Source organism: Rhodococcus gordoniae, from assembly GCF_001646655.1.
Lineage (GTDB): Bacteria > Actinomycetota > Actinomycetes > Mycobacteriales > Mycobacteriaceae > Rhodococcus > Rhodococcus gordoniae.
Genome location: NZ_LPZN01000035.1, coordinates 1 through 57671 on the forward strand (window position 1 = coordinate 1; position 57671 = coordinate 57671).

Annotated in this window: 48 protein-coding genes and 2 pseudogenes (1 of these 50 running past the window's edge); 24 read left to right on the top strand and 26 right to left on the bottom strand. The window is 69.1% G+C overall.

Annotation, left to right across the window (positions count from 1 at the left end):
* On the top strand, positions 1-615 hold a 615-nt coding region (locus A8G18_RS14170; protein WP_167352098.1), incomplete at its 5' end, for a glycerate kinase.
* A gap of 58 nt (positions 616-673) precedes the next feature.
* Here the strand turns inward: A8G18_RS14170 and A8G18_RS14175 are convergent.
* The 6 genes from A8G18_RS14175 to A8G18_RS14200 form a co-directional block, all read right to left on the bottom strand.
* Positions 674-1681 (bottom strand): hypothetical protein, encoded by a 1008-nt coding sequence (locus A8G18_RS14175; RefSeq protein ID WP_064064377.1) that lies wholly within the window; start codon positions 1679-1681, stop codon positions 674-676.
* An 83-nt stretch (positions 1682-1764) separates the two neighbouring features.
* Positions 1765-2259 (bottom strand): LppA family lipoprotein, encoded by a 495-nt coding sequence (locus A8G18_RS14180; RefSeq protein ID WP_242496798.1) that lies wholly within the window; start codon positions 2257-2259, stop codon positions 1765-1767.
* Positions 2256-3827 (bottom strand): alpha/beta hydrolase, encoded by a 1572-nt coding sequence (locus A8G18_RS14185; protein ID WP_084421821.1) that lies wholly within the window; start codon positions 3825-3827, stop codon positions 2256-2258. The genes A8G18_RS14180 and A8G18_RS14185 overlap by 4 nt, the downstream gene beginning before the upstream one ends.
* 138 nt (positions 3828-3965) lie before the next feature.
* Positions 3966-6485, bottom strand: a complete 2520-nt coding sequence (locus A8G18_RS14190; RefSeq protein ID WP_064064379.1) for an ABC transporter permease — start codon at positions 6483-6485, stop codon at positions 3966-3968.
* 11 nt (positions 6486-6496) lie between these two features.
* Positions 6497-7258 (bottom strand): ABC transporter ATP-binding protein, encoded by a 762-nt coding sequence (locus A8G18_RS14195; protein ID WP_064064380.1) that lies wholly within the window; start codon positions 7256-7258, stop codon positions 6497-6499.
* Between the two features lie 90 nt (positions 7259-7348).
* Positions 7349-8110, bottom strand: a complete 762-nt coding sequence (locus A8G18_RS14200) for an SDR family NAD(P)-dependent oxidoreductase (RefSeq protein ID WP_064064381.1) — start codon at positions 8108-8110, stop codon at positions 7349-7351.
* 115 nt (positions 8111-8225) lie between these two features.
* Between A8G18_RS14200 and A8G18_RS14205 the strand changes: the two genes are divergently transcribed.
* Positions 8226-8993: a deoxyribonuclease IV gene (locus A8G18_RS14205; protein ID WP_064064382.1), complete on the top strand. Its 768-nt coding sequence runs from the start codon at positions 8226-8228 to the stop codon at positions 8991-8993.
* Positions 8994-9095: 102 nt separating this feature from the next.
* Here A8G18_RS14205 and A8G18_RS14210 read toward each other — a convergent pair whose 3' ends face one another.
* Genes A8G18_RS14210 through A8G18_RS14220 form a run of 3 tightly spaced genes read right to left on the bottom strand, consistent with a single transcriptional unit; the run spans position 9096 to position 11193 of the window.
* On the bottom strand, positions 9096-9707 hold the full coding sequence (locus A8G18_RS14210; protein WP_064064383.1) for a TetR/AcrR family transcriptional regulator: 612 nt from the start codon (positions 9705-9707) through the stop codon (positions 9096-9098).
* Positions 9704-10459, bottom strand: a complete 756-nt coding sequence (locus A8G18_RS14215; protein ID WP_064064384.1) for an ABC transporter permease — start codon at positions 10457-10459, stop codon at positions 9704-9706. Before A8G18_RS14215 ends, A8G18_RS14210 begins: the two co-directional genes overlap by 4 nt.
* Positions 10456-11193 carry an ABC transporter ATP-binding protein gene (locus A8G18_RS14220; protein ID WP_064064385.1) on the bottom strand — a complete coding sequence of 246 codons (738 nt, stop codon included), beginning with the start codon at positions 11191-11193 and terminating at the stop codon, positions 10456-10458. The genes A8G18_RS14215 and A8G18_RS14220 overlap by 4 nt, the downstream gene beginning before the upstream one ends.
* A gap of 124 nt (positions 11194-11317) precedes the next feature.
* Here A8G18_RS14220 and A8G18_RS14225 point away from each other — a divergent pair, with 124 nt between their 5' ends.
* The gene (locus A8G18_RS14225; protein WP_064064386.1) at positions 11318-11908 is read left to right on the top strand and encodes an AMIN-like domain-containing (lipo)protein; all 591 of its coding nucleotides are present in this window, start codon (positions 11318-11320) and stop codon (positions 11906-11908) included.
* Between the two features lie 60 nt (positions 11909-11968).
* Here the strand turns inward: A8G18_RS14225 and A8G18_RS14230 are convergent, their stop codons facing one another.
* A complete protein-coding gene (locus tag A8G18_RS14230; protein ID WP_064064438.1) occupies positions 11969-12712 on the bottom strand; it encodes an IclR family transcriptional regulator in 744 nt (247 codons plus the stop codon).
* Between the two features lie 148 nt (positions 12713-12860).
* On the opposite strand from A8G18_RS14230, the pseudogene A8G18_RS14235 reads away from it, so the two are divergent.
* A pseudogene (locus A8G18_RS14235) lies at positions 12861-13316 on the top strand (SDR family oxidoreductase); the annotation flags it as partial.
* 30 nt (positions 13317-13346) lie between these two features.
* Entirely contained in the window at positions 13347-14261 is a 915-nt protein-coding gene (locus tag A8G18_RS14240; protein ID WP_064064387.1) for an NAD-dependent epimerase/dehydratase family protein, read from the top strand.
* A gap of 61 nt (positions 14262-14322) precedes the next feature.
* Here the strand turns inward: A8G18_RS14240 and A8G18_RS14245 are convergent, their stop codons facing one another.
* Positions 14323-14757, bottom strand: coding sequence for a nuclear transport factor 2 family protein (locus tag A8G18_RS14245; RefSeq protein ID WP_064064439.1), 435 nt, complete (start codon positions 14755-14757; stop codon positions 14323-14325).
* A 162-nt stretch (positions 14758-14919) separates the two neighbouring features.
* Between A8G18_RS14245 and A8G18_RS14250 the strand changes: the two genes are divergently transcribed.
* Entirely contained in the window at positions 14920-16821 is a 1902-nt protein-coding gene (locus tag A8G18_RS14250; protein ID WP_064064388.1) for an ABC transporter ATP-binding protein, read from the top strand.
* Positions 16822-16881: 60 nt separating this feature from the next.
* On the opposite strand, the gene A8G18_RS14255 is transcribed toward A8G18_RS14250, so the two are convergent.
* Positions 16882-18780: a DEAD/DEAH box helicase gene (locus A8G18_RS14255; protein ID WP_064064389.1), complete on the bottom strand. Its 1899-nt coding sequence runs from the start codon at positions 18778-18780 to the stop codon at positions 16882-16884.
* Between the two features lie 159 nt (positions 18781-18939).
* On the opposite strand from A8G18_RS14255, the gene A8G18_RS14260 reads away from it, so the two are divergent.
* The 3 genes from A8G18_RS14260 to A8G18_RS14270 all read left to right on the top strand — a co-directional run bounded on the left by A8G18_RS14260 (position 18940) and on the right by A8G18_RS14270 (position 22987).
* Positions 18940-20283 carry a TrpB-like pyridoxal phosphate-dependent enzyme gene (locus A8G18_RS14260; RefSeq protein ID WP_064064390.1) on the top strand — a complete coding sequence of 448 codons (1344 nt, stop codon included), beginning with the start codon at positions 18940-18942 and terminating at the stop codon, positions 20281-20283.
* 39 nt (positions 20284-20322) lie between these two features.
* Positions 20323-21033, top strand: a complete 711-nt coding sequence (locus tag A8G18_RS14265; protein ID WP_064064391.1) for a phosphoribosyltransferase — start codon at positions 20323-20325, stop codon at positions 21031-21033.
* Between the two features lie 151 nt (positions 21034-21184).
* Positions 21185-22987, top strand: a complete 1803-nt coding sequence (locus tag A8G18_RS14270; protein ID WP_064064392.1) for an AMP-dependent synthetase/ligase — start codon at positions 21185-21187, stop codon at positions 22985-22987.
* Between the two features lie 28 nt (positions 22988-23015).
* On the opposite strand, the gene A8G18_RS14275 is transcribed toward A8G18_RS14270, so the two are convergent.
* The 3 genes from A8G18_RS14275 to A8G18_RS14285 are packed head-to-tail and all read right to left on the bottom strand — an operon-like array spanning position 23016 to position 25594.
* Entirely contained in the window at positions 23016-23690 is a 675-nt protein-coding gene (locus A8G18_RS14275) for an alpha/beta hydrolase (protein WP_064064393.1), read from the bottom strand.
* 27 nt (positions 23691-23717) lie between these two features.
* Complete coding sequence (locus A8G18_RS14280; protein ID WP_064064394.1) at positions 23718-24911, bottom strand: alanine racemase; 1194 nt, start codon at positions 24909-24911, stop codon at positions 23718-23720.
* A gap of 38 nt (positions 24912-24949) precedes the next feature.
* The gene (locus tag A8G18_RS14285; RefSeq protein WP_016932700.1) at positions 24950-25594 is read right to left on the bottom strand and encodes a TetR/AcrR family transcriptional regulator; all 645 of its coding nucleotides are present in this window, start codon (positions 25592-25594) and stop codon (positions 24950-24952) included.
* Positions 25595-25670: 76 nt separating this feature from the next.
* Here A8G18_RS14285 and A8G18_RS14290 point away from each other — a divergent pair, with 76 nt between their 5' ends.
* Complete coding sequence (locus A8G18_RS14290; RefSeq protein WP_064064395.1) at positions 25671-26978, top strand: D-arabinono-1,4-lactone oxidase; 1308 nt, start codon at positions 25671-25673, stop codon at positions 26976-26978.
* A 12-nt stretch (positions 26979-26990) separates the two neighbouring features.
* Here the strand turns inward: A8G18_RS14290 and A8G18_RS14295 are convergent, their stop codons facing one another.
* From A8G18_RS14295 to A8G18_RS14310, 4 genes are all read right to left on the bottom strand, one after another.
* Positions 26991-27923: an adenosine deaminase gene (locus A8G18_RS14295; RefSeq protein WP_064064396.1), complete on the bottom strand. Its 933-nt coding sequence runs from the start codon at positions 27921-27923 to the stop codon at positions 26991-26993.
* Positions 27924-27970: 47 nt separating this feature from the next.
* Positions 27971-28732, bottom strand: coding sequence for a crotonase/enoyl-CoA hydratase family protein (locus A8G18_RS14300; protein ID WP_064064440.1), 762 nt, complete (start codon positions 28730-28732; stop codon positions 27971-27973).
* Positions 28733-28810: 78 nt separating this feature from the next.
* Positions 28811-29854: a class I adenylate-forming enzyme family protein gene (locus tag A8G18_RS14305; RefSeq protein WP_084421807.1), complete on the bottom strand. Its 1044-nt coding sequence runs from the start codon at positions 29852-29854 to the stop codon at positions 28811-28813.
* 120 nt (positions 29855-29974) lie between these two features.
* On the bottom strand, positions 29975-31444 hold the full coding sequence (locus A8G18_RS14310; protein WP_064064442.1) for a DHA2 family efflux MFS transporter permease subunit: 1470 nt from the start codon (positions 31442-31444) through the stop codon (positions 29975-29977).
* A gap of 94 nt (positions 31445-31538) precedes the next feature.
* Here A8G18_RS14310 and A8G18_RS14315 point away from each other — a divergent pair, with 94 nt between their 5' ends.
* Positions 31539-32234, top strand: coding sequence for a GNAT family N-acetyltransferase (locus A8G18_RS14315; protein ID WP_064064441.1), 696 nt, complete (start codon positions 31539-31541; stop codon positions 32232-32234).
* Positions 32231-33277 carry a glutathione S-transferase family protein gene (locus tag A8G18_RS14320; protein WP_064064398.1) on the top strand — a complete coding sequence of 349 codons (1047 nt, stop codon included), beginning with the start codon at positions 32231-32233 and terminating at the stop codon, positions 33275-33277. Before A8G18_RS14315 ends, A8G18_RS14320 begins: the two co-directional genes overlap by 4 nt.
* Before the next feature lie 15 nt (positions 33278-33292).
* Here A8G18_RS14320 and A8G18_RS14325 read toward each other — a convergent pair whose 3' ends face one another.
* The gene (locus A8G18_RS14325; RefSeq protein WP_064064443.1) at positions 33293-33757 is read right to left on the bottom strand and encodes a VOC family protein; all 465 of its coding nucleotides are present in this window, start codon (positions 33755-33757) and stop codon (positions 33293-33295) included.
* A 25-nt stretch (positions 33758-33782) separates the two neighbouring features.
* Positions 33783-34590: pseudogene (locus A8G18_RS23675) on the bottom strand (AraC family transcriptional regulator).
* 57 nt (positions 34591-34647) lie between these two features.
* Here A8G18_RS23675 and A8G18_RS14335 point away from each other — a divergent pair.
* The 7 genes from A8G18_RS14335 to A8G18_RS14365 all read left to right on the top strand — a co-directional run bounded on the left by A8G18_RS14335 (position 34648) and on the right by A8G18_RS14365 (position 47712).
* Positions 34648-35382 carry a hypothetical protein gene (locus tag A8G18_RS14335; RefSeq protein ID WP_064064399.1) on the top strand — a complete coding sequence of 245 codons (735 nt, stop codon included), beginning with the start codon at positions 34648-34650 and terminating at the stop codon, positions 35380-35382.
* Positions 35383-35384: 2 nt separating this feature from the next.
* The gene (locus tag A8G18_RS14340) at positions 35385-36191 is read left to right on the top strand and encodes an alpha/beta fold hydrolase (protein WP_064064400.1); all 807 of its coding nucleotides are present in this window, start codon (positions 35385-35387) and stop codon (positions 36189-36191) included.
* Between the two features lie 67 nt (positions 36192-36258).
* Positions 36259-37359: an ABC transporter ATP-binding protein gene (locus tag A8G18_RS14345; protein WP_425337701.1), complete on the top strand. Its 1101-nt coding sequence runs from the start codon at positions 36259-36261 to the stop codon at positions 37357-37359.
* Positions 37356-38135, top strand: a complete 780-nt coding sequence (locus tag A8G18_RS14350; protein WP_064064402.1) for an ABC transporter permease — start codon at positions 37356-37358, stop codon at positions 38133-38135. Before A8G18_RS14345 ends, A8G18_RS14350 begins: the two co-directional genes overlap by 4 nt.
* Before the next feature lie 76 nt (positions 38136-38211).
* The gene (locus tag A8G18_RS14355; RefSeq protein ID WP_064064403.1) at positions 38212-41802 is read left to right on the top strand and encodes an ABC transporter ATP-binding protein; all 3591 of its coding nucleotides are present in this window, start codon (positions 38212-38214) and stop codon (positions 41800-41802) included.
* A gap of 203 nt (positions 41803-42005) precedes the next feature.
* Positions 42006-45749 (top strand): multifunctional oxoglutarate decarboxylase/oxoglutarate dehydrogenase thiamine pyrophosphate-binding subunit/dihydrolipoyllysine-residue succinyltransferase subunit, encoded by a 3744-nt coding sequence (locus tag A8G18_RS14360; RefSeq protein ID WP_084421811.1) that lies wholly within the window; start codon positions 42006-42008, stop codon positions 45747-45749.
* A gap of 169 nt (positions 45750-45918) precedes the next feature.
* Positions 45919-47712, top strand: coding sequence for a thiamine pyrophosphate-requiring protein (locus A8G18_RS14365; protein WP_064064405.1), 1794 nt, complete (start codon positions 45919-45921; stop codon positions 47710-47712).
* Here the strand turns inward: A8G18_RS14365 and A8G18_RS14370 are convergent.
* The gene (locus A8G18_RS14370; RefSeq protein WP_064064406.1) at positions 47669-48346 is read right to left on the bottom strand and encodes a TetR/AcrR family transcriptional regulator; all 678 of its coding nucleotides are present in this window, start codon (positions 48344-48346) and stop codon (positions 47669-47671) included. The two genes, A8G18_RS14365 and A8G18_RS14370, sit on opposite strands and share 44 nt — an antisense overlap.
* 70 nt (positions 48347-48416) lie before the next feature.
* Here A8G18_RS14370 and A8G18_RS14375 point away from each other — a divergent pair, with 70 nt between their 5' ends.
* Genes A8G18_RS14375 through A8G18_RS14385 form a run of 3 tightly spaced genes read left to right on the top strand, consistent with a single transcriptional unit; the run spans position 48417 to position 51723 of the window.
* Positions 48417-49979: a flavin-containing monooxygenase gene (locus A8G18_RS14375; RefSeq protein WP_064064407.1), complete on the top strand. Its 1563-nt coding sequence runs from the start codon at positions 48417-48419 to the stop codon at positions 49977-49979.
* The gene (locus tag A8G18_RS14380) at positions 49976-50803 is read left to right on the top strand and encodes an SDR family NAD(P)-dependent oxidoreductase (RefSeq protein ID WP_064064408.1); all 828 of its coding nucleotides are present in this window, start codon (positions 49976-49978) and stop codon (positions 50801-50803) included. The genes A8G18_RS14375 and A8G18_RS14380 overlap by 4 nt, the downstream gene beginning before the upstream one ends.
* Positions 50804-50811: 8 nt before the next feature.
* On the top strand, positions 50812-51723 hold the full coding sequence (locus tag A8G18_RS14385; RefSeq protein ID WP_064064409.1) for an alpha/beta hydrolase fold domain-containing protein: 912 nt from the start codon (positions 50812-50814) through the stop codon (positions 51721-51723).
* 17 nt (positions 51724-51740) lie between these two features.
* Here the strand turns inward: A8G18_RS14385 and A8G18_RS14390 are convergent, their stop codons facing one another.
* The 4 genes from A8G18_RS14390 to A8G18_RS14405 form a co-directional block, all read right to left on the bottom strand.
* Complete coding sequence (locus A8G18_RS14390; RefSeq protein ID WP_064064410.1) at positions 51741-52691, bottom strand: glycine betaine ABC transporter substrate-binding protein; 951 nt, start codon at positions 52689-52691, stop codon at positions 51741-51743.
* Between the two features lie 146 nt (positions 52692-52837).
* Positions 52838-54031: an NAD(P)-dependent malic enzyme gene (locus A8G18_RS14395; protein WP_026003143.1), complete on the bottom strand. Its 1194-nt coding sequence runs from the start codon at positions 54029-54031 to the stop codon at positions 52838-52840.
* Between the two features lie 469 nt (positions 54032-54500).
* Positions 54501-54923, bottom strand: a complete 423-nt coding sequence (locus A8G18_RS14400; protein ID WP_064064411.1) for a hypothetical protein — start codon at positions 54921-54923, stop codon at positions 54501-54503.
* On the bottom strand, positions 54920-55774 hold the full coding sequence (locus tag A8G18_RS14405; protein ID WP_064064412.1) for a PHP domain-containing protein: 855 nt from the start codon (positions 55772-55774) through the stop codon (positions 54920-54922). The genes A8G18_RS14400 and A8G18_RS14405 overlap by 4 nt, the downstream gene beginning before the upstream one ends.
* 81 nt (positions 55775-55855) lie before the next feature.
* Between A8G18_RS14405 and A8G18_RS14410 the strand changes: the two genes are divergently transcribed.
* Together A8G18_RS14410 and A8G18_RS14415 are read left to right on the top strand one after the other, a co-directional pair.
* Entirely contained in the window at positions 55856-56911 is a 1056-nt protein-coding gene (locus A8G18_RS14410) for a magnesium and cobalt transport protein CorA (protein WP_064064444.1), read from the top strand.
* A protein-coding gene (locus tag A8G18_RS14415; RefSeq protein WP_064064413.1) for a hypothetical protein crosses the window boundary here: on the top strand, positions 56908-57671 show its 5' end (the start). The gene runs 1045 nt beyond the window's last position; the window shows 764 of its 1809 coding nt (coding positions 1-764); it begins with the start codon at positions 56908-56910; its stop codon lies beyond the right edge, outside the window. The genes A8G18_RS14410 and A8G18_RS14415 overlap by 4 nt, the downstream gene beginning before the upstream one ends.

Sequence of the window (57671 nt, forward strand, 5' to 3'; positions counted from 1 at the left end):
ATGGCGGACGCCGTCCGGCGTGGAGCACGGCATCTCGTCGTCGCCGCCGGTGGATCGGCGACGACCGACGGCGGTGTGGGCGCGATCGCCGCCATCGACGAGCGGGGTGGACTCGGCGACGCACGCGTGACCGTGCTCTCCGACGTCACGACCCGCTACACCGATGCGGCACGGATATTCGGGCCGCAGAAGGGCGCCGATCCGGCCGCCGTCGCGCTGCTCACACGCCGCCTCGAGGAGACGGCGTCGACTCTCCCGCGCGACCCGCGGGAAGTGGACGGCACGGGTGCGGCCGGTGGCTTCTCCGGCGGCATGTGGTCGCGGTTCGGTGCCGAACTACGCTCCGGCGCCGACTTCGTGCTCGACGCAGTGGGTTTCGACGACGCCGTGCGCACCGCCGATCTCGTGGTCGTCGGCGAGGGACGGCTCGACGGCCAGTCGCGGGCGGGCAAGATCGTCTCGGCGATCCTCGCGCGCTGCGGCGAGGTACCGGCGGTCGCGGTGGTCGGTTCCGTCGGCGACGATCTCGGCGACTACCGTGCCCGGTTCGAGAATGTCGTCGTGGCGTCCGATGCCGCGGCGCTCACACGCGCGGGTCGCGCACTGCGCCCCTGAGCGGCGCATCGGAGCACAGTGCGCCCCTGAGGGGCGTACACGAGCGACCTGCGAGGGATCACGGCGCAGTGGGCTGTGCGCTGCCGCACGGGTTTTCGGTGGGCGTCGCCTCGGACGACGGCGCCGGGTCGACGGCCGGATCGGAGGCGCGGGCCGGCCACGAGGCCGGTCGTGCCTCGAGACACGGGTCGGCGACGGGTGCCCGATCGGGCGACGGCACCGGCGACGGCGGTGGTGCGACCGCGGTCTGCAGTCCGGGGGCGGAGCGCTCCGCTTGCACACCGCTGCTCACCGCGACCGCCAGTCCCCCACCCAGCAGGGCGACGAGCGCGACGAGCGTGGCCAGCAGGACGGTGCCGCGACGACGACTCGGGGGCGTGGCGACGACCGTCGGGGCACGCCGGGCCGCTGCGACCAGCGCCGCGCCGGTTGCGCGATGCCAGGGCACCCCGTGGGGAGTCACGAAGGGGACACCGAGAACCGTGGCGAGTTCCCGGGCCGGACGGGCGTCGCCGGGACGCAGATCGAGAAAGACCACGGCGTGGGGAGAGATTCCGGCGCGGGCGACCGCTTCGTCCATGGCCTCGGGCAGGGACTGTGTGTAAGGACCGAACTCGTCGCCGTCGGGGCTGACCGTGGACAGCACCGCGCGCGAGGGGACATCGACCATCGATGCCGATTCGACGCCGTAGGTGCGGGTGTGCAGGGCCAGGACGGGCAGATCCGCCAGCTCGGGCGCACCGGCGAGGAACGCCAATCGTGCGTCGTCGAGCAGGACCGTGTCGACGTCGACGCCGAGCACGGCCCGGACGGCCTCGGTGACCGGGTCGGCGTCCTCGTCGTTCTCGGGACCCGTCACCACCGCGGCGGCGACCAGGGTCAGTGATGCTGCCGACGCGCGTTCGGCCATGGCGGAGGCCGCAGCGGCGGCGGCTTCGGCCGGTGTGTCCCCCGGTGCACCGAAACCCCGCTGGGAGTCGAACGGACCGAGACTGGGCACGTCGGCGTCGACGAGGACCGCGCATACTTCACCGTCGTCGACGGAGATGCCGAGCATCGGGCGCATCTGTTCGTCCCTCCACGGCTGCCGACACGAATCACGACGACCCGAGCGGCCGTCGCTCGGACGAGCCTAACCGACGCCGGTGCCTACTTCCGGTAACAACCGACGGTGAGTCCCACGGTCGCAGCGAGGTAACTTCCGAAGGTGATGTACGAGCCGTCGGCCGCGAACATCCGGAGGGCGAGGCCCGTATCGGGCGGAAGTACGTGCCGGCCGTGGAAGCCGGCCCGCGCCGCTGTGTCCTCGAAGATGCCGGCGGCACGATCGAGTTCGTCCACCGGCACCGGCCGCGCCGAGCCGTGGATCGGAAGGTGCACCGTCAGACCCGAGGTGCCGTCGGGCAGCGTGCATCCCGCGGTGGTGCTCGAGTACTTCTGTTCGAATCGGACCCCGGGGAACTCGGCGGACAGTGCGGTGAGGACGTCGCGCTGCACAGCGGTGTAGTACTCGACCGCACCCGCGCTGGTCGCGGCGATCGGCTCGGGCATCGCGACCGGTGACACCGTGGTGGTGCACGCCGCCACGAGCGGCGTCAGCAGCGCGATGCACAGCCCGGCGCGGATTCTCGGTGTGGCGGTCACGGTGTGCTCCGTTCTGCGGTGCCCGCGACGACACCGGCGATGTGGTGGGAACTCGACGTTCCGGGGACGAGATACGAGCTGTGGCCGGTGATGCCCGCCAGCGGGGCACCGGTGGTGGTGGTGCCGGGACCGGCAGGAAGATGCGTCAGGCCGTCGAGGAAGCTCGGGTCGCCGCCGAAGGTGCCCGCGTCGGCGACGATGTCGCGGTCGGCTTCGACGAGATAGGCGGAGCCGGCCGGGATCCGCAGGTCGGTCACGTCGGCGGTCCCGATTCCGGGAGCCCCGGCGAACACTGCGGCGTCGACCGCGCCGGTCTCCCTCAGCGCCAGTCCGGAGACCACGGCCCCATAGGAATGCCCGACCGTGGTGATGCGCGGGTCGTCGGGACGCGACGCAGTGATGCCGTCGAGGAAACCGGCCAGCCGGGGTGCGGCGATCCGGGCGGCGAGATCGGAGACGGGACTGCGTTCGGTGAAGGCGAGACCCCAGCCCCATTGAGGGGCCTGGTAGTTCAGCCAGGTGACGGCAGCGACCGCGGGTTCGTCGCCCGGGTCGTCGGTGAGGAGGAGCCGAGCGGAGTCGCGCAGGGCCGCGACCTGGGTGTCGTAACCCTCGAGATTGCCCTGCACGGTCGAACCCGCGCCGGGGACGAAGACGGCCACGTGCTCGGCGGTGTCGACGTCCCCGACTGCGACGGCCGCCATCGCCTCACGTCCGGACAGGTCGAGGGCGAGCAGTTGCCGGTCGCCGTGGGCGAGGGTCGCGTCGATCGCGTCGAGGGCTTCGATCTTCCGCAGCGTCTGCTCCAACCCCGCGTCGGCGTCGGTGAACAATCCCGTGACGCCGGGGAACATCGTGTCGAGTTCGGCCTGCAACTGCGTCGCGACCGATCCGAGCCGGCGGCGTTCGTCGTCGAGCAGAGCGCGATTGGCGAGATCGCGAGCGGTAGCCGGGATTCCGTCGAGCGCGCCGATCTTCTCGGGATGTTCGGCGGCCAGCACGGTGCGTACCGTCTCGTCGAGCCCGTGCCACCATCGCGCGACCTCGACGGGGTCGGTGGCCGGATCCGGCAGGGCCGGCAGCGGCAGCGGCAGCGGTCCGGATCGTGGGAACGCGGTATGGATACCGTCGCTCTCTCCCGGAACGGTGTCCGTCGAGGCGGATCCGTCGCGCAACCGGGCGGCGGCCTCCCGGTCGAGAGCATCGGCGCGCACGAGCAGGGCGCGCAACGGCGCCGCGAGCAGTTCGTCGTCGTCGACGACGCGACCCCGTGCCGCGGCCCGGGACTGCAGGTGGCCCAGTTCCGCGCGCAGCTCCAGCAGTCGCGGTACGACGAACCGCGCGCACTCGGCCGCCTGTCGATACGACTCGGCTTGCACCCCGAGATCCCGGCTGTGCGAGAACGATACGGACCGTGCACTGTCGTGCGCCGCACCGCGCCAGGCACCTTCGAAGGATGCCCACCGCAGGACGTCGCCGGACACTGCGTCGACCGCGTCGGCGCACAACGCGAGTTCGGCCCCCAATCGTTCGAGCGCATCCGGGTCCCACCCGGCCAGATCGTCCACCCGCACACCACCACCCCCTGCCGCGGAAGCATAGGGGGCACCGACGACGACCGGCCCGCGGAATGCTCCGCGGGCCGGTCGCTGTGGACAACTCCACTGCCTGTGGACAACTCACGTCCACACGGCACTTCTCGCTGTCTACATGTCGCTGATCGCCTCGAGTGGCGGTGTCTTCGCCGCCCGCTGCCCGGGCCACAGCGCCGCGAGCACACCGATGATGCCGGACGCGACGAGCATGCCCACGACCTGCGACCACGGTACCGAGATGATGTCGAGCCCCTGATCGGCGAGCGTACGCACGAAGGCCCAGCCGAACGCGAGACCGAGCACGACACCCACGACCGCACCGAACACCGCGATGAGCAGCGATTCGAGATAGATCGTGCGGCGCACCTGGGCGCGTTGCATACCGACCGCGCGGAGCATGCCGATCTCCCGCCGTCGCTCCACCACCGACAGTGCCAGGGTGTTGACGATGCCGAGGATCGCGATCACCACGGCGAGGGCGAGCAGACCGTAGAGGATCGCGAGGATCGTGTCGATCTGCTGTGCCTGCTGTCCCTTGAACTGTTCGCGGTCGAGGACCTGCACGATCACGTAGTCCTTGACGGCGCCCTCGATCGCCGTGCGTACCTGCTCCGACTCGTCGACGGTGTTCATGAGAACCACGAGCGCCGAGCGGTTGTTCGGAGGCGTGAACTGCTCGAACAGTTGCTGCGAGATCACCCACGGGCCGATGAGCTGGTTGTCGGTGAAAATGCCGGCGACGGTGGTGTCGACGGTGTCGCCGTCACGGCTGGTGAGCGGGACGGCGGAACCCACCTGCCAGCCACGATCGTTCGCCGCGGTCTGCGAGACCAGGATCTCGTCGGCGGACACATCGCCGGTACCCGCGGTGATCTGCAGGTCGAGGACGTCCTCGAGCGGCCCTCCTGCGGCGGCTCCGAACTCGAAGTCCTGGTCGATCTTCGCCTGGACTCCGTAGACGGGCACGACCTCCTCGACGCCGTCGACGGTGCGCACGGCATCCGCGGCGGGCGTCGGAACGCCGAACATCTGCGGCCCGGTGAGCATGAAGTCCGCCTCGACGCCGTTGTCGACGAGCGAGTCGACACTCGCCTTCGCCGACGAACCGAACACGCCGATGACGGAGACGAGCATCAGGCCCAGGGTGAGGGCGAAGGCCGTCGCGGCGGTGCGCCGGGGATTGCGGGTCGCGTTGGTGCGCGCGAGCCGGCCGATGGATCCGAAGGGTCGGGCGAAGACGGCACCGAGCGCGTTCACGACGGGTCGGGACAGCGCCGGCGCCGCGAACAGGACCGCCAGGATCAGCAGGAACGCGCCGATGCCGACGGTCGCGGCCGCGCCACCGCCGACCTGCTGGGCGCCCACCACGACCAGGGCCGCACCGACGATCGCGCAGAGCACACCGATGATCGTGCGCAGCCGCAGCGATTCGACCGTCGCAGTGGATTCCTCGCGCATCGCGGCCACGGGCGGAACGTGGGTCGCCCGCCGGGCCGGGGCGTAGGCACTGATCATCGTCACGACCACGCCGACGAGCAGCGCGACGATCACGGTGCGTGGGGACAGCTGCAGCGGGCCGGACGGCAGTCCGAGATCCGCGGCGTTCAGCGCCGCGCGCAGGCCGTAGGCGAGGGCGACACCGGCGGCGATGCCGATGACGCTGCCGATCAGGCCGACGACGAAGGCTTCGAGGGTGACGGACCGCCCGACCTGCTTGCGGCTCGCGCCGATCGCGCGGAGCAGAGCGAGTTCGCGCAGTCGCTGAGCGACGATCATCGAGAAGGTGTTGTAGATGATGAACGTGCCGACGAGCAGTGCGATCGCGCCGAACGCGAGCAGGAAGTAGTTGAGGAAGTTCAGTGCCTCGGCGACCTGCGACTTGGTCTCCTCGGTGACCTCGGCGCCGGTCTGGACCTTCAGATCGGGCAGCGCCGCCGCGATCTCGTCGCGCAACTCGTCGGGCGAGAGCGACCCGTCGCCCGCGACGTCGAGGAAGCCGACGTGCCGGCCGTCGGTGAACAGCTGGGACGCCTGCTGCTCGGCGAACAACGCGCCGATATAGCCGCCCGTATCGGTGTCGAGCTGGTAGACGCCGCTGACGGTCACCGGCACCATGCCCTGGGAGATGGTGAGCACCGTCGTGCTGTCGCCGACCGAGAGTCCGCCGCGTTCCGCGGCGCTCTCGTTGAGCGCGATCTGCCCGTTCTGCGCGGGCGGTGCACCGGCGACGAAGATCTCCGGTTCGCCGACGAGACGGTCGGGCGGGATGTAGGCGTAACCCTCGGCGGGCGCGCCTCCGGTCTGGATCGCGGCGCCCTCGGAGTCGAGGACGATGATGCCGCCACCGATCGTCGGAGAGACGCGGTCGACGCCGGGGAGGGCTGCGACCTCGTCGACGGCCGCGATCGGTACGCCGCTGGTGCCGTTCTCCTCGGTGCCGACCCGGACGTCGACGCCCTGGGCGACGTCGCCGAAGATGTTGTCGAAGGTGCGCTGCAGCGTGTCGGTGAAGACGAACGAGCCGGTGATGAAGGCCGTGCCGAGCACCACGGAGAGCACGGTCAGGGCGAGCCGCACCTTGTGGGCGGCGAGGTTGCGCAGGGCAACTCTGCGGATGGGATTCCCACTCATCGCGGTGTCTCCTATTCCGCCACGGGTGCCGCGGAGGCGGGATCGAACTGCTTCATCCGGTCGAGCACACGGTCGGCCGTGGGTTCGCGCATCTCGTCGACGATGCGTCCGTCGGCGAGGAACACCACGCGGTCGGCGTAGCCGGCGGCACGCGGGTCGTGGGTGACGATCACGACGGTCTGGTCGAACTCGTCGACGGCGGCCCGGAGGATGGAGAGCACCTCACCGGACGAGCGGGAATCGAGATTGCCGGTCGGCTCGTCGCCGAAGATGATCTCCGGTCGGCCGGCGAGGGCACGCGCACACGCGACGCGCTGCTGCTGTCCGCCGGACAGCTCGCCGGGGCGGTGTCCGAGGCGGTCGGTGAGGCCCAGACGGCCGACCACGGTGTCGAGCCATTCGCGATCGACCTTGCGGCCCGCGATGTCCACCGGCAGGGTGATGTTCTCGAGCGCGGTGAGAGTGGGGACGAGGTTGAAGGCCTGGAAGACGAACCCGATGCGGTCGCGCCGCAGCTGGGTCATCCCCTTGTCGGACAGGGTCGTCAGGTCGGTGTCGCCGATGAAGACCGCTCCGGAGGTGGCGCTGTCGAGACCTGCGAGGCAGTGCATGAGGGTCGACTTGCCCGATCCGGAGGGACCCATGATCGCGGTGAACTCACCGGCGGCGAAGTCGGCGGTCACGCCGTCGAGGGCGTGTACCGAGGTTTCCCCGCTGCCGTAGATCTTCTTCAGGTCCTGGGCGCGGGCTGCTGGGGCCGAGTGCAGTGGCATGCACCCATCTTCCCGGTGCGGGGACCCTCGCACCATCGGGAAGGACCCCGATCTTCGACTCGGGGATGCGGGCGTATGCCGGGCGGGGGCTCAGGCCCAGCGGGCCTGCCCTCCGTCCAGCGGGAGCGTCGCGCCGGTGAGGTACCGTGCGTCGTCGCTCACGATCCAGGCCACGGCGCGGCCGATGTCCTGTTCGGGGTCGCCGATGCGGCGGAGCGGGATGGACTTCACGAACGCGGCGGCCTCCTCCGGGTACGTCTCCGTCCACTTCTTCAGGCCCGGGGAGAGGGCGTGGGGGGCGACGGCATTGACGCGGATACCGTCGATTCCCCATTCGGATGCCGCGGTGCGCGTCAGCGACCGCAGTGCCTCCTTGGTCGAGGCGTAGCCGCCGTACCCGCTGGTGTCCCACCGCACGGCGGCGGAGGTCACCATGTTGACGATGGACCCACCTCCGCGGGCCTTCATGATCGGGTGGACGAGTTGCATGGCCTGCAGCGCCGCGAGCGGACCCGAGCGGTACGCCTTCTCCAGCACGGCCGGCTTCAGGTCGAGCAGCGGGCCGAGCGGATTGAAGCTGGCGTTGTTGACGAGGATGTCGACGCCACCGAACAGCTCGACCGTTCGATCCACCGCGGCCGTGATCTCGTCCGGATCTGCAATGTCGCACACCACCGGCTCCGCGGTGCCGCCGAGAGCGCGGACTTGCTCGACGGTGTCCACCAGCTTCGATTCGGTCCGGCCGGTGACCGCGATCGCCGCGCCTTCGCGGGCCAGCGCGAACGCCACGCCCTGGCCGATCCCCTGCCCCGCTCCGGTGATCAGCGCGACCTTGCCGTCGAGTGTGCCCATGCGTCGTCGTTTCCCGTCGTTCGTCGTGTCGTCGAGTGCGACGAGTCGACCAGATTCCGGGCAGGTCCGGGTGTTGTGGTCCCGGTCGCCGGGACATCCCCCTACCCTGTGGGACATGCGGATAGGTGCGCACGTCCGGCAGGACGACGATCCCATCGGTCAGGGCGAACATCTCGGCGCCGATCTCGTGCAGGTGTTCCTGTCGGACCCGCAGAAGTGGACGAAGCCCGGTGTGCATCCGCGCACCGAGCAGATCCTCGCGTCGGATGTCGACGTGGTGGTGCACTCGCCGTACGTCGTCAACGTGGCGAGCCTGAACAACAGGGTGCGGATGCCGTCGCGCAAGGCCGTCGCCGATCATGCCGAGGCGGCCGCGCGGATCGGCGCTCTCGGGTTGGTCGTCCACGGTGGGCACGTGCGCGCGGGTGAGGACGTCGCCGCGGGAGTCGAGAACTGGCGCAAATTGTTCGAACGGCAGGAGGACAAGGGCGGGTTCGGGGTGCCGATCCTCGTGGAGAACACGGCTGGTGGCGATTTCGCGATGGCTCGCTATTTCGACGCGATCGGCCGCCTGTGGGACGCCATCGGCGATCACGGCCCCGGTTTCTGCCTCGACACCTGTCATGCCTGGGCGGCCGGGGAGGATCTCGTCGGTGTCGTCGAACGCGTGCGTGCGGTCACCGGCCGGATCGATCTGGTGCACCTGAACAATTCCCGCGACGAGTTCGATTCGGCCCGCGACCGGCATGCCAATCTCACCGATGGGCAGATCGATCCGCAGTTGCTCGCGGAGATCGCGGTGCAGGCCGACGCACCGATCGTGCTCGAGACCCCGGCTGAGGGACTCGCCGACGACATCGCCTTCCTCCGCGAGCACTCCTGACGACGCACTCCGTTCCACGGGTGCACTCTGCGCGGACGGATGCATCTTGTCGACAGCGCGCCTCTGTCTCCGGACGGAGCACACGTTCCGCGGAGGCTGAGGTCATGCCCCGGGCAGCTCGCCCGTGAGATACCGCTGGATCGTGGGGGCGACGATCTCGACGAGCTGCTCGGACTGCATCGACGCGAGCGGTTCGAGTCCGAGGATGTAGCGCACCAGCATGATTCCGGTCATCTGGGTGGCCACGAGCTCGGCGCGCAATCTGCCGGTGCCCACGGGACGATCGATGCGCTCGAGCAGGGGCGCGAGCGCGACCTCCAGTAGGAACGAACGGATCAGTCCGCTGTCGCCGCCGGTGATCTGCGCACGGAACATCGCGACGGCGGCGTCGCGGTGCGGGGAATCCCACACGCCGAGAAGGGCGGTCGCGAGAGCCCGGCCGAGTTCCGCGCACGGGGCCGCGTAGACGGGGGCGAGGACGTCCCGCGGATCGACGGGCAGCGCGACGGACGCGGTGAACAACTGCAGTTTGGTGCCGAAGTAGTGGTGCACGAGCGCCGGGTCCACTTCGGCGCGGGCCGCGATCGCACGTACCGTCGCCTTGTCGTAACCCTCGACGGCGAACAGTTCCCGTGCACTCGCAAGGATCTCGTCGCGAGCGCCCGAGTGTCCGGGACGGCGTCCGGGACGCCGGGGCCCGGCCGGGTCCGTCACGGGGTGCGGCGGCGCAGTGTCGCCGCCCCGAGCGCGAGTGCCGCGGCAGCGAACGTCGCGACGACGACCAGGTCCCGCACCATGACCCCGGTGACACCGGGGTTCACGGTGATCTCCTGCAGGGCCTCCACGGCGTAGCTCAACGGCAGCGCGTTGCTGATCCAGCGCAGCCAGTCGGGCAGATCTTCCCGAGCGACGAGCAATCCGCACAGCAGGAACTGCGGGATGACGATCACCGGCATGAACTGCACGGCCTGGAACTCGGTACGGGCGAAGGCACTGCACAACAACCCCAGGGAGACACCCAGCACCGCGACGAGCACCGCGACGACCAGCACCCACAGCACCGACCCGGCACTGGTGACGTCGAGCAACCAGAACGCCACCGCGCACGCGAGGCCGGCCTGGACGGCCGCCGCGAGCGAGAAGGCGCTGCCGTAGCTGGCGAGCAGGTCGAGTTTCGTCAGCGGCGTGGTGAGCAGTCGTTCGAGAGTGCCCGAACTGCGTTCGCGTTGCATCGCGATGGAGGTGACCAGGAACATCACGACGAACGGGAGGATCCCGAGCATCGTGACGGCGATCCGGTCGAACAGCGAGACTCCTCCCGGTCCTGTGGGGGCGTTCTGGTACATGAAGTACAGCAACGTCATCAGCAGACTCGGGACGAGCACGATCATCGCGACGGTGCGACGGTCCGCCCGCAGCTGACGCAGGATGCGTGTGGTCGTGGTGGCATAGACGACGGTGCTCACGGTCGTGCTCCCGTCCGGTTCCGGATGAGTCGGAGAAAAGCGTTCTCGAGGCCCGTCTCCCCTGTCTGCTCGCGCAGTTCGGCCGGGGTGAGCCGGGCGACCAGCCGGCCCTCGCGCAGCAGTACGAGTGTGTCGCAGTGATCGGCCTCGTCCATGACGTGACTCGACACGAGCAGTGTGGTGCCGCGATCGGCGAGCGATCGGAAGTGCTCCCACAGCTCGGCCCGCAGGAGCGGGTCGAGTCCGACGGTGGGTTCGTCGAGGACGAGGAGTTCGGGATCGCCCACCAGCGCGCACGCGAGCGAGACCCGCCCGAGTTGGCCGCCGGACAGGGCCGACGTCCGGTCGTGAGCATGGTCGGTGAGCCCGACCGCCGCGACGGTGTCGGCGACCGCAGTTCCCTTCCGTCCGTAGAGCGACGCGAAATAGGACACGTTCTCGGCGACGGTCAGGTCGGGGTAGACGCTCGGCGACTGGGTGACGTAGCCGATGCGGCGGCGCAGTGCGGCGCTGCCCGCAGGCAGGCCCAGCACGGTGACCGTGCCGGATTCGACGATCTGGGTGCCGACGATCGTGCGCATCAGGGTGGTCTTCCCGCAGCCCGAGGGCCCGAGAAGGCCGGTGATCGAGCCGCGCGGGACGCGCACGCTCACCTCCTCGAGGGCTCGGTGGCTGCCGCGCCGGACGTTCAGGTCGCGGATGTCGACGGTAGTGGAGGTGTGGTCGATGTTCATGATCCACTCGATTCATCGAGTGTTGAATTCATCCTCGGACGAATTGTGCGCCTCATGTCTCGATCCGGTCAACCCCCGCGAGCGTCGCCGGGCCCGCCGGACGCTCCGACGTAGCATGAGCCCCATGAAGCACACGCGTCTCGTACTGGCCGTCACCGCAACAGCACTGGTCCTGGCGGGATGCTCCGCCGGCGGCGACGAGCCCGCACCCTCCCCCGCCGTCTCGGTCGACACCCCGACGTCCTCGGCTCCCGAGCCCACCACCTCCGCCGAGGTCCCGCGCGATGCGCGCGACAAGGTCTCCCCCGCCGGAGAGGACGCGAAGCTCACCGTCGTGGACATCCGCACCGGACGGCACGAGGGCTTCGACCGCGTGGTCTACGAACTCGGCGGCGAGGGCGCGCCGGGATGGCGGGTCGGTTATGTCGACGAGGCGATCCAGGACGGCAGCGGCAAGGAGGTCCCCGTCACCGGCGACGCCGTGCTGCAGGTGCTCATCGACGGCTCCGCCTACCCGTTCGACAGTGGGGTCGAGCAGTACGACGGCCCGGATCCCGTGCTTGCCGAACCCGGCGGATCGGTGGTCGAGGTCAGCGGGTCCGGTGTCTTCGAAGGTGTCACCCAGTCGTTCATCGGCGTCGCCGCGCACGGCACCCCGTTCTCGGTCTTCTCCCTCACCGGACCGACCCGAGTGGTGATCGACGTGGCACGGTGACCGCTGCTGCTGTCCCGGCACCTGCCCGGAGGTGACGTTCGGGGCCGACATGGGCCACCCTCACGACCGGACTGCGGCACCGTTCCCGTGCTGCCACGTCCTCGCCACCCGTCCCGTCGGTGGGGACGCCTGGATACGTCGCCAGATCTCCGCCGCCGCACTCTGCGCCGACGCCAGCAGGCGTCTGTCACCGATCCGGGCGGACGGCCCGAAGACCGAGAGTGCGGCCGCCTGTCCGGTGTCGATCCGGCCGATAGGCACCGCAGCGCAACCGAATCCTTTCCTGCACTGTTCCTGGTCGTAGGCCAGACGGGTCTGCCGGACACGTTCGGCTTCGGGAGAATCGCTGCCCATCGCAGCCAGAAGCGCCCTGCCGATGGTCGACGACGCAGCCGGGAGTCGTTTGCCTGCCCGTGAATTCGAGACAGCCGAACCCTCGTCACCGATCGCCTCGAGATACACCGCGTCGTCCCCGTCGAGCACACCCAGGTGTACGACGCACCCACTGATGCGGTGGAGCCGGTGCAGAGTGGGCAGAGCGGCTCGTCGCACCATGTTGTGTTGTGCGGCCGCAGAGCCGAGTTCGATCATGCGCAACCCCAGCTGGTAGTCCATTCCGTCCCGATGGACCCACCGCAGCTCGACGAGTTGTTCCAGTGCGCGATGGACGGAGGTACGCGACAGTCCGGTAGCAGCCACGATCCGGGACAGGGTGAGGCGTTCCGCGTTCTCCAACGCGGAAAGGATCAATGCGGTGCGCTGGATCGCTCCCTTCGGAACAGTCTGCGGGTCGTCGATGTGCATCCGGTCTCCTGTGTCGTCCTCACGGTCTTCGTAGCACCACGGCAGAGCACCGTCGGACAAACTTCCGGACACCGGGAACAGACCTGTCGAGGACGACCACGGTTCCTGTGTACTCGACCCATGGCCCACCCCGTCTGCTCGCGCCCCGGACCTCTGCTGCAGGGCCCTTCTCCCCGGGATGGCCGAGGGTGGAGGGGGATCGATCGTCAACCTCACCACGGTCGAGGCGCACCGGGCGATTCCCGGCCACGCCGTCTACTCCGCGTACAAGGCGGCCCTGACGCAGTTCACCCGGTCGCTCGCCGCCGAGGTCGGACCGGACGGCATCCGGGTCAACGCGATCGCCCCCGACCTCATCGATTCCGTACAGGTTCCGTACGACCGACTCGTACCGGAACGTGATCGGGCACTGTGGCCCACCTGGTCGCCTCTCGGTGGCCCCGGACGCCCCGAGGACGTCGCCGGGGTGGCCGTGTTCCTGGCGTCGGACCTGGCGCGCTTCGTCACCGGCGGCACGATCCACGTCGACGGTGGTACCCATTCGAGCGGAGGCTGGGTCCCGAGACACTCCGGCGGGTGGACCAACCGCCCCCGGCATCCCTGACCTGTTCCACGACAACGAAAGATGCAGCACATGAAGATTCTTCTCGTCGGTGGTACCGGCATGATCGGCGCACACGCGGCACTGCTCCTCCGCGAGCACGGTGACGACGTCACGGTCGCCGCTCGGGGAGCGTTGTCCGACGATTCTCCGGTCGCCGGGTTTCCGCTCCTGGTCGGCGATTACACCGTTCCCACCTTCACCGCGGAACAACTCCGGGGGTTCGACGGTGTCGTCTTCGCCGCCGGACAGGATCCGCGGCATCGCACGGACGGGGGCGACGACGAAGCGTTCTGGGAGACCACGCAGAGCGTCGGTGTGCCCCGCTTCGCCGCCCTCGCCAAACAGGCCGGGGTGGGTCGCTTCGTGCAGATCGGCAGTTACTACCACCATCTGCAGCCGGCCTTCGCAGACAGCAACCCCTACGTCGCGGCGCGCCGGGACGCCGACGAGGGTGCACGGGCGCTGGCCGACGACTCGTTCACCGTGTGCACTCTGAACCCGCCCTCGATCATCGGGGCGGTACCGGGTGCTTCGGCCCGGCGCTACCGGCGCATGGTGTCCTGGGCGGCCGGTAAGGAACCGGCCTTCCCGGACTTCGCTCCCACGGGAGGCACCAACTACATGTCGGCGTACTCCCTCGCCCAGGCGATCCACGGCGCGCTGCATCGGGGAGAATCCGGCAAGGCCTATCTCGTCGGCGACCAGAACCTGCTGTACAAGGAGTTCTTCCAGCTCATGGTCGATGCCGCCGGTGGCGATCGCACCATCCCCGAGCGGGACGAATCGCATCCCTTCCTGCCCGACGCTGCGATCGTGCAGGGCAGAGGCAACCGCCTGTCCTACGAGCCGGCGCCCGAAGAAGTGCAGCTCCTCGGATACGATCGCAACGATTGCGCCCGGGCCGTCGAAGAGCTCGTCGAGGTCGTTCTCGCTGCCGGTCGCTGACCGATCCCGGGCAGTCGGTTCGGACGGGACCCGACCGAACCGACTGCCGGGACGGGGCAGTTCAGGCCGTGGGCACGGTGACGGGACGATCGTCGACGATGTCGACGATCAGTTCCCGGCGGGCGATCCGCCAACGATCGTCCTCACGCCGGTAGGCATCCCGATAGCGGAGGGTGATCGCGCTGTCCCGCATCCCGTCCCCGCTCCGGTACAGATGGTGGGCGAGGCAGTACACCCATCCGGTGGCGCTGTCGCCGTCCACGTCGATCACCCGCTGATGCACCGCGTGGTGGGTGGCGTGCAGGTGCGCGGTGCCGTCCAGCACCATTGCGACGATCGCATCCCTGCCGACCGTGATCGCCGCGCCGCGACCACGGGTCACGGCGGGAGGCCGGACGAATTCGGCGTCGACGGTGAACAGGGCAGCCAGCGCGGGCCGGTCACGGGTGTCGACCGCCACCGAGTATCGGCCGGCCAGATCCGAAAGGTCGTTCATTCGCTGCAGTATCCGGTCTCGGACCGTGTGGCCGGTGCCGGAGTCCACTGAACGGAATCGCCATCCGATCGTCGGCGACCCGTCCCTGGACATCACACCTAGGCTTGACCTCGAGCGCACTCGAGGTCCTAACCTCGGCTGCGACCCGAGGAGGCCCGCCCCATGAGTATGGAAGTCACCGCGTGGAACGCGATGTACAACGCGATGCACGCCGAGAGCGATCGCAGACCGTTCTCCCGTGCGAGCCTGCGGCGGATCGCTGCCTTCGCACACCCGCACCGACGCAACATCACCTACTACCTCGTCCTGAGTGTGATCATCGCGGCGCTCGGTGTCGCCACCCCGGTGCTCGCCGGCCGCGTGATCGATGCGATCGTCGACGACGCGGCGGTGTCGGTGGTGATTCTGCTCGCGGTGATCATCGCCGCGATCGCGCTGATCGAGGCCGGTCTCGCCATTGCCAACCGCTGGCTGTCGGCGAGCATCGGTGAGGATCTCATCCTCGATCTGCGCACCACGGTCTTCGACCATGTCCAGCGCATGCCGGTCGCCTTCTTCACGAGAACCCGCACGGGTGCACTCGTCTCGCGGCTCAACAACGACGTCATCGGTGCGCAGCGCGCCTTCAGCGACACCCTGTCCGGCGTGGTCGGCAACATCGTCACCCTCGCGATCACCCTGGTGGTGATGATCGGGATCTCCTGGCAGATCACCCTTCTCGCCCTGCTGCTGCTCCCGATCTTCGTGGTTCCCGCCCGGCACATGGGCGCTCGGCTCGCACAGCTCAGCCGGGAAGCAGCCAACCACAATTCGATGATGAACACGCAGATGACCGAGCGGTTCTCGGCTCCGGGCGCCACGCTGGTCAAGTTGTTCGGCCGTCCGGTGCAGGAGTCGAGGGAGTTCGCCGTCCGGGCGAAACGGGTCCGTGACATCGGGGTGCGCACCGCGATGCTGCAGAGCGTGTTCGTCACCGCTCTGACACTCGTGTCCGCGCTCGCGCTCGCACTCGTCTACGGCCTCGGCGGTTTCTATGCCCTGCGCGATCAACTCGATCCCGGTTCGGTGGTTGCGATGGCGATGCTCCTCACGCGCCTGTACTCGCCGCTGACCGCGCTGGCCAGCGCCCGCATGGACGTCATGAGTGCGATGGTGAGTTTCGAGCGGGTCTTCGAGATCCTCGATCTGAAACCGCTGATCGAGCAGTCGCCCGACGCCCGGCCGGTTCCCGACGGTCCGGTCTCGGTGGAACTCCGGGAGGTCGGCTTCGCGTATCCGTCCGCCGACAAGGTCTCGCTCGCCTCCCTCGAGGAGGTGGCGGTCCTCGATTCGCGGGGCGGCGAAGAGGTGCTGCACGACGTGTCGTTCCGCGTGGAGCCGGGCCGGATGGTCGCCCTGGTCGGCTCGTCCGGGGCGGGGAAATCGACCATCGCCCAACTCATCCCGCGACTGTACGATGTCGATTCGGGCACCGTGCTGCTCGGCGGAGCAGACGTACGCGAACTGACCACCGATTCGATCCGCGCGACGGTCGGTCTCGTCACCCAGGACGGACACCTCTTCCACGACACGGTCCGCGCCAATCTGCTGCTCGCCCGCCCGGAGGCCGGCGAGGACGAACTGTGGCACGCCCTGCGGCGTGCCCGCCTCGACAGACTGATCGAGTCGCTGCCGAACGGACTCGACACCGTGGTCGGAGAACGCGGCTACCGTCTTTCCGGAGGCGAGCGTCAGCGGCTCACCATCGCCCGGTTGCTGCTCGCCCATCCGCGCGTGGTGATCCTGGACGAGGCCACCGCCCATCTCGATTCGACCTCGGAGGCCGCTGTGCAGGAGGCACTGACCGAGGCGCTCGCAGGCCGCACATCGGTGGTCATCGCGCACCGACTGTCGACCATCCGCGCCGCCGACGAGATCCTGGTCGTCGAGGACGGACGCATCGTCGAGCGCGGGAGCCACGACGATCTGCTGTCGGCCGGTGGCCGCTACGCGGAGCTGTATCGCACGCAGTTCGCCGATTCGCGACCGACGATGTCGGCCGCGGCACCGATACCCGATGCCTGAGCGCCGGGACGTCGACGGTGCCACCGCCGACGTCCCGGCCGAGTGGATCGGCCGGCGGTCTCAGTCGCGGTAGCCGCCGCGACCACCACGGTCGTTGCGATCGCTGCGGTGCGTGAAGTCGCCGGAGCGGCTGCGGCCCTCGCCGTATTCACGCCGGCCCTCGCCGTACTCGCGCTTGCCCCCGCGATCACGTTTACCGTGATCGCGGCGGTCTCCCCCGCGCCGGTCGTCACCGCGCCGGTCGTCGCGTCCGCGATACGAGCTCGGACGTCCGGACGGCGCACCGGAGTCGGGCTGCAGCTGGATGAGAACGCCCGAGATGCGGGTGGAGCGCAGCGCATCGAGGGTCTGCGGCGACAGATCCTTCGGCAGCTCGACGAGGCTGTGATCGGCACGGATGCTGATGTGCCCGAAATCGCCGCGGCGCAGTCCGCCCTCGTTGGCGATGGCACCGACGATCGCACCGGGCTGCACGCGGTGACGCTTGCCCACGGCGATGCGGTAGGTGGTCATCTCCTGGCCGTCGCGACCGACCTTCGGCCCGTCGTCGAAGCGACGCGGCGGACGCTCGCGCGGTTCGCGATCGCGGCGCGGCGGAGCGACCGGCTCGGGCTCGGCCTCCATGAGGAACGACTCGCCGTCGCGCGACAGGACCGCCAGGGCGGCCGCGATGTCGGCGAGCGGCACGTCGTGCTCACGCTCGTAGTCCTCGACGAACGTGCGGAACAGCTGCAGGTGATCGGAGGCGAGCGCCTCGGTGATCGAGTCGTTGAACTTCGACACGCGCTGGGCGTTGACGTCCTCGACCGTGGGCAGTTGCATCTCGGCGAGCGGCTGACGGGTGGCCCGCTCGATCGCCTTGAGCAGGTGCCGCTCGCGCGGAGCGACGAACAGCAGCGCGTCGCCGGAACGGCCGGCGCGGCCCGTGCGGCCGATACGGTGCACGTACGACTCGGTGTCGTGCGGGATGTCGTAGTTGACGACGTGGCTGATGCGCTCGACGTCGAGACCACGGGCGGCGACGTCGGTGGCGACGAGGATGTCGAGCGTGCCGTTCTTGAGCTGGTTGATCGTGCGCTCACGCTGGGCCTGCACGATGTCGCCGTTGATCGCGGCCGCGGAGAAACCGCGTGCCCTCAACCGCTCGGCCAGATCCTCGGTGGCCTGCTTCGTGCGCACGAAGATGATCATCGCCTCGAAGGTCTCGACCTCGAGGACGCGGGTCAGCGCGTCGAGCTTGCGCTGGTGGGAGACGAGCACCCACCGCTGGGAGATGTTCGCCGACGTCGTCGTCTTCGACTTGACGGTGATCTCCTGCGGATCCTTGAGGTACTGCTTCGACAGCCGGCGGATCGCGCCCGGCATGGTCGCGGAGAACAGCGCGACCTGCTTGGTGTCGGGGGTGTCGGCGAGGATGCGCTCGACGTCCTCCTGGAAGCCCATGGTGAGCATCTCGTCGGCCTCGTCGAGGACGAGGAACTCGAGCTCGGAGATGTCGAGGGTGCCCTTGGCGAGGTGATCGATCACACGTCCGGGAGTACCGACGATGACCTGGGCGCCGCGGCGGAGGCCGGACAGCTGTACACCGTATGCCTGGCCACCGTAGATGGGCAGGACGGACAGGCCCGGAATGTGGACGGAGTACTTACCGAAAGCCTCCGCGACCTGCAGCGCGAGCTCTCGGGTGGGCGCCAGCACCAGCGCCTGGGGCCGCTTCACGGAGGTGTCGATACGCGAGAGGATCGGCACCGCGAAGGCGGCGGTCTTGCCGGTGCCGGTCTGAGCGAGACCGACGACGTCCCGTCCCTCCAGCAGCGGTGGGATGGTCGCCGCCTGGATCGGCGACGGGGACTCGTAACCCACATCTGAAAGAGCTTGCAGCACACGGGCATCGATGTCGAGATCGGCAAACGTGAGAGCTGCGGTCTCCTGGTCGGGGGCGTCTTGAATTTCACTCATTTGACCAGCAGTTTATCGGATGGACCCACCACTTCGCGCCCGGACCCTGCTACGACCTGGGCGCGAGCGTGCGAATGATGACACGCCCCACGCCGCCCCGGGTCCCCGGGGCACGTCACACTGGGCATGTCATCGATCCCCGACCCGAAGGATTCCACAGTGACGGCATCCCCCTCCGCGCACGCGTCGACGACACCTCCGCCCGTCTCCGATTCCGGCATTCCGACGCACTGGTACAACATCGTCGGCGATCTCGAGGTGCCTCCGCCGCCGCATCTGCACCCCGGGACCCGCGAACCGATCACCGCCGACGATCTCGCGCCGCTGTTCGCCTCGGGCCTGATCGAGCAGGAACTGTCGACCGAGACCGACATCGGGATCCCTGAGGCCGTGCGCGAGGTCTACGCCGGCTACCGCACCACTCCCCTGTTCCGCGCCCGCTCGTTCGAGAAGGCCCTCGGCACCCCGGCCCGCATCTACGTCAAGTACGAGGGTGTGAGCCCGGTGGGCAGCCACAAGGTGAATTCGGCGGTCGCCCAGGCGTACTACAACTCGCTCGACGGCGTCACTCGCCTGACGACGGAAACCGGTGCCGGGCAATGGGGTTCGGCCCTGTCGTTCGCATGCGCGAAGTTCGGCATCGATCTCGAGGTGTGGCAGGTCCGCGCCTCCTACGATTCGAAGCCCTACCGCCGATTCCTCATCGAGACCTACGGCGGCACAGTGCATCCCAGCCCGTCCGACCTCACGGAGGCCGGTCGCGCCGTCCTCGCCGAGCACCCGGACACCCCCGGCTCGCTCGGCATCGCGGTGTCGGAGGCCGTGGAGGTCGCGGTGAAGGACGCCGACGCCCGCTACACACTCGGCAGCGTGCTCAACCACGTGGTGTTGCACCAGACCGTCATCGGCCTCGAGGCCGTGGAACAACTGCGGGCGGCGGGCGAGGACCAGGCCGATGTGGTCTTCGGTTGTGCGGGCGGCGGTTCGAACCTCGCCGGCCTGTCGTTCCCGTTCCTGCGCGAGGTCATCCACGAGCGTGCGACGACGCGTGTCGTCGCCGTCGAGCCCGCGGCGTGCCCGTCGATCACCCGCGGCGAGTACCGCTACGACCACGGCGACATCGCGGGCCTGACGCCGCTGCTGAAGATGCACACCCTCGGCCAGGACTTCATCCCGGACCCGATCCACGCCGGTGGGCTGCGGTACCACGGCATGGCGCCGCTGCTCAGCCACACCGTCGAACTGGGCTATGTGCAGGGACAGTCCGTGGCACAGACCGATGCCTTCTCGGCGGCGGTGCTCTTCGCCCGGAACGAGGGCATCGTGCCGGCGCCGGAGTCGTCGCACGCGATCGCGGCGGCCGCGGAGTACGCGCGCGGCCTCACCGAACCCGAGGTGATCGTGATCGGCCTGTCCGGCCACGGCCAGCTCGATCTGCCCGCCTACCACTCGTACCTGTCGGGCGAGCTCGACCGAGATCCCCTCGGTCCGTCCGGGCGGTGAATGCTCGCCCGCCCGGGCGGACCGTCCCATACTGGAGGTGTGGGGTACGCCACGCGTGAGGAGGCGGGCCGGCGACTCGCCCGGTCGGCCGGGCACCTGCGTGACGCCGACCCGGTGGTCCTCGCACTACCTCGCGGCGGCATTCCCGTCGCCCGTGAACTCGCCGTAGCCCTCGATGCGCCCCTGGACGTCCTCGTGGTGCGCAAACTGGGCGTGCCCTGGCATCCCGAACTCGCGATGGGCGCGATCGCCGAAGGACCGGGTCGCGGAACCGCGGGGGAATCGACCGCGCAGGACGCCGTCTTCCGCGTCCTCAACGACGACGTGATCCGGCGCGGGCGGATCGCCCCCGAATCCGTGGCCGCCGTCGAGCGGCGCGAGCTGGCCGAACTGGCTCGACGTGCCGATTTTCTGCGTGCCGGTCGCACCCGGGTGCCGCTGGAGGGCCGCACGGCGATCGTCGTCGACGACGGCATCGCCACAGGTGCGACGGCCGCGGTGGCATGTCTCGCCGCGCGCGCCTCCGGAGCGACCCGGGTCGTCCTCGCAGTGCCGGTGGCCTCCCCCGACGCACTGCGCCGGGCGGGCCGGACGGCCGACGAGGTGATCTGCCCGTGGACGCCGGTGGACACCGACAGCGTCGGCGCCGCCTACGACGACTTCCATCAGCTCGGCGACGACGAAGCGGTCCTTCTTCTCCGAAATACTGGTACTTCCGGTACCGGGAAATCCGACGAGACGATCCGATAGTGGTAATCCTCGTTACCGGCGGGTAGCATTGTTACCTGGATCACTGCTTATCGGACTGTAAAAAGGGGGCAAAGCGGTCCGAGGGTAATGCATTTCCCAACGGCGTGTGATGCAATGCACACCGACAGTACCTAACGATGGAGGGGTCACAGTGAGTGAGATTGCCGTGCCACAGTCGTTCTCGATCCCCGAGAACACGTCGATGGCCGACAGCGTCTTCCGGCACGAGAAGGAGTCGCCGGAGTTCGTGCCGTTCGAGCGACTGGTCGACGGCAAGTGGGTTCCCGTCACCGCCCGCCAGTTCGCATCCGAGGTGCGCGCCGTGGCGAAGGGCCTGATCGCGTCGGGTATCGAGCTCGGCGACCGCGTCGCGGTCCTGTCGGCGACCCGCTACGAATGGGTCCTGCTCGACTACGCCATCTGGACTGCGGGCGGTGCCACCGTGGCGATCTACGAGACGTCGTCGGCGGACCAGGCCCAGTGGATCCTCGAGGACTCCGGGACCAAGCTGCTCATCGTCGAGAACTCGGCTCACGTCGACACCGTGCGCGAGGTCGCCGAGAACGCTCCGACCGTGCGCGAGGTACTGCAGATCGAGCCCGCTCCGGGCGGCAAGGGCGCGGTCGACGAGCTCGTCGCACGCGGTGCGGCGGTCACCGACGAGCAGGTCGAGGAACGACGTAACCAGGTCACGGCCGAATCCGCTGCGACCCTCATCTACACCTCCGGTACCACGGGCCGGCCGAAGGGCGTCCAACTCAAGCACCGCCACTTCGCCTCGGAGTCCGCGGCCTGCGGCCTGGCCCTGCCCGACTCGATGCACGAGGGCCAGCGCACCCTGCTGTTCATCCCGATGGCACACGTCTTCGCGCGCCTGATCTCGTTCGCGGCATTCGACAGCAAGGTCACCGTCGGTCATACCTCCGACCTGACGACGCTGCTCGACCAGTTCGCGGTCTTCAAGCCGAACTTCATCCTCTCGGTGCCCCGCGTGTTCGAGAAGGTCTACAACTCGGCCAAGCAGAAGGCCTACGACGGCGGCAAGGGCAAGATCTTCGAGAAGGCCTCCGATGTCGCGATCGAATACAGCAAGGCCCTCGAGAACGGCGGCCCCGGGCTGGGCCTGAAGATCAAGCACTCCGTGTTCGACAAGCTCGTCTACGGCAAGCTCAAGGCAGCGCTCGGCGGCAACGTCACCAAGGCCGTGTCGGGCGGCGCCGCGCTCGGTGCACGTCTCGGCCACTTCTTCCGCGGTGTCGGCGTCACCATCTACGAGGGTTACGGCCTGACGGAGACCACCGGCGGCATCATCATGAACACCCCGGCCGCCCAGAAGATCGGCACCGTCGGCACGCCGTTCAACGGGTGCGCGGCGAAGATCGCCGAGGACGGCGAGTTGCTGCTCAAAGGCCCCCAGGTGTTCGACGGCTACTGGCAGAACGACAAGGCCACCGAGGAGGCCATCCGCGACGGCTGGTTCCACACCGGCGACATCGGCGCGATCGACCAGGACGGCTTCATCTCGATCACCGGCCGCAAGAAGGAACTCATCGTCACCGCGGGCGGCAAGAACGTCGCTCCGGCCGTCCTCGAGGATTCGTTGCGTGCCCACCCACTGATCAGCCAGGTCATCGTGGTCGGCGACTCCAAGCCGTTCATCGGCGCGCTGATCACCCTCGATCCGGAGGCGCTGCCGGGCTGGCTCGAGCGACACGGTCTGCCGGCGGAGACCACGGTCGCCGATCTGATCAAGAACCCCGACCTGATCGCCGAGATCGACGAGGCGGTTGCCGAGACCAACAAGAAGGTCTCGAAGGCCGAGGCGATCCGCAAGTACCGCATCCTCGAGACCGATTTCAGCATCGAGAGCGGCGAGCTGACCCCGACGCTCAAGCTCAAGAGGAACATCATCCACGACAAGCACGGCGCCGAGATCGCAGCGATCTACAACTGAGGTTCCACACCGTCGACCGGGCCCCTCGTCACCGCGAGGGGCCCGGTCGTTTCTCGGGGAATCGGGGAATCCGGCCGGCCAGGTCGCCCACGAACGCGGCAACATCCGAGGCCACCCTGCGATGTACGGGTTCGTGCAACAGGTCGTGCCCGGCATCGGGATATTCGCACCACTGTGCCCGGGGCACCGACGACGCCCACTCGCGTACCGGGTCGATGGGGGCCAGCCGGTCGTCGACGCCGTGGACCAGCAGGACCGGCAGGCCGCTCGCGCGGAGCGCTTCGGCCGTCTCCGGCAGGGCCGCGGTGCGCGGCGTACCGCACAGCACGACGCCCGCGAGGCGGGTACCACCGGAGGGATCGGCATCCAGCGCCGTCAGGACCGTCGCCGCCCCGAGCGAATGGCCCATCGCCACCAGCGGCAGACCGGACTCGGCGGCGAGGCCGGTGAGCACGCCGAAGTCCTCGGCGTGGAACTCGACGTTGCCCGGTGAGCCGGGTTCTCCTTCGGAGAGCCCGTGTCCGGCGAGGTCGAGTCCCCACCAGGCGATGCCGTGGGCGGCGAGGCCGGAGGCGAAACGGTGGTAGTGCCCGGTGTGCTGCCCGAAGCCGTGCGCGAACACCACACCGGCTCTCGCGTCGTCGACGGTCCGGCACCGCCAGTGGACCCGGCCGACAGACCCGGGGAAGAACGTCAACGGCATGAACTCATTGTGGCCGGAGACGGAAGGTCACCAGCAGCCGCCCTCACCGCGATAGGTGGGAACCTCGGTGCGTCCGTTCTCGTCCACGAGGTACACCCGGTCGAACCTCTCGCACAGTTCCCCCGCCTTCGCGTGGCGGAACCACACCCGTCCCCCGACGGGGATCGAGGCGGCAACGCGACCGCGCACCGGGGTCTGCACCTCGCCGGCACCTTCCGTCCCCAGCAGCTTCAGTCCCGCAGGACGGACCGGGCGCGGCACCCGCGAGGCGCCGGTCGGGCCGGACGCGATGTACCCGCCGCCGAACAACGTCGTGATCGACGGTGACGGTTTGCGCACGGCAGGTAGCGCGAAGAACATCGACGGGTTCGGGGTGAACGCCCGGTAGCCGTCGAACAGGGTGGGCACGTACAGGCCCGATCCCGCGGTGGCCTCGGTGACGACACCATCGGCGGTGGTCACCTCGAGCGAACCGGTTCCGCCACCGTTGACCAGTTCGAGGTCTCCTACGACCGCACGCACGGCCTCCACCACAGCACCGCGGCGCGAGGAGAGTTCCCGCGCCGACAGTCCCTTGACGAGCCGTACCGGCAGCGACGAGTCGGGCAGGCCCGCGATCTGGGCCTCGTAGAACATCACTCCGACGACGTCGAATCCGGCGGCGTCGGCGCGACGAGCCAGGCCGGCGACTGCCTCCGGGTCGCGCAGCGGAGAACGGCGCACACCGAGATGGAGCGGACCCACCCGCAACGACGCATCGACGTCCAGGCAGATTTTCGCCCGGAAAGTGTTCTTCCCCAAGGCCGTACGGATGATGTCGAGGTGCTCGACCGAATCGACCATGAGCGTGATCGCCTGCACCGCGTCCGGCGACACCGCGAACTTCCCGAGCGCCGCCCGGTCGACCGTGGGGTAGCCCATCAGGATGTCGCGCGCTCCGTGCTCGGCGAGCCACAGCGCCTCCCGTAGCGAGTACGCCATGATGCCGCGAAAACCGCCGCGGGTGGTCAGTTCCGGGCCGAGGACCTCGGCGAGGACGGCACGACAGCGCACCGACTTGCTCGCGACCCGCACGGGCACACCGTTCGCGCGGCGGATCAGGTCGTCGGCGTTGCGCCGCAGGGTGGGCAGGTCGACGGCGGCGAACGGCGGGTCGAGGTCGGCCGTGGCAGCCTGCACCCGGTCGAGGACGTCGTCGGGGGCGGAAGCAGCACGGAGCACGGGCGGTCCCTTCGGTGCGATCGGGTCGGGGGTCGGGGTCAGGAACGTTCTACGGCACGGCTCGCGATGATGTCGGCGATGATTCCCAGTTCGGCTGCCGTCGAGTCGCCGTCGCGATCCACGAGCCAGCGGAGCACGACTCCGTCGAGCAGCGCCAGTGACAGCCGCGCGACCGTCGCGGTGGGCAGCGACCATTCGACGCCGCACTGCTCGGCGCAACTGTCGAGGAACAGGTGGGCCTGCTCGTCCATCAGCCGGTACTGCTGCACGGCGATGTCCCCGCTGACGGGACTTCCGTCGGTGCGGTGCCGGAGGGAGTAGGTCGTGATCTCGTAGGTGAGGGTCTGCAATCCCGGCGTGGACTCGATCGCCGACCACATCGCCCGGAGACCGGTGTGGAGCATCGAACGCAGACAGTCGACACCGCCGGTCTGCTGCCCGCCCGCCGGTACGCCGAACGCGGCCTGCATGGCCCCGGCGAGTTCGCCGATGACGGCGTTCGCCATCGCCACGACGAGGGCTTCCTTGCTGTCGAAACAGTAATGGACGACGCCCAGTGACACTCCGGCCTTCTCGGCGACGGCACGGACCGTGACGGCTCCGACTCCCCCGCCCTCTGCCAGTTCCAGTGCCGCGGCCACGAGTTGGGTGCGGCGCTCGTCGGCAGGCAACCGATTCGACATGCCCCCGATCGTAGAGGGCGGGAACTGTTTCCGACCAGGTGTTGACTTGGACGGTTGTCCAGGTCGAAGATGGGGCATGTCCACCTGGCACAACTGGGCTCGCACCGCGAGTGCGACGCCCCGTCGTTTCGAGACCCCCGACACCGTCGACGACCTCGCGCGCATCGTCGGCCGCGCCTCCGACCAGGGCGAACACATCAAGGCCGTGGGTGCCGGGCACTCGTTCACCGGTGCGGCCGTCACCGACGGCACGCTGATCTCACTCGACCGGATGTCGGGCCTCGTCTCGGTGGAGCGGTCGCCGGCCGGCGCACGTGCGACGGTGCGGGCGGGGACGCGACTGCGCGATCTGAGCGACCTGCTGTGGGCACAGGACCTCGCCGTCCCCAACCTCGGCGACATCGACGTCCAGTCCGTCGCCGGCGCGATCTCCACCGGCACCCACGGCACCGGTACGGCCTTCCGAGGACTCGCGGCAGCCGTGTGCCGTGCGACGATCGTGCTGGCCGACGGCCGGATCGTCGACTGCTCCCCCGAACACGAAGCCGGCCTGTTCGAGGCCGCGCGTCTCGGACTCGGCGCACTCGGCGTCCTCGCGACCGTCACGCTCGACTGCGTTCCCGCCTTCCGCCTCCGGGCAGAGGAAGCACCCTCGTCGCTCCGGGCGACGCTCGACGCCCTGGACGAACTACGTGACGGCGTAGACCATTTCGAGTTCTACTGGTTTCCGCATACGGACGGCGTGCTCGTCAAACGCAACACCCGTCTCCCCGGTGCGGAACCGGTACAGCCGGTCGGGCGGGTGCGCACCCTCCTCGACGACGAACTGCTCTCCAACGGGGCGTTCGCGCTCTTCCAGCAGATCGGAACGCGTGCTCCCGCCACCATCCCGGCCCTGAACCGGGTGGCGTCGCGGGTGCTCTCGCCGCGCACGTTCGTCGACCGCAGCTACCGGGTGTTCGCCTCCGAACGGCGGGTGCGGTTCCGGGAGATGGAGTACGCGATACCCGTCGATCTCCTCCCGGAGGTTCTGCGCGAGATCGATGCATGGTTGCAGCGCAACGATGTTCGCATCGGCTTCCCGGTGGAGGTGCGGTTCTCGCGGGCCGACGACGTGTGGTTGTCCACCGCGCACGGCCGCGACACCGCGTACGTGGCCGTGCACCAGTACCACCGGCGCGATCACGGACCCTATTTCGACGGTGTCGAGCCGATCCTGCGCGCCGCACAGGGACGTCCGCACTGGGGCAAGCTTCATTCCCTGACCGCCGGCGATCTGCGCGCACTCTACCCCCGGTTCGACGACTTCCTCGCCGTGCGCGACCGCGTCGATCCGCACCGCACCTTCACCAACCCGTATCTGCACCGGGTCCTGGGCGAATGACCTCCGGCGGACTCAGAGGAAGGCGGCATCCCACGAATTGCGCTGCAGCACATCCCGTTCGGCATCGCTGAGACCGAGCTGGTCCTTCAGACCCGCGAGGTTGTCGTCGACGTAACCGCCGAAATAGGCGGGATCGTCCGAGTGCACGCTCACCGACAGACCGGCCTCGAGCATCCGGCGCAGCGGATGCTCGGCGAGGGTGTCCACCACGCGGAGGCGGACATTCGAGAAGGGGCAGACCGTGATCGGGATGCTCTCGTCGACCAGGCGCGCGACGAGTTCGGGATCCTCGAGGGAGCGGATGCCGTGGTCGATGCGTTCGGCACCGAGCAGGTCGAGTGCCTGCCGGACGTATTCCGGGGGTCCCTCCTCCCCCGCATGCGCCGTGATGTGCAGCCCTTCGGCCCGCGCCCGCGCGAAGACGTCCTCGAACAGCGAGGGTGGGTGGCCGACCTCTGCCGAGTCCAGGCCGAGCCCGATGATCGGCGCGCCGAGACGCAGCAGTTCACCGAACACCTCGTGCGCTTCGGGCACCGGACGATCGCGCACGATCGACGCGATCATCGCCGCATCGATCCCGAATTCCCGGCGAGCACCGGCGACCGCGTCGGCGAGCCCGGCCACGACCTCGGGCAACGCGACACCGCGCGAGGTGTGGGCCTGGGGATCGAAGAAGAACTCCGCGCGGGTGACACCCGCCCGCGCCGCACGTGCGAAATAGGCGCGGGCGAGGTCGGCGAAGTCCTGCGCGGTAAGCAGGACCTCCATGTTCGCGTAGTAGAGGTCGAGGAACGACTGCAGATCGGTGAACTCGTACCGACTGCGGAGGTCGTCGAGATCCCGATACGGCAGAGCGACGCGGTTCCGCTCGGCGAGGGCGAGGATCAGCTCGGGTTCGAGCGTGCCCTCGATGTGCACGTGCAATTCGGCGAAACCGTCGGTCACCTGATCCTCACCATCTCTCGTTCCGTCGCCCTCGCGAGTGCGACCGCTCAGCGCCCCTTCCACACGGGAGGCCGCTTCTCGGCGAAGGCCGTGGCACCTTCACGCGCGTCCTCCGAGGAGAACACGGGCGCCATGATCTCCATCTGCTTCGCGAACGCCTCTTCGCGCGACCAGTCGGCCGAGCGGACGATGATCTCCTTGGTCGCCGCCACGGCGAGCGGTCCGTTCGCCGTGATGCGCTCGGCCAGCTCGAGTGCGCCCTCGAGTGCCCCGCCGGGTTCGGTGAGGCGATTGACGAAACCGTAGCCGTAGCCTTCCTCGGCGGTGAACGCATCCCCGGTGAGCGCGAGCTCGAGTGCCTTCTGGTAGGGGATGCGCGACGGCAGGCGCAGCAGGCCACCACCACCGGCGACCAGGCCGCGCTTGACCTCCGGGATACCGAACTTCGCGTCCTTCGCCGCGACGACGAGGTCGGTGGCCAGGACGAGTTCGGTTCCACCGGCGAGCGCGAACCCCTCGACCGCCGAGATCAGCGGCTTGCGCGGAGGCGCTTCCGTGAACCCGAGGCCCTTGCCCGGTACGACCACGTTCTCGCCCGCGACGAACGCCTTGAGGTCCATACCCGCACAGAAGGTGCCACCGGCACCGGTGAGTATCCCCACCGACAGGGAGTCGTCGCCGTCGAGTTCGTCGACCGCCTCGGCGAGGGCGTGACTCACCGCGGCGTTGACCGCATTGCGTGCGTCGGGCCGGTCGATGGTGATGACGAGAACACGATCGCGTCGTTCGAGCAGGACTACATCGGACATGGACATACCTCTCCACTACGGAAAATGCCGGATCATCCGGTTACAGGCTGTATACCGGACGAGAACGTGTTCCAGTAATCACGACACCCGGACGGCGAGCTGATCGACGAAGCCCTCGTCGTCGATGCGCACCTGATCTCCCGTGCGGAACCAGCCGTCCTCCCTGAACGCGTCGGCCGTCGCGCACGGTTCGCGCCAGTACCGCCGGGCCACGCTCGGCCCGCGACAGAGCAGTTCGCCGACGCCGTTCTCGGCGTCGGGTCCGAGCAGCGCGACCTCGATCCCGCCGAACGGCACTCCGATGCTGCGAGGATGACGGGAGCGATGCTCCGAGGGCAGCAGCAGACCGATCCCGCCCGTCTCGGCGACCCCCCAGCCCCGCACGCACCGCGAAGTGGGGAAGGCCGCGCGCAGATGCCGCCACGGTGCGCGGATCACCCGGGACCCCGAGACCATCACGGTGCCTCCGAACGCGAGCGTGGGCAGCAACTGGACGCTGCATCCGACCGCCGTGGACAGCGGAGCCGTCAGCACGGTCCGGACGCCGTCGCCGACGAGGTCCATCGCGTGTGCGACGGCTTCGATCGTCGACAGCACGTTGGTGTTGGTCAATTCGACGCCACGCAGGGCACCACCGGCGGCGCGCACGTAGTAGAGCACCGCGAGTTCGTCCGGCGAGGCCCCGCCGTCGAGGAAGGCGACGCCGTCGGGAAGGTCCGAATCCAGGGTCAGCACTGCACCGCTGTGGACTTCGATCTCCGCCGCCTCCTCCGCGCTGCAACTCGGGGCGGGGAGCACAGGGACGCCGCCGGCGAGGACCACTCCGAGGAAACCGACGAGCCAGCGGATGCTGTTCGCCTGGTTCACCACCACGCGGTCGGCGGGACCGACACCCTGGTCGAGGAGGCCACCGGCGACGCGGGCGGCGGCGGCCCACAGTTCGCGGTAGGTGAGCGCGCGGCCGCAGCGGTCGACCACGGCGACCCGGTTGGCGAAACGCAGCGCACTCCGGTCGAGCAACTCCGCAAGGCACGGCTCGAGGCCGTCGTACTGCAGGATGCCGCTCGCGCAGCGAGTGATCCGATCGTCCCGGAGCCAACGACTGCCTGCAGGAATCTCCACTACGGCCACCGACATGCCACCTCCCACCCGGCGTGCGTGCCTGCACTATATGGCGCGGATCACAGCCGTGTGAGGAAACCGCGGGTCACGGACACCTGTCAGCCGTACCGCGGACTGTCGTCAGGCCGTTGCCGGCGCCGAACTGCCCTCCGGGGCACGCTGTTCCTTCTGACTCGCGGGGCGGTCGAAGGCCAGCACGGCCACGAGTCCGACGATCAGGACACCGGCGGGGAGCCACAGCGATTCCGCCATCGCGGCGGCGAACGGCGCACGCAGCGGCTCCGGCAGGACGGACGTCTGCATCTCCGACGCACCCCCGCCCCCGCCGACGCCGTTCGCCGACAGCCGGGCCGCCATCATCGCGCCCAGAGCGGCACTGCCTATCACCGCACCCACCTGACGCGTCGTGTTGTACACACCGGAGCCCGCGCCCGCTCGACTCGGCGCGAGCCCGTTCGTCGCGGTGGCCGACAGCGGAGACCAGATCCCCGCGTTCGCGATACCGATCAGAGCGATCGGCAGCAGCAACTGCCAGATCTCCGCGTCGGGGGTCATCACCGAGGCGAGCCATCCCAGCCCGACGACGAGCAGCGAGAATCCGGTGCCTGCGATCGATCGCGGGTGGAGGCGGTCGACGAGTCTGCCCACGAGCGGCGCGAGCACGCCGCTGAACACCGCCATCGGCACCATGAGCAGCGCCGCACCGGTGGGACTCAGTCCACGCACCGACTGGGCGTAGAACATGATGGGCAGCATGACGCCGGTGATGGCGAAACCCATCGTCGCGATGCCGATGTTCGCGAGACCGAAGTTGCGGTCGTGGAACAGGGACAGCGGCACGAGCGGTTCCCCCCGGTTGCGTGACTGCTGCGCGACGAACACGGTGAGCAACGCGATGCCCGCGACGATCAGCACCCACACCCGGGCGGTCCACTCGAACGAGTTTCCCTCCTGGATGCCGAACACGAGACAGAACAGACCGGCGCCGCTGAGCAGCATCCCGAGCACGTCGAACCGGTGCGGACTCGTCGGCAGCACGGGCACGTACCGCACGGCCAGCGCGAACCCGACGATTCCCACGGGCACGTTCACGAAGAAGATCCACTCCCAGCCGAGGCCGTCGATCAGGACACCGCCGACCAAGGGGCCGACCAGCGTCGCGACACCGGCCACTGCGCCCCACAGCCCCATCGCGGTCCCGCGCCGCTCACGCGGAAAGATCCGCGTCACCACGGCCATGGTCTGCGGCGACATGAGCGCCGCGCCGAAACCCTGGAAGACCCTCGCGACGATGAGCATCTCGATCGTCGACGAGAAACCGCACCACAGGGACGCGATCGTGAACAGCACCAGCCCGGCGAGATAGACCCGTCGCTGCCCCACGCGGTCGCCGAGGCGGCCCGTCACGAGGAGCGGCACCGCGTACGCGAGCAGATACGCGCTCGTGACCCACACGACGGCGGCGATGTCGGCCCCGAAGGTCCGCATGATCGCCGGGTTGGCGACGGCGACGATGGTGCTGTCCACCAGGATCATGAAGAAACCCAGGCACAGTGCCCCCAACGCCGCCCAGCGGGCACCGTCCGACATCTCCACCGCCACCTCGGACCCGCGTCGGCGCGTGTCGACCTCGCTGTTCTCGCTCACCGGACCTCTCCCCTCGTCGGCGGTCTACGGTAGCGGGGTGGACCCGCACATCTCGAGCATCGCCGCCCTCGCGTGGTGTCGTGCGCTGGGCCTGCCCGACGGTGCCCTCGCCGAACCCGCCTGCGTCACACGGGTCGACGACTCGGTCCGCGACGTCCGGGTGCTGGCCGTGGGGCGCGCCACGGCGATCGTGGGTCCCGATACCGCGGTCTCCCGTCTCGCAGCCGAACCCGACCCCGCCGAACTCGACGCACCGAACGCCGAAGTCGTCGTCGCCGGTCACGCGGGTCGCACGGAGATCCTCGGTCTGTGTACCGACTGGATCGACGCGACACGCGTCGACAACCCGCTCGTCTCGGACGATCCCGGGGACCTCGCGGAACTGCTGCGGTGCTGCCCGCCCGACGACGTCACCGAGGCCGAACTGTCGCCCGGCGGACCGTCGCGTGTGTTCGTACTGCTCGACGACGACCACCGTCCCCTGGCCGCTGCCGCCTACAGCGAACTCGGATCGCTGCTGGCCGACGTGCGGGTGCTGACGACACCCGCCGCGCGTCGCCGGGGTCTCGCCTCGACCGTCGCAACGCTGGCGACCCACGATGCGCTCGACGCGGGACTCGTGCCGCTCGCCCGCATGCGCCGCGACAACCGCGGTGCCCGGACCGTCGCGGCGGTGTCGGGATACGACATCTGGGGAACCCTCGTGACGGTTCGGGTACCACCCGGACGATGAGGACAGTGCGGAAGGATGCGCAGGTGACCGAGAACAAGTACGTCGAGCCGGGTGCGGAGTTCACCCGCGACACCAACTACATCCCCACCCGCATCACCGCCGACGGGCGCGACGGCTATCCCGTCGAGGCCGGGCGGTACCGGCTCGTCGCCGCCCGCGCCTGCCCGTGGGCCAACCGCACCCTGATCGTGCGGCGACTGCTCGGTCTCGAGGACGCCCTGTCGCTGGGATTGTGCGGCCCGACTCACGACGAGCGCAGCTGGACGTTCGATCTCGACCCGGGCGGGGTCGATCCCGTCCTCCGGATCCCGCGACTGCAGGACGCCTATTTCGCCCGCTACCCGGGATACGACCGCGGGATCACCGTCCCGGCAGTCGTCGACGTCCCCACCGGGCAGGTCGTGACGAACGACTATCCGCAGATCACCCTCGACTTCTCCACCGAGTGGACGCAATTCCACCGTGAGGGCGCCCCGGATCTGTATCCGGAGAATCTGCGGGACGAGATCGACGAAGTGGCCGAACTCGTCTACCGGGACGTCAACAACGGCGTGTACCGGTGCGGTTTCGCCGGCTCGCAGGAGTCCTACGACAGAGCCTTCGACCGCCTGTTCGCCCGACTCGACTGGCTCGAGGAACGCCTCGGAGCACGGCGCTATCTCGTGGGCGAGAGCATCACCGAGGCCGACGTGCGCCTGTTCACCACGCTCGTCCGGTTCGACCCCGTCTACTACGGGCACTTCAAGTGCAACCGGAACCGGCTGGTGGACTTCCCGGCACTGTGGGCATACGCGCGCGACCTGTTCCAGACCCCCGGTTTCGGCGACACCGTCGACTTCGTGCAGATCAAGCAGCACTACTACCTCGTGCACACCGACGTGAATCCGACCGGCATCGTGCCGAAGGGGCCGGACCTGTCGAACTGGCTCGACCCGCACGGTCGTGAGGCTCTCGGCGGGCGGCCGTTCGGTGACGGCACGCCGCCGCCTCCGCCGCGCCCGAGCGAGGTGGTCCCCGACGGGCACGGCGCCATCGCCCGCTGATCCCTGCGACGGTTCCTACGGCCGGCGCGGCCGATAGGTGCCGAGGCTCCAGTACACCCCGTGAGGGTCGCGGCAGGTGAACCCGTGCGAGCCGTAGTCCTCGTCGCGGAGTTCGACGGTCACGGTCGCGCGAACGGCCGGGTCGTCGGCCTGTGCCGAGGCGAGCACCCTCTCGTACAGGGCGTCGACGGTGGCGTCGTCGGGAAGCACGAGATAGGCGGTACCCGTATCGGCGTGCTGGTCGAGCGGAGACCCGCGACCGGTCGATCCGAGCATGACGCCTCCGCCGTACGGCCAGAGCAGGGCTGCGTGGTCGACGCGCTCGCCCTCCCCGTAGACCTCTGTCCCGACGAACCCGAGGGTGTCCACGAGGAAGCGGATCGCGCCCCGGGCGTCGGTGTAGGCGAAGCACGGCCACACCGAGTCGACGGTAGGTGTGACGGTGGCCGACTGCTGCGGGGAATTCGTTGTGTTCGTCATGCCGTCCAGTGTCGGCGCCGCCACCTCAGTCGTCTTGGACGAATGGGAACACTTCGTCCTCGAGCCACCGCGACGGCGGCACGCCGGCCAGGTCGCGCCAGTCGCGGGCGAGGTGTGCTTGATCGTAGAAGCCGCAGACGACGGCGATGTCCGCCAGACGCCGGGTCGGATCGGCACGCAGCATCTTCCGGGACCGGTCGAACCGCGCTACCCGGGCCACCTCTTTCGGCGACAGCCCGAACTCGGCGGTGCACCGATTCGTGAGGTGGCGTCTGCTCCATCCGAGTTCGTCCGCGACGGCACGGACCGGACGGGCAGGATCGGACACCAGCACGTGCCAGGCGTGCGCGAGGTGCCCGTCCGGACCCGTCGACCGGGCAGAGATCGAGGACGGCGAACCGCTCGTCCCAGGACACGCACGCGGAGATCCGGTCGAACAACTCTCGCCCGTCGGCACCGATGACGTCCTCGAGGTCGACAGCCCACGAGCCGAGTGCGGCAGCGGGCACACCCAGCAGCGCGCGGGCACCCGCCGGGGTGAGGGACAGTTGCATTCCGTGCTGGCGCCCGTCGTGGACGATGGGCACGGGGCGCGTCGACAGACCTCCGGCAAGAGCATCGAAACGCTCCGGGGACCGCCCGTCGCCCCGGGAGAGTTCGACCGGTTCGGAGATCGTGAGGATTACGGTGACCTCCGGAGAGGGCATACCCAGGTGGGTCCCCGGCGGGAAACCGTCGAGCCGATACCCCTCGTACGACCGTACGTAGGGTGTCAGCAGGGGCGCCGGACGCCGCCTGGCGTCGTCCGACACCCCGACTGCGGACCCGGTCATGGCACCAGCGTAATGAGAGCAGTCCGGAAGACAAGAGCACCGGAGAACAGGGGCACGATGAGCAGCAAACCAGGCATCGCAGAGGCCTTCATCGTCAAGATGCTGGACAACGGCGCGAAGCTGCAGGGACCTGCGGTGGCGAAGTACGTCGATCTCATGCGTCGCGCACATCCCGACGAGTCCCCGGCGCAGATCATCGAGCGGCTCGAGAAGCAGTTCCTGCTCAGCGTCACGGGCAGCGGGTCGGCGGCAGGCGCGACCGCGGCCTTCCCCGGCGTCGGGACACTCGCGGCCATCGGCGCGGTGGGCGCCGAGACGGCCTTCTTCTTCGAGGCGTCCGCGCTGCTCACCCTGGCCATCGCATCGGTGCACGGGATCGAACCCCACAACCACGAACAGCGCCGTGCGCTGGTGCTCGCCGTCTCCCTCGGTGATGCCGGCCGGGAGATCGTCGCGACCGCGACCGGCGCGTCGCTGCGCAACTGGCCCAAGGCACTGACCACCGGCACGGGTGGCACCCAGCTGAAGACGCTGAACAATTCGCTGGTCAAGAAGTTCATCCGCCGGTACGTCGCGAAGCGGAGTCCGTTGCTGATCGGCAAGCTCGTGCCCGCGGGTATCGGTGCCGCCATCGGTGGTGTGGGTAACCGCGCGCTGGGCAAGCGCACGATCCAGCACGCGCGCGACGCCTTCGGCCCTCCCCCGCCCGCGTGGCCCATCGCCCGTCCCGTCCTCCCCGTGAACGGAGAGGCACCGGTCCTCGACGCCGGGGTTCCGGTATCGAAGGACTGACGGTGCCCGCCGACGGGAAGGTGTACGTCCGGGAGTCCGGTGCGGGAGCGCGCACCGTCGTACTGCTGCACGGCTTCTCCGACCACGGTGGTACGTGGTGCAAGGTCGCACCGGCGATCGCCGAGCGTCACCGGGTGCTCACGGTCGACCTGCCCGGTTTCGGGCGCAGCGCGCAGCACTGGGAGACACCGGTGCTCGACCACTACGTCGACATCGTGGCCGAACTCGTCGACGACGTGCCCGAGCCGGTGTCGCTGGTCGGGAACTCGCTCGGTGCGGTGACGGCGCTGGTGTTCGCCTCCGTCCACCCGTCCCGCGTCGATCGTGTGGTGCTCGCCGACATGCCGGGGCTCGCCGGGATCCCCCGGTGGTGGACACGCGGCGCACGCATGCCGGTCGAGCTGTCGCGCGCGTTGCTGCGTCCGCTGCCCGTCGCGGTGATGCAGCAGGTCATGGGCACCCTGTACGGGCGTGCGGCGGTGCATCGACGCGGCACCTTCGACCGGGCCGTGCGCACGGCGTTCGCGGCGAACTACGCGACGCGCGAGCAGGTCGACACCCTGCTGACGGTCGGCCGGCACGCCATCGGCGAACTCGGCCGGCTGCCGATCCCGGAGATGGTGCACGCCCTCGACATGCCGGCCCTGTTGGTGTGGGGTGCGCGCGACCGGCTGACACCCGCTCATGCCGCGCGGCGCGTGCAGGCCGGCGGCAGGAGACGAGTCGTGATCATCCCCGATGCCGGGCACTGCCCCCAGCTCGACGCCCCGCGCGAATTCCTCGACGCCGTCCTGCCCTTCCTCGGATGACCCGTAAGCTCACGGCGACCGCGGCACGAGCCGCACCCACATCTCGACGACGCGGGGGTCCGTATCCGTGACAGCACCGTCAGCGCAACCGCCGTACGGCACACCCGATCCCCGGGTGCCCTCGGGGGCGTCCGGCGCGGGGATCGCCGTCCACGGCCTGAGCAAGGCGTTCGGCGACCACGCGGCCGTGTCGAATCTGTGGTTCACGGTTCCGCCCGGGTCGATCACAGGTTTCCTCGGTCCCAACGGATCGGGTAAGTCCACCACACTCGGCATGATGCTCGGTCTCATCCGGCCGAGTGCCGGCAACGCCGTCGTCGACGGCGTGCCGTTCACGGCCCTGCAGCAGCCGGCGCAGGTCGTCGGTGCCGTGCTGGACGCGCGCAGCGCCCACCCCAAGCACCGGGCGCTGACGCACCTGCAGATCTACTGCGCCGCGATCGGTGTGCCCGACGAGCGGGCGCAGCAGATGCTCGACCTCGTCGGCCTCGGATCGGTCGCGCGACGCCGCATCGGCGAGTTCTCCCTCGGCATGCGGCAGCGACTCGCCCTGGCGACGGCGCTGCTCGGGCAACCGCGTTATCTGGTGCTCGACGAACCGGCGAACGGACTCGACCCGGAGGGCATGGCCTGGCTGCGTGACTTCCTCCGCGCCTTCGCCGGCAACGGTGGGACCGTGCTGATCTCGAGTCACATCCTGCGGGAGGTCGAACAGATGGCCGATCGTCTCGTGGTCATCGCGAACGGGCACCTGGTCGCGGAGACCTCGATGACGGACCTGCGCGACACCTACCGCTCGCGGGTGTTCGTCGCGTCCTCCGACCCGGCCCGCCTCGCGACGGCGCTCGCCGCAGCGGGGCACACCGATGCCCAGGTGCAGCAGGACGGACGGCTCGCGGTGGTCGGTGCTGCTCCCGACCGCATCGCCGAGATCGCCGGAACCGCGGAGGTGACATTGTTCGGCACGAGTGTCGAGCACGTCGATCTCGAGCAGGTGTACCTGGCGATGACGGCGGGTCGCTACGCGGCCGCTCCGGTTGCGCAGTACCCGGGGCACGGACCCCACCGACCCCAGGCCCAGCAGTACCCGCAGGCCCAGCAGTACCCGCAGTCGCAGTGGGGACAGCCGAACCGACCGCCGACCGGACAAGGAGGCCCCACCGCATGACCGCGCTTCTCACCGCCGAGTTCCGCAAGGTCCTGAGCCTGCGCTACTGGTGGATCCTCGGCATCGCACCGCTGATGGTGGGCCTGTTCTGCGGCGCGCTGACACTGCCGGTCGCGCGGCAACTCGAATACGGCTTCGGCGACGGCGTCGCCGAAGCCGTCGCCGCCGCGGTCGGCATCTCCCTCGCCCTGTCGCTGGTCTTCCTGTTCGCCGCGATCTTCGGCGCGGTGGCGACCGGCAGCGAGTTCGCGCACCGCACGATCATGACGACCTTCCTCACCACGAGGGGCCGCGATCGGGTCGTCGGTGTGAAGCTCGCGACCGTTGCCGTGATCGGATTGCTGTACTGCATCGTCACGGAACTCGCGGCGGCCGCGACGCTCGTGCTGTTCGGAGGCGGCTTCGAGGGCGCCGACCTCGGATCGGTCGTCCAGGTGCTGGGCATCGGCCTGTTCTGCGCGCTGATGTGGTCGCTCATCGGAGCCGGGCTCGGCCTGCTCACACGGTCCACGACGGGCAGTGTGCTCGCGATCTGCGCATGGGTGCCGTTCGGTGAACTGATCGTCTCGCTCGTCCTGCACGGTCTCGGTCTCGGGGCACTCGCGTCGTACCTGCCGGCACAGGCCACCTGGTACGTGCTGTTCTCGGCGGTGTCGATGCCCGAGGACGTGACGCTGGAGATGACGTGGCCGCTGGCACCGCTGGTCCTGGTCCTCTGGACCGTGATGCTGGGCGGTCTCGGCTGGTGGCGGACCCGAACCGCCGACATCGTCTGACGCACCTCCCTGCGCAGCGACCGTCTGCGACCGGCTCCGACCCGGTCTGTCGTCGCGCGGCGCTAATGTCGGTTCGATGGCACACGACCCGATTCCGCGCACACCGGGATGGATTTCCCGGCTCGTCGCCGAATGCCTGAAACACCGCAGAACAGCCGTGGGGGCGCTGGCCGTCACCGTGGTCGCCGCCCTGATCGACATCACCTTTCCGCTGCTGACGAAAGTCGCGGTCGACAGCGCGACCGGACAGGGCGAGGTGCCCGCCGACGACCTGCGTCTGATCGGTCTCGCCGCGGGGGCGATCGCGGCCGGCGCGGTGATCCGGTTCGGCTGCCAGTACGGGCGGCGCATGCTCGCCGGACGCCTGTCGCTCGACGTGCAGCACGACCTGCGGTTGCGTCTGCTCGGCTCGCTCCAACGTCTCGACGGCCACGGTCAGGACCGCATCCGCACCGGTCAGGTGGTTTCGCGGTCCATCACCGACCTGCAGCTCGTCCAGGGTCTGCTCGCGATGGTGCCGATGTCGGCGGGAGCGCTGCTGCAGTTCGTGCTCGCGCTGGTGATCATGATGTCGCTCTCGCCCCTGCTCACGCTGGTCGCGGTGGTCACGGTCCCGATCATCGGCGGCCTCGTCCGGGTGGTGCGCCCGAAGCTGTTCGCCGCGACGTGGTCGGCGCAACAGCGCGCGGCCGATCTCGCCCAGCACGTCGAGGAGACCGTCACCGGGGTGCGGGTCGTGAAGGGATTCGGCCAGGAGTCCCGCGCCGTCGACCAGCTCGAGGAGCACGGTCGCCGGTTGTACGCGGAGCGTCTGCGCGCGGCCCGGATCAATGCGTGGTTCTCGGCACCGCTGGGTGCCATCCCGCAGTTCGGGCTCGTCGCCACGATCGCGCTCGGCGGCTGGCTCGCCCTCGACGGTGGGATCACCGTGGGTACCTTCGTGGCGTTCACCGCCTATGTGGCGACGATGACGGCGACGACCCGCACGCTGTCGCAGGTCGTGATCATGGCGCAGTTGTCCCGCGCCGCCGTGGAGCGGGTGTACGAGGTGATCGACACCGAACCCGACGTCGCCGATCCCCCGCATCCCGTCGCGCTGCCCGACGGTCCGCTCGGGGTGCACCTGAAGGATGTGACGTTCGGTTTCGACGACGACCGGGACGTGCTGCGCGGGCTCGACCTGGAGATCGCACCCGGCGAGACCGTCGCGATCGTCGGTCCGGCGGGCTCGGGCAAGACCGTTCTCTCGCTGCTGCTCCCCCGTTTCTACGCGCCACGCCACGGGTCGGTGTGCCTGACCGCCGACGGGCACGACATCGACGTCGCCACCCTCCGCGCCGACGACCTGCGCGGTGCGGTCGGTCTCGTCTTCGACGAGCCGTTCCTGTTCTCCGACTCGGTCGCGTCCAACATCGCGCTCGGCCGGCCCGACGCGTCGGACGACGAGATCCGGGCCGCTGCGGCAGCGGCGCGCGCCGACGACTTCGTCGACGCGCTGCCCGAGGGCTACGACACCATCGTCGACATCGGGACGGTCGACGAACTCGACGAACGCAGTCCCGTCTTCCGGCGTCTGCTCTCGACCGACGAGGACGTCGTGCCGGATGCGGAGCGTCCGGTGGCGGCCGGCGAGTTGTGGCCGGAGGGCCACGAGGACGAGCCGTCCGGCGCCGTCGTCGACACGGCGGCCCCCGGTGGTGGTCGTGGCGGACCGGGGGGCGGTGGTCGCGGCGGACCGATGCCGGGGGCGCTCGGCGCGGTGGCCCCGACACCGGAACTGCGCGCCGCGGTCGCGGCCCTCCCCCCCGCCACCGAGACCCCCGGGAGTGATCCGGCCCTGCAGTCCGACTCCCTGCGCCTGCCCGACCCGCAGTTCCGGTTGTGGACGACGCTGCGCCCGGTGCGTGCCCTGCTCGCGCTCGTCGTGCTGTGCCTGGCGGTGGAGTCGCTGACGAGCATCGCGTTCCCGTCGCTCGTGCGGTTCGCCGTCGACCGCGGGGTGACCCCGGGCGAGCCGTCGCGGTTGTGGCAGGCGACCGCCGCGGGTGTGGTCCTCGCGCTGCTCGGCTGGATCGCGGTCGCGATCCTCACCGTGCTCACCGCGCGCGCGGGCGAGCGGGTGCTGTTCGGGCTGCGCGTGCGCTCGTATGCACACCTGCAGCGACTCGGACTCGACTATTACGAACGCGAACTGTCGGGCCGGATCATGACCCGGATGACGACCGATGTGGACGCGTTGTCGCAGTTCATCCAGACCGGCCTGTCCACCGCGGTGGTGGCGGTGCTGACGCTCACCGGCATCTCGGTCGCGTTGATCGCGACCGATCTGTCCCTGGCCCTGGTGGTGCTGGCGGTGCTGCCCGTCCTGGTGGTCGCGACCTTGTGGTTCCGGAAGATCTCCGGGACGGCATACGCGCAGTCCCGCGAACGCATATCCGTGGTGAACGCGGATTTCCAGGAGAACGTCACGGGTCTGCGCGCCGCGCAGGCCTACCGCCGGGAGGAGACCGCCGCCCGTCGTTTCGCCGAGCGCGCGGAGGCCTATCGGCGCAGCCGCCTGCGCTCGCAACGGGCGATCTCGCTGTACTTCCCGTTCATCACCTTCCTGTCCGACCTCGCGCTCGCCGCAGTCGTCTTCGTCGGGGCGCGCGAGGTGGCGTCGGGTGCGGTCGGCCCGGGTGTGCTGATCGCGTTCGTGCTGTACCTGAACCTGCTGTTCGCACCCATCCAGCAGTTGTCGCAGGTCTTCGACGGCTACCAGCAGGCGAGGGTGGGTCTGCACCGGATCGGCGACCTCCTGCGGACCGAGAGTTCGCTCGAGTCGGCGCAGGAGGGCACGGTGGCCGTCACCGGGCACCTCCGCGGCGACGTCCACCTGAGGGAGGTCGGTTTCCGGTACCGCGAGGCCGAACGCGAAGCCCTGAGCGGGGTGGACCTGCGTATCCCGGCCGGGTCGACGGTCGCTCTGGTGGGCCGGACCGGCGCCGGGAAGTCGACGGTCGTCAAGCTGCTCGCGAGGTTCTACGACCCCACTTCGGGCTCGGTGCGGGTGGACGAGACCGATCTGCGCCGGTACCGCCTGCGCGACTATCGCGGCCGGCTCGGCGTCGTTCCGCAGGAGGCGCACCTGTTCACGGGCACGGTGGCGACCAACATCGCGTACGGCCGGCCCGACGCATCACGCGAGGAGATCGAGGCTGCCGCGCGGGCCGTCGGGGCGCTCGACATGGTCGCGGGGCTCTCCGGCGGCATGAATCATCCGGTGGGTGAGCGCGGGCAGGGTCTGTCGGCGGGCCAGCGGCAACTCATCGCGCTCGCGCGCGCAGAACTGGTGGACCCCGACCTGCTGCTGCTCGACGAGGCCACCGCGACCCTCGATCCCGCCACCGAGAAGGCGGTGCTCGAGGCGGGTGCGCGGGTGGCGCGTTCGCGGACGGCCGTAGTGGTGGCGCACCGTCTCGCGACCGCCGCTCGCGCCGATCTCGTGGTCGTCATCGACGACGGCCGTATCGTCGAGTGCGGGCCCCACGACGAACTGCGCCGAGCGGGAGGTCTGTACACCACTTTGTGGCAACTCGCTACCGGTGGTCTCGTTCCGGAGGAGCCCGAGGCCTTGCTCACATCTGCGACGGAAGGATCGAACATGAGATCGTCCTCACGTTTGTAACGGGGTGCGCGCTGCGCCGATGCACCTTTGAGGGAATAATCGGCTCTCGAGAACCGTCATCGATGGAGACCCCATCGCACCAGATTGTGAGCTAGCCCACCGACATGAGCGGTCAGTTCGGATCGTCACATGCCACGGGCTAGCCTCATATTCACAGGCGCTCCGATCGGGTACCGAAGAAAGAAACGAGGCGAACAACTGCCGTGAGCAGCAGCTCTACATCACAGTTCGGACAGAACCAGTGGTTGGTTGACGAGATGTACCAGCGCTTCCAGGACGACCCTTCGTCCGTGGACGCGAGTTGGCACGAATTTCTGACCGACTATTCGCCGGAAGCTGCGGTGGCCGGAGGTACCAACGGCTCCGACACCGCCACGACCGAGAAGCCCGCGCCGAGCACCGCATCTGCGCCGAGTTCCTCCGCTTCGGCCCCCACCGAGCCCGCACCGAAGGCCCAGGCCGCGCCGGCGAAGCCCGCACCGAAGGCCGAGACCAAGCCTGCAACCCAGCCGAAGGCCCAGGCCGCGCCGGCGAAGCCGGCCCCGAAGCCGGCAGCTGCCCCGTCGGCCCCGGCCGCCGAGGAGAAGAAGGTTCTGCGCGGCGCCGCTGCTGCCGTTGCGAAGAACATGAACGCCTCGCTGTCGATCCCGACGGCCACCAGTGTTCGCGCGGTCCCCGCGAAGTTGATGTTCGACAACCGCATCGTCATCAACAACCATCTCGCCCGCACCCGGGGCGGCAAGGTCTCGTTCACCCACATCCTCGGTTACGCGATCGTCCAGGCGGTCAAGGCGTTCCCGAACATGAACAACCACTTCGCCGAGATCGACGGCAAGCCGAACCTGGTCGTGCCGCAGCACACCAACCTCGGTCTCGCCATCGACCTGCCGGGCAAGAACGGCCAGCGTTCGCTCGTGGTGGCCGCCATCAAGAACTGCGAGACGATGAACTTCGCGCAGTTCTATTCGGCCTACGAGGACATCGTGCGCCGCGCCCGCGACGGCAAGCTCACCGGCGACGACTTCTCGGGTGTCACGATCTCGCTGACCAACCCGGGCGGCATCGGCACCGTGCACTCGGTTCCGCGTCTGATGCAGGGCCAGGGCGCGATCATCGGCGCCGGTGCGATGGAGTACCCCGCCGAGTTCCAGGGCGCGTCCGACGAGCGGATCGCCGAGATGGGGATCGGCAAGCTGCTGACGCTCACCTCCACCTACGACCACCGCGTGATCCAGGGCGCGGAGTCGGGTGAGTTCCTGAAGAAGATCCACGAGCTGCTCATCAGCGACGACTTCTACGACGGCGTCTTCCACACCCTGCACATCCCCTACGAGCCGGTCCGCTGGCGCAAGGACGTGCCGGAAGGCCTCGTCGACAAGCACACCCGTGTGCTCGAGCTCATCGCCGCCTACCGCAGCCGCGGCCACCTCATGGCCGACACCGATCCGTTGCAGTTCGTGCGCGACAAGTTCCGCTCGCATCCCGACCTCGACGTCACGACCCACGACCTGACACTGTGGGATCTCGATCGCGAGTTCAACGTCGGCGGCTTCCACGGCCGCCAGAAGATGAAGCTGCGCGACGTGCTGTCGGTGCTGCGCGACGCGTACTGCCGCCACGTCGGTGTCGAGTACACCCACATCCTCGAGCCCGAGCAGCAGCAGTGGCTGCAGGAGCGCGTCGAGGCGCACCACGTCAAGCCGACGGTCGCCCAGCAGAAGTACATCCTGAGCCGCCTCAACGCCGCCGAGGCGTTCGAGACGTTCCTGCAGACCAAGTACGTCGGTCAGAAGCGCTTCTCGCTCGAGGGCGCCGAATCGGTCATCCCGATGATGGACGCGATCATCGACCAGGCCGCCGAGCACACGCTCGACGAGGTCGCCATCGCGATGCCGCACCGTGGCCGCCTGAACGTGCTCGCCAACATCGTCGGCAAGCCGTACTCGCAGATCTTCTCCGAGTTCGAGGGCAACCTGAACCCGGCCGCAGCTCACGGTTCCGGCGACGTGAAGTACCACCTCGGTGCCGAGGGCACCTACATCCAGATGTTCGGCGACAACGACATCAAGGTCTCGCTCACCGCGAACCCCTCGCACCTCGAGGCGGTCAACCCGGTGCTCGAGGGCCTCGTCCGCGCCAAGCAGGACATCCTCGACAAGGGCGAGGACGGCTTCACCGTCCTGCCGCTGCTGCTGCACGGCGACGCTGCGTTCGCCGGTCAGGGTGTCGTGGCGGAGACCCTCAACCTCGCACTGCTGCGCGGCTACCGCACCGGCGGCACCGTGCACATCGTCGTCAACAACCAGGTGGGCTTCACCACCGCGCCGGAGCACTCGCGTTCGTCCGAGTACTGCACCGACGTGGCGAAGATGATCGGTGCGCCGATCTTCCACGTCAACGGCGACGATCCCGAGGCCTGCGTGTGGGTCGCGAAGCTCGCCGTGGACTTCCGCGAGAAGTTCCACAAGGACGTCGTCATCGACATGATCTGCTACCGCCGTCGCGGTCACAACGAGGGCGACGACCCGTCGATGACCCAGCCCGCGATGTACGACGTGATCGACACCAAGCGCAGCGTCCGCAAGAGCTACACCGAGGCCCTGATCGGCCGCGGCGACATCTCGCTCAAGGAAGCGGAAGACGCCCTGCGCGACTACCAGGGACAGCTCGAACGCGTCTTCAACGAAGTCCGCGAACTCGAGAAGTACCAGCCGGAGCCGTCGGAGTCGGTCGAGCTCGACCAGACCCCGCCCAAGCGTCTCGACACCTCCGTCGACCGTTCGGTGCTCGAGCGGATCGGCGACGCCTTCGCCGAGGCACCCGAGGGCTTCACCGTCCACCCGCGCGTCAAGCCGGTGCTCGAGAAGCGTCGCGAGATGTCGCGCAACGGCAAGATCGACTGGGCGTTCGCCGAGTTGCTCGCGTTCGGTTCGCTGGCCGAGGAAGGCGCCCTGGTGCGTCTGGCCGGTCAGGACTCGCGTCGCGGCACGTTCACGCAGCGCCACTCGGTCATCATCGACCGCAAGACCGGCGACGAGTACAGCCCGCTGGCTTCGCTGGCCACTCAGGCCGGCAACGGCGGTCGCTTCATGGTCTACGACTCGGCGCTGACCGAGTTCGCGGGTCTGGGCTTCGAGTACGGCTACTCGGTGGGCAACCCCGACGCGCTCGTGCTGTGGGAGGCGCAGTTCGGCGACTTCGTCAACGGCGCGCAGTCCATCATCGACGAGTTCATCTCGTCCGGTGAGGCCAAGTGGGGGCAGCTCTCCGACGTCGTGCTGCTGCTGCCGCACGGCCACGAGGGCCAGGGTCCCGACCACACCTCGGGTCGCATCGAGCGCTGGTTGCAGCTGTGCGCCGAGGGCTCGATGACGGTCGCGGTTCCGTCGACCCCGGCGAGCTACTTCCACCTGCTGCGTCGTCACCATCTCGACGGCATCCGGCGCCCGCTGGTGGTGTTCACGCCGAAGTCGATGCTGCGCAACAAGGCCGCGGTCAGCAACGTCGAGGACTTCACGCAGGGCAAGTTCCGCTCGCTGCTCGAAGAGGTTCCCTACGAGGAGGGCACGGCCGACCGGTCGAAGGCCACCCGCGTGCTGCTGACCTCCGGCAAGATCTACTGGGAACTGCTGGCGAAGAAGCAGAAGGAAGGTCGTGACGACGTCGCGATCGTGCGCATCGAGCAGCTGTACCCGGTGCCGCGTCGTCGCATCGCCGAGACCCTCGAGCAGTACCCGAACGCGTCCGAGTTCTTCTGGGTGCAGGAGGAGCCGGCGAACCAGGGTGCGTGGCCGTTCCTCGGCCTCGCCCTGCCGGAACTGCTGCCCGAGAAGCTCAGCGGGATCAAGCGCGTGTCGCGTCGTGCGATGTCGGCACCGTCGTCCGGTTCGAGCAAGGTCCACGCTGTCGAGCAGCAGGAGATCCTCGAGAAGGCCTTCGGTCGCTAGAAGCCCCGTTTCGGACCCTTCGGGCCCGTGACGGTTCTCATGTGAGCCGGGTCGATTCGTCCCCCTTCAGGGGCGATCGACCCGGCTCACGCCTTTTCCGGGGTGTTTCGGCCCGGACGTGACGGGCACCCTTCCGGAGACCCCGATCGCGTCCTGTGAGGAGCTACCGATGGCGAACCGGACCGTGGCCGACTACCTGTTGCACCGCCTGCGCGAATGGGGGGTGGACCACGTCTTCGGCTATCCCGGGGACGGCATCAACGGGATTCTCGCCGCCTGGACCCGCACCGGCAACGATCCGGTCTTCGTGCAGTCGCGGCACGAGGAGATGAGTGCCTTCGAGGCGGTCGGCTACGCGAAGTTCACGGGCAGGCCCGGGGTGTGCATGGCGACCTCCGGCCCCGGTGCGATCCATCTGCTCAACGGCCTCTACGACGCGAAACTCGACCACGTGCCGGTGGTGGCGATCGTGGGTCAGACCGACCGCTCGGCGATGGGCGGGTCGTACCAGCAGGAAGTGGACCTGCACACGCTGTACAAGGATGTGGCGTCGGCCTTCGTGGAGACGGTCACGGTGCCCGAGCAGTTGCCCAACGTCCTCGACCGGGCGATGCGCACCGCCATCGCGTACCGCACGCCGACGGCGGTGATCATCCACGGCGACGTGCAGGAACTCGAGTACTCCCCGCCCGGCCACGAGTTCAAGATGGTGCCGTCGAGCATCGGTTTCGACCGGCCCCGCGTCGCGCCGGACGACGACGCGATCGCACGTGCCGCCGACGTACTCAACGCGGGGAACAAGGTCGCGATGCTCGTCGGCAGCGGTGCTCGCGGCGCCCGGGCGCAACTCGAGCAGGTCGCGGATCTGCTCGGCGCGGGGGTGGCGAAGGCCCTGCTGGGCAAGGACGTGCTGCCCGACGACCTGCCGTGGGTCACCGGATCGATCGGGCTGCTGGGAACCCGCCCCACCCACGAGATGATGACGGAGTGCGACACCCTGCTCATCGTCGGCTCGAGTCTCCCCTACAGCCAGTTCCTTCCGGAATACGAGCAGGCACGCAGCGTGCAGATCGACATCGACGCGCGCATGATCGGGATGCGCTATCCGAACGAGGTCAACCTCGTTGCCGATGCCGCGGCGGCGCTCGACGCGCTCATCCCCCTGCTGCAGCGCAAACAGGACCGTTCGTGGCGCGAGCGCATCGAGCAGAACGTGCAGCGCTGGTGGCAGATCATGGGGCAGCAGGCCGAGGTGGAGACGGAGTTCGTCAACCCGCTGCGGATGTTCGCCGAGGCCTCACCGCGGCTGCCCGACAACGCGATCGTCACCGCCGATTCGGGTTCGGCCGCCAACTGGTATGCGCGCCAACTGCGGTTCCGCGGCGACATGCGCGGTTCGCTGTCGGGCACCCTCGCGACGATGGGACCGGCCGTGCCGTACGGAATCGGCGCGAAGTTCGGGCACCCCGACCGTCCGGTGATCGCCTTCGCCGGCGACGGTGCGATGCAGATGAACGGCATGGCCGAACTGATCACCATCCAGCGGTACCGGCAGCAGTGGGGGGACCCGCGGCTCGTCGTCGCGATCATCCACAACAATGATCTCAACCAGGTGACCTGGGAAATGCGCGCGATGGGCGGGGCACCGAAATTCGCGGAGTCCCAGTCGCTTCCGGACGTCGACTACGCCGCCTTCGCGCGCAGCCTCGGGCTGGGCGGCGAAACCGTGAAGTCCCCGGACGAGATGGGCCCGGCCTGGGATCGCGCCCTGGCTGCGGATCGTCCGACGGTGCTCGACGTGTACACCGATCCGGACATGCCGCCGATCCCGCCGCACGCGACGTGGGAACAGTTCACCGACGTCGCCAAGGCCGTCCTGTCCGGTGACGAGAACCGTTGGGGCTTCGTGAAACAGGGCGTCAAGACGAAGCTGCAGGAGTACCTTCCCGGGCACGACCGCTGAGATCGCCCCCGGCGTGATCCTGGAGCGAATGTGCGGCCAGGGCCACGCCGGACAGCGCAGCGATGGCCAGCTCGACGAACTCGTCGCGGGTGAGTTCGGGGTCGCGCAGCCACGCGATGGTCGTGTCCTCGACGAAGGCCACCCACCCACGGACCGCGAGTCGCACGGCAGGGGCCGGTTCGATCCCGATGGCGGGCAGGTGCGCGACGGTCCGCTCGACCATCGCCGTGCGGGTGTCCTCGAACGCCGCGCGCATGTCGGGATCGCCGCTGGTGGCGCCGCGCAGGATCGACACGTACATGTCGCGGCGCCGGGTGACGTAGTCGACGTACGCGACGAGCGTGCCCCGCAGCATCTCGACGGGTTCGAGGTCCTCGTCCGGCGCGGTGTACTCGACGAGGTCCCGGCCGACACACCGCACGAGTTCGACGTGAAAGTCGTGCTTCGAGGCGAAGTAGTGGAACAGCAGGCCCTTCGAGACCCCGGCCCGGTCGGCGACCTCCTCCACGGAGATCTGCTCGAGCGGCCGCTCGGCGAGCAACTCGAGCCCCTGTCCGATCAGCTGGGCCCGGCGTTGCGCGGGACCGAGGCGGGTCCGGCGGGGTTCGGGACTGTCTTCTGCCACGCCCCCCATGCAAACACCGTTATTGAATTATGGTCAACAAGTGTTGACCAGGTCACTGGAACGCTCTAGCCTCAAGTACATGAGTCTTCCGGTTACAGATACCGTCGCCGACGCGAAGATCCGTCAGGTCGACACGCTGATCATCGGCAGCGGGTTCGCCGGGCTCGGTGCAGCCATCCGACTGTCGCAGGCAGGCAAGGACTTCCTCGTACTCGAACGCGCGTCCGAGGTCGGCGGCACCTGGCGCGACAACACCTACCCCGGCGCCGCGTGCGACGTGCCGTCGAATCTCTACTCCTACTCCTTCGCCCTCAACCCGGGCTGGACGCGCTCGTTCTCGCCGCAACCGGAGATCCAGGAGTACATCCGCTCCGTCGCCGACCGGTACGACGTCCGGCGCCGCACCGTCTTCGGATGCGACGTGCAGTCGGCCCGCTGGAACACCGCGACGCACCGCTGGGACGTGTCCACCACACGCGGGCGGTACAGCGCCAAGGTCATGATCTCCGCGGTGGGCGCACTGTGCGAGCCGTCGCTGCCCGACATCGAGGGCATTGCCGGCTTCGAAGGCGAGATCTTCCATTCGGCCCGGTGGAACCACGACGCCGATCTCGCCGGCAAGCGGGTCGCTGTCATCGGCACCGGAGCCTCCGCCATCCAGATCGTGCCGGCCATCGCGGGCACCGTCGGACACCTCGACGTCTACCAGCGCACGGCACCGTGGATCCTTCCCCGCTTCGACCGCGAGTACACCGCGCCCGAGCGATTCGCCTTCCGGTACATCCCCGGCTTCCAGCGCCTCTCGCGCGCCCTGCAGTACACCGCCCGTGAGACCCAGGTCGTGGGCCTGGCCAAGGCACAGGCCTTCATGAAGCCGCTCGAACTCGCCGCGCGCCTCCAGGTCCGCCGGCAGATCCGCGACAAGGAACTGCGACGGAAGGTCACGCCGAACTACGGCATCGGCTGCAAGCGCATGCTGATCTCGAACAACTACTACCCCGCGCTCGACCGGCCGAACGTCGACCTCGTCACCGACGGCATCGCCCGCGTCACCCCGCGCGGCATCGTCACGAAAGACGGCACCGAACGCGAGGTCGATGCGATCGTCGTCGCGACCGGCTTCCACGTCACCGATTCCCCGACCTTCGCCGGTATCTTCGGCAAGGACGGCCGTTCACTGGCCGAGGTCTTCGACGAGACCGGCATGCAGGGGTACAAGGGCAGCTCGGTCGCCGGTTTCCCCAACCTGTTCTTCCTCGTCGGCCCGAACACCGGACTCGGCCACACCTCGATGGTGTACATGATCGAGTCGCAGCTCGGCTACGTCGTCGACGCGATCCGCACGATCGACCGCAATCGCATCGGCACGGTCGAGGTCCGCGAGGACGTGCAGGACGAGTACAACCGCGAGCTGCAGCGCGCGATGCGCTCGAGCGTGTGGAACAACGGCGGGTGTGCGAGCTGGTATCTCGACAAGCACGGCAACAACACCACGCTGTGGCCGGGATTCACCTTCGAATTCCGTCGCATCACAAGGCGATTCGACCTCGACGCGTACCGCAGCGTTGCCGGGTCGGATCTCCCCGTCGCCACCGACCGTCCCGCGCAGGAGCGCACGTCCCGAGAGGCAGCAGTTCGATGAGTGATGTCGCAGGCCGGGTCGTGGTCGTCACGGGAGCGGGTTCCGGGATCGGGCGGGCCCTCGTGCTCGCCCTCGCCGCCGAGGGCGCCCGACTGGCGATCTCGGACGTCGACACCGCCGGACTCGAGGAGACCGCCCGTCGCGCACGGGATCTCGGCGCCGAGGTGAAGGCCGACCATCTCGACGTCACCCAGCGGGAGAAGGTCCTCGAGTACGCCGAGCAGGTCGCCGCCCACTTCGGTGCGGTCCACCAGGTGTACAACAACGCGGGCATCGCCTATCACGGCGACCTCGAGCGCACCGAGTTCAAGGACATCGAGCGCGTGATGGACGTCGACTTCTGGGGAGTCGTCAACGGCACCAAGGCTTTCCTGCCGTACCTCATCGCGTCCGGTGACGGCCACCTGATCAACGTCTCGAGCCTGTTCGGGCTGCTGAGCATCCCGGGCCAGGCGGCATACAACTCGGCGAAGTTCGCGGTGCGCGGCTTCACGGAGGCGGTGCGGCAGGAGATGCTCGTCGCCCGGCATCCCGTGCAGGTCACGTGCGTGCATCCCGGTGGCATCAAGACCGCGATCGCGCGCAACGCCGCCGTCCCGGACGGCGACGACCAGGCGACCTTCGCGGAGTTCTTCGACCGCAAGCTCGCGCGCACGACCCCCGAGGACGCGGCGAAGACCATCCTCGCCGGTGTGCGGAAGAACAAGGCCCGCGTACTCGTCGGCGCCGACGCGAAGCTTCTCGATGCCTTCGTCCGTGTGGCCGGACCGGCCTATCAGCGTGTCGTCGCCACCGTGACCTCCCGGGTCGTGCCGAAGGGATAGGCTGCGGCATGCCTCCGACACCCCAGTTGTCACCGCGGGTGGCGCGTACCGCGCTGCGGCCTCTCTTCCGTGCCCTGCTGTCACCGCGCTGGTCGTTCGCCACGCAACGCCGGCTGCTCGACCTCGCCGCGCCGTTGCAGTTCCTCCCGAAGGACACCGTGGTGCGCCCGATCCGTCTGGCGGGACGCCCCGCCGAGCGGATCACCGTGGGCGCCACCGAGCGAACCACCGCGATCCTGTACCTGCACGGCGGCGCGTACACCGGTGGATCGCTCGCCACGCACCGCTCACTCGCGGCGCATCTCGCCGCGGCGGCGGAGTCGGCCGTGTACGTCCTCGACTACCGGCTCGCTCCCGAGCATCCCTATCCGGCGGCGCCGAACGACGCCGAAGCGGCCTATCTCGAACTCGTCGGCGAGCACGGCTTCGAGGTGTCGGGCACCGCGATCGCCGGCGACTCCGCCGGCGGTGGCCTCGCGGCGGCCACCGCGCGCCGGCTCATCGACCGGCACGCGATCACCCCGCCCGCGCTCGGGTTGCTGTCGCCGTGGACCGATCCGGCCGCCCGCGACCTGCCCGACGTGAACGACGTCGTCCTCAACAAGGGTTGGGTGTACTCCTCGGCCGAGGCGTATCTGGCCGGGGGCGATCCCACCGATCCCGGTTACGCGCCCATGCACGCCGATCCCACGGGGCTGCCGCCGACGCTCATCCAGGTGGGCACCGCGGAGATGTTCTACCCGCAGGTCCGGCGGTACGCCGAGAAACTCCGGACGGCGGGCGTCGACGTCACGTTCGTCGCGCAGCCCGAATTGTGGCACGTCGCGCCGTTGCAGGCGTCGCTCGTTCCCGAGGCCGCCGCGGCGATCAGCGACTTCGGTGTGTTCCTCCGGCAGCGGATGGGCACCCGCACGGGCTGAGCACCGGGCGTCCGCGATCAGCTGTGTTCGGCGAGCCATTCCTCGGCGACGGACCGGGGATCCTCGCCGGCGTCGAGTCGCGCGCGCAGTTCGGTGAGATCGCTCGTCGTCAGCTCTCCGGCGATGGTCCGCAACGCGTCGAGCTGCGCCTCGTCGAGGGTGCCCTTGCGGAAGACCGGGACGACGTTCTGGGCGGGCAGTACCGGTACCGGGGCGTCGTCTGCCTTCGTGTCGTCCTGCGGGGCGCGGTCGGGTGCGTCGGGCACGGTGCTCACAGGCGAATCCGCATCGATCTCCGCGAGAGCGGGTGACGTCGTGGTGGTTCCGACGACGGTACCGGGTTCGGATGCGACGGCGACCGACTGCGCATCCTCGATCCGCCGTACCTCGCGCGGACGGCAGCCGGCGCGTTCGAGCGCGTCGAGTCCACCCGCGGAGCCGAAGTCCTCGGTCAGCGCGAACGTCAGCTCGGGGCACCGGTCGACGAGGTCGGCCACCCGGCTCACCGACCACTGCGCGAGCCGTTCGCGGTCGGCGAGCAGAACCGCGCGGTCCTGCGCCGACGCGTAATCGGAGATGGTCAGCTCGTCGGGCAGCGCCCGCGCGAGCGCCTCGAAGACGTCCTCTGCGTCGGTGGAGTCGGAACCCGGGTCGTAGGACGCGAGCAGACGTCCCGTGTAACCGGGGATCAGTGTGAGCTCGGCGGCGTCGAGTGCTGCGGGCGGATCGGCGACGCCGGAGCGCACCTGTACGTCGATCCCGCTGCCGCGCAGGGCTCCTGTGTACAGGTGCGCGAGCAGCTCCTCGTCGGGTCGCTCCCCCGCGCCGACGATCACCGTCGCCGACGGCGCCGCCCCGTCGAGGACGGGCGACGCGCATCCCTGGAGCACGGCCGCCACCGCGCATGCGGTGAGCACTGTCGCCGCGACCGGCCGGGTCGGTCTCGATTCGTTCGCCACGGCGGCCATTGTCGCCCACCGGGCTCCTGCCACCCGCGCCTGCCCACCCCCGGCCTCCCCGGACTCCCAACCGACAGGACGCCGAACGCCCCGGTCCGGAACCCTTGTGCGGTTCGGATCGGGGCGTTCGGTGCGATCTCGCCGGGAGCGAATCCCTAGTCGGCGACACCTTCGGCCTTCGCCGCGGCCGCGACGGCCTCGGCGACGGCGGGTGCCACACGCGGATCGAGCGGGCTCGGGACGATCTTGTCCGCGGCCAGTTCGTCACCGACGACCGAGAGGATGGCCTCGGCGGCGGCGAGTTTCATGCCCTCGGTGATGCGGCGGGCACCGGCGTCGAGCGCCCCCTTGAACACACCGGGGAAAGCCAGCACGTTGTTGATCTGGTTCGGGAAGTCGCTGCGACCCGTCGCGACGATCGCGGCGTGCTTGTGGGCGATGTCGGGGTGGATCTCCGGATCCGGGTTCGACATCGCGAAGATGATGGAGTCGTCGGCCATCGTCGCGACGATCTCCTCGGGCACGGTGCCCGACGACACGCCGAGGTAGACGTCGGCGCCGTCGAGCGCCTCGGTGATGCCGCCCTTGCGGCCCTCGGGGTTGGTGCGGGCGGCCAGGTCGGTCTTGATCTCGCCGAGATCGGTGCGGTCGGCGGAGATGATGCCCTTCGAATCGAGCACCACCACGTCACGCGCACCGGCGGCGAGCAGGATGTTGGTGCACGCCACGCCGGCAGCGCCGGCGCCGGAGATCACGATGCGCAGGTCGGCGATGTCGCGTCCCTGCACCTTCAGCGCGCCCTTGAGTGCGGCCAGGGCGACGATCGCGGTTCCGTGCTGGTCGTCGTGCATGACGGGGCAGTCGAGCGCCTCGATGACGCGCTTCTCGATCTCGAAGCAGCGCGGGGCGGAGATGTCCTCGAGGTTGACGGCACCGAAGGACGGACGCAGCCGGACGAGGGTCTCGACGATCTCGTCGGGATCGGTGGTGTCGAGCACCAGCGGAATGGAGTTCAGGCCGGCGAACTTCTTGAACAGCGCCGACTTGCCCTCCATCACGGGCAGCGAGGCGCGGGCGCCGATGTTGCCGAGACCGAGGACCGCGGTGCCGTCGGACACGACGACGACCAGGCGGTTCGTCCAGGTGTACCGGTCGACCAGGGTCTCGTCGGCAGCGATGGCGCGGCAGACCCGGGCGACACCGGGGGTGTACGCGATGGACAGATCGCGCTGGTTCTCGAGCGGCGCGGTCAACTCGACCGAGAGCTTGCCGTCGACGTGACCCGAGAAGATCTCCTCGTCCGTCAACTCGAGCTTCTGAGGGGTAGGTGCATCAGACACAATTGACACGATGACACTCCTGCGTGTGCCGAGTCGACCTCTGGACTCGGTGGCTGCGAAAACACCGCAGTCCCATGCATTTCACATCGATCCATGCATCGAGTCTGCAGCGCTTCGCCAAGGACATTGGTTGAAGCTTCCGGGCGCGATCACGACTGCCGCTGTACAAGGTTGTACGGCTTCCGGAACGTGATGGAGCCGGGGCGGGTGGCCCTGGCATCGAGCCCTGGGTGATCGAGCCCCGGGTGGGTCTGCCATCCTTCGTCCGAGTCCGGGGTATTCCGGCTTTCGGATTGCCGTAAGTTTGCCACCTTCGCAGAGGAACAATCAAATCGGCATCGATTGCGAAGGTCTCACGGTTTTGTCGTCTCACCTGTGAGTTTACGTGCCGGGACCACGGCCCCGACGGCACATCGACACGAATTTCCGCAGTTACACGACGGCTACCGGCGGGTAGCGGTGATGGCACTCGGAGCCGTCATCCCCACCACTGGGTGAGCAACAGAATCGATGCAGTGAAGATCACCACAGCACTCGACAGGAGAGCCGCGCCACCGGACCGGCGATCCGCCGTCACCTGCGCGATCAGGGCCACGAGCGAGGCAACGACGTGCGCGGCCACCGCGGTGGTCCCCGGACCGGGAAAACCGCGGTCGCCGGCCAGGTACTGGGCCCCGCACACCACGGCGGTCAGGACCAGCACCGCACCACACACCACACCCGAGATCGCGCGCGCGGCGCGGACCGGCAGGCTCGACCGGCGCGGCGATGCGACGTCGTAGGGATAGGAGTGGTACCCGTCGTCCACGTAGTACGGCTCGTCGTACTCACTGGCGTAGTAGTTTTCGTCGTTCCACGACCCGTGCCCCTCGTCCGGGTATCGCGCACCCCGCCGCCTCATCCCGCGATCACCTCCACGCCGGTCGCGCGGTCGAGCAGCGCCTCGTAGGCCGCCGGAGCGGTGGTGAAACTGCCGAGCCTCACGTCCTTGTTGTCGCCGTGATAGTCGGACGATCCCGTGACGACCACCCCGAGCGACCGTGCGAGATCGTGCATCGTCCGCACGTCCTGCTCACTGTGGTCGGGATGATCGGCCTCGACACCGCCGAGTCCGAGTTCGGCGAGTTCCTCGATGTGATCGAGCGCGAGGAGCCGCCCGCGAGAACGCGCCCGGGCGTGCGCCACCACCGGCACACCGCCCGCGGCCGTCACCATCTTCACCGCGTCGACGAGCGGGGTGTCGGCCTTCGGTACGTAGTAGCGACCGCGCGGGGACAACAGCTCGGTGAAGGCATCGGCGACCGTGGGCACCACACCGGCGGCGACGAGCGCCCGCGCCAGATGTGGCCGGCCCGCGGCCGGACCCGCCTCGGCGAGCACCGCGTCGACGTCGATCGGCAGACCGTCGGCAGCCATCCGCACACCCATGGCCCGGATCCGCGACACCCGTTCGCCCCGGAGCCGCTCGAGTTCGGCCACGAACACCGGGTCGTGCGGGTCGAACAGATAGGCCAGCAGGTGCACGGCGACCGGGGCGCCGTCCTCTCCGCGACCCGTGCAGGACATCTCCATCCCCCGGACGAGACGCAACCCCGCCGGCAGAGCCGTCGCGGCCTCGTCCCACCCCGCGGTCGTGTCGTGATCGGTCAGGGCCACCACGTCCAGACCCGCCCGGGCCGCGGCGCGGACCAGGTCGGCAGGAGCGTCGGTACCGTCCGATGCGGTCGAATGGGTGTGGAGATCGATACGCACGCCCCCAGTCTGTCAGGTCGGCGGGCTAGCATGACGACGCGACCGGCCGCGCCGCAGCGGCATGCCGTGAGGAAGGACAACATGCCGCACCAGCCTTCTCGTGCCCCTCGTCGCGGCCCCACTCCCCCGGCACTCACCGAACGAGCGGTGATCGACTGCGCGGTCTATGTCGACGGGCACCGGCTGCCCGGCCGCTACACCCACACCGAGGCGGTCGCAGAGGTGCACCGGCGCGGCACCGGATTCGTGTGGCTCGGGCTGCACCATCCCGACGAACGGCAGATGGCGAGCGTCGCACATACCTTCGGACTCCACGAACTGATGGTCGAGGACGCCGTCCACGCCCATCAGAGACCGAAACTCGAGCGTTACGACAACGTGCTGTTCCTGGTGCTGCGCACCGTCAGCTACATCGAGCACGAGTCGGTGGCGACCACCAAGGACATCGTCGAGACCGGCGAGATCATGTTGTTCACGGGCCCCGACTTCATCGTGAGCGTGCGGCACGGCGACCATTCGGAACTGTCGCAGGTGCGCAAGCGCCTCGAGCGGGATCCCGACCGTCTGGCCCGCGGTCCGGCGGCCGTGCTCCACGCGATCGCCGACCACGTGGTCGACTCCTATCTCGCCGTCACGACGGCCGTACAGCCCGACGTCGACGACATCGAAGAGCTCGTGTTCACCCCCGACACGCGGATCGCGGTCGACCAGATCTACATGCTCAAGCGCGAGATCGTGCAGTTGCGCCGGGCCGTCGTTCCGCTCGCCGAACCGCTGCAACAGCTCATCCGGGCGCCGGGCAACCCGATCCCGAAGGACGTCCGACGATACTTCCGCGACGTCGCCGACCACCACACGACGGTGTCCGACCGCATCGCCGCCTTCGACGAAACGCTCGGCACGCTGCTCGACGCGGCGATCGCGAAGGTCACCGTGCAGCAGAACACCGACATGCGCAAGATCTCCGCGTGGGTCGCGATCGCCGCCGTTCCGACGATGATCGCCGGGATCTACGGCATGAACTTCGATCGCATGCCGGAACTGCACTGGGAGTACGGCTACTACGTCGTGCTCGCCGCGATCGTCACGATCACCGTGGGACTGTTCGTCACCTTCAGGCGCAACAACTGGTTGTGACGACCGAACTCGACAGCTCTGCGACGCCCACCACACGGCCGGCGCGATCGCCGCGGCGCCACGTGCTCGTCGTCGCCCTCGTGCTGATCCTGTTGCAGACGATCCTCCGGACCGTGGTGGCCGCGACCGGCGAGTTCTACTGGGACGACCTGATCCTCGTCGGCCGGGCGGGGTCGTATCCGCTGCTGTCCGACGCATTCCTGCGGTACGACCACGACGGTCACCTGATGCCCGCCGCCTTCCTCGTAGCGGGGATCGCCACGGCCGTCGCGCCGTTGGCATGGTGGCCGGCGGCGGCCTCGCTCGTGATCGGGCAGTTGCTCGCATCGCTGGCGGTGCTACGGGTGCTCTGGTTGCTGCTCGGTCCGCGACGCGCCCTGTGGGGACCGCTGCTGTTCTACCTCCTCACCCCGCTGACCCTGCCGGCCTTCGCCTGGTGGGCCGCCGCGCTCAACGCGCTGCCACTGCAGGCAGCGCTGGCCTGGGTCGCGGGAGATGCGCTGCAGTACAGCAGGACCGGGCGACGACGCCATCTCGTGAGCGCACTCGTCGTCACCGTGGTTGCCCTGCTGTTCTTCGAGAAGTCCGTCCTCGTTCCGTTCGCCGCCTTCGCGACGGTCGCGCTCGCGTCCCACGTCGACGGACTCGCGCGACCGGTCCGCCGCACCTGGGCGCGGGCGCGCCCGCTGTGGCTCGCGTCGGCGGCCGTGCTGGTCGGCTGGGCGCTCTGTTACACGGCGGTGGTCGAATCCCGGTTCGG

Bases quoted from the DNA above. Each gene is read 5' to 3' on its own strand.
- A8G18_RS14390 (WP_064064410.1), bottom strand. From the start codon at position 52,691: ATGGCCGCCGTGGCGAACGAATCGAGACCGACCCGGCCGGTCGCGGCG.
- A8G18_RS14375 (WP_064064407.1), top strand. From the start codon at position 48,417: ATGAGTCTTCCGGTTACAGATACCGTCGCCGACGCGAAGATCCGTCAG.
- A8G18_RS14310 (WP_064064442.1), bottom strand. From the start codon at position 31,444: ATGTCGGACGGTGCCCGCTGGGCGGCGTTGGGGGCACTGTGCCTGGGT.
- A8G18_RS14240 (WP_064064387.1), top strand. From the start codon at position 13,347: ATGAAGATTCTTCTCGTCGGTGGTACCGGCATGATCGGCGCACACGCG.
- A8G18_RS14290 (WP_064064395.1), top strand. From the start codon at position 25,671: ATGTCCACCTGGCACAACTGGGCTCGCACCGCGAGTGCGACGCCCCGT.
- A8G18_RS14275 (WP_064064393.1), bottom strand. From the start codon at position 23,690: ATGCCGTTGACGTTCTTCCCCGGGTCTGTCGGCCGGGTCCACTGGCGG.
- A8G18_RS14250 (WP_064064388.1), top strand. From the start codon at position 14,920: ATGAGTATGGAAGTCACCGCGTGGAACGCGATGTACAACGCGATGCAC.
- A8G18_RS14200 (WP_064064381.1), bottom strand. From the start codon at position 8,110: ATGGGCACACTCGACGGCAAGGTCGCGCTGATCACCGGAGCGGGGCAG.
- A8G18_RS14225 (WP_064064386.1), top strand. From the start codon at position 11,318: ATGAAGCACACGCGTCTCGTACTGGCCGTCACCGCAACAGCACTGGTC.
- A8G18_RS14365 (WP_064064405.1), top strand. From the start codon at position 45,919: ATGGCGAACCGGACCGTGGCCGACTACCTGTTGCACCGCCTGCGCGAA.
- A8G18_RS14400 (WP_064064411.1), bottom strand. From the start codon at position 54,923: ATGAGGCGGCGGGGTGCGCGATACCCGGACGAGGGGCACGGGTCGTGG.
- A8G18_RS14335 (WP_064064399.1), top strand. From the start codon at position 34,648: ATGAGCAGCAAACCAGGCATCGCAGAGGCCTTCATCGTCAAGATGCTG.
- A8G18_RS14195 (WP_064064380.1), bottom strand. From the start codon at position 7,258: ATGCCACTGCACTCGGCCCCAGCAGCCCGCGCCCAGGACCTGAAGAAG.
- A8G18_RS14300 (WP_064064440.1), bottom strand. From the start codon at position 28,732: ATGTCCGATGTAGTCCTGCTCGAACGACGCGATCGTGTTCTCGTCATC.
- A8G18_RS14190 (WP_064064379.1), bottom strand. From the start codon at position 6,485: ATGAGTGGGAATCCCATCCGCAGAGTTGCCCTGCGCAACCTCGCCGCC.
- A8G18_RS14350 (WP_064064402.1), top strand. From the start codon at position 37,356: ATGACCGCGCTTCTCACCGCCGAGTTCCGCAAGGTCCTGAGCCTGCGC.
- A8G18_RS14220 (WP_064064385.1), bottom strand. From the start codon at position 11,193: ATGAACATCGACCACACCTCCACTACCGTCGACATCCGCGACCTGAAC.
- A8G18_RS14355 (WP_064064403.1), top strand. From the start codon at position 38,212: ATGGCACACGACCCGATTCCGCGCACACCGGGATGGATTTCCCGGCTC.
- A8G18_RS14320 (WP_064064398.1), top strand. From the start codon at position 32,231: ATGAGGACAGTGCGGAAGGATGCGCAGGTGACCGAGAACAAGTACGTC.
- A8G18_RS14255 (WP_064064389.1), bottom strand. From the start codon at position 18,780: ATGAGTGAAATTCAAGACGCCCCCGACCAGGAGACCGCAGCTCTCACG.
- A8G18_RS14175 (WP_064064377.1), bottom strand. From the start codon at position 1,681: ATGCGCCCGATGCTCGGCATCTCCGTCGACGACGGTGAAGTATGCGCG.
- A8G18_RS14380 (WP_064064408.1), top strand. From the start codon at position 49,976: ATGAGTGATGTCGCAGGCCGGGTCGTGGTCGTCACGGGAGCGGGTTCC.
- A8G18_RS14285 (WP_016932700.1), bottom strand. From the start codon at position 25,594: ATGTCGAATCGGTTGCCTGCCGACGAGCGCCGCACCCAACTCGTGGCC.
- A8G18_RS14230 (WP_064064438.1), bottom strand. From the start codon at position 12,712: ATGCACATCGACGACCCGCAGACTGTTCCGAAGGGAGCGATCCAGCGC.
- A8G18_RS14205 (WP_064064382.1), top strand. From the start codon at position 8,226: ATGCGGATAGGTGCGCACGTCCGGCAGGACGACGATCCCATCGGTCAG.
- A8G18_RS14385 (WP_064064409.1), top strand. From the start codon at position 50,812: ATGCCTCCGACACCCCAGTTGTCACCGCGGGTGGCGCGTACCGCGCTG.
- A8G18_RS14410 (WP_064064444.1), top strand. From the start codon at position 55,856: ATGCCGCACCAGCCTTCTCGTGCCCCTCGTCGCGGCCCCACTCCCCCG.
- A8G18_RS14325 (WP_064064443.1), bottom strand. From the start codon at position 33,757: ATGACGAACACAACGAATTCCCCGCAGCAGTCGGCCACCGTCACACCT.
- A8G18_RS14245 (WP_064064439.1), bottom strand. From the start codon at position 14,757: ATGAACGACCTTTCGGATCTGGCCGGCCGATACTCGGTGGCGGTCGAC.
- A8G18_RS14370 (WP_064064406.1), bottom strand. From the start codon at position 48,346: ATGGGGGGCGTGGCAGAAGACAGTCCCGAACCCCGCCGGACCCGCCTC.